Below are 53,408 nucleotides of genomic sequence, written 5' to 3'. Positions count from 1 at the left end.
CCCGCCGGCCTCGACCTCGCCCCGATCCTGGAGCGCACCGAACCCGGGTTCTGATCCGGCAGGACATCCACGGGCAGGAGGCCGGCTCCGTCAGCGCGCGCGTCGAGGGCGGTCGCCGAGCTTGACCTTGACGGCGGTTCCGGCAGGCAGCATCGTCCCGCGGTGGGGCTTCTGGCGGACGACCCAGCGCGCGCCCCGGTGGAGCCGGCGCACCTTGCCGAGCTCGCAGTGGGCGGCACGCAGGAGCTTGCGGGCCTTCGTGAGTTTGCGGCCGACCAGCTTCGGGACGGTGCAGACGGCCGCCGGTCCCGCGGTGTAGGTCAGCGAGATGGACGGCTGGCCGGTGGTGTCGGTGGTGATGGAGACATTGGTCGCGCCCGCGCCGGCACCGCTGGAGCCCGCTCCTCCGCCCGCTCCGGCCGAGCTCGCTCCGCCGCCTCCGCCGCCGTAGAGGCCTGCGCCGCCTCCTCCGCCACCGCTCCCCGGGTAAACGCAACCGAAGCCGGACCCGCCGTCCGCGCCCATGCCTAGGGATCCTGCCGTCACACTCGCGTCGCAACCGGCTCCATTCGCCCCGCCGGACGTCGGCGTTCCCGGCTGACCGCCGCTGGCCCCGCCATAGCCCTGCCCGGCGGTCGGGGCGGCGCCGGCCGTGCCGCCGCCGTTCGTCGTCGTCGGTCCGGGAGTCGAGCCGCCCCCGCCACCTCCGCCGGCGGCGACGAGCACCCGCAGGGTGAGCGAGCTGCCGGCCGCACGTGGCGCGAGCCGGATGTCGGAGGCGCCACCGCCGCCGCCACCGGCGACGTAGCCGGTGCCACCCGCACCGCCGCCGTTGAACCCGCCGACGGCGCCGACGCCGTTGCCGGCCACCTCGATGTAGAGCACCTGCCCCGGGGCGACCGCCAGATCCGCGGTCACCAGCGCGCCGTACCCGCCCGGTCCTCCGCCGGAGGATCCGGCGCCGCCGCGACCGCCGACGGCGGCCGCGCGCAGACTGGTCACCCCCGCCGGCACGGTGAAGGTCTGCTCGCCGCCCGTCGGCAGGAACGTGACCGACTGGGGAGCCGCGCGGACCGCGGGGGACTCCGCGGCGGCGGGCGCATCCGCGACGGCAGCGAGGCCGCCGATCCCCACCGACAGGCTGAGGGCAAAGCCGAGCGTGCGACGCATGCTTGCCAGGGTAGGTTCGCGAGCCGCTGTTGGGAACGGCCTGGGTTGGTCACCCGGACGCCGACCACGCCCGCGTCCTCAGTGCGCCGAACCGGGGGTTTCCGAGGCGGCGCGGGAGCGTCCGTCCACAGGGGGTGTCCGGCCGGATGTCGGCGGCCGGGATCGTGCGTAGCGTCGCGTCATGTCTCGGACCTGGCACGCCTGGGTGGATGAGAGCGTGTCGGTCGGAGGCGATGCACCCGGCTTCTACGTCCTCGCGGCCAGCGTTGCCGACCCCGGCGGAGCCGAGGCCATGCGGTCGGCGCTGCGGGAGCTCGTCCCGAAACCACGTCGACGACTGCACTGGCACTCGGAGGAGGCGGCCACACGGCGCGAGGTCATCGAGCGAATCGCCGAGCTGAACGCGATCCATGTGGTCGTCGTTCGGGACCTTCCCGATGCCCGTCGACAGGAGCGCGCACGGCGTCTGTGTCTCGAGCGGCTGCTCTTCGAGCTGGATCAGCTGGAGGTTGCCCGGGTCTGGTTGGAGTCACGAGGTTCGGTCGCCGACGGTCGTGATCAGCTGATGGTCGCCGCACTGCGAGGCTCGGGCGCCGTGTCGGCAGCGCTGCGGGTGGGTCTTGCGCGCCCTCTGGACGAGCCGATGCTGTGGCTGCCTGACGCGGTGGCCGGTGTGGTGCGCCACTCCCGTCGTACGGGCGATCGAGGTTCGCTTCTCCGGTGGGGATCCAGCGTCGCGATCCTGGACTGAAAAGGCGCCGAGGCCGGCTCCCGTCATGCGGCGGGGGGTCCGGCCTCCACTTCCCGGCCCCCCTCAGGGGCGGGCGGTGAGACCACCGTACCACTCGCTTACCACTCGTCGCCGGGTCCACTTACCTGCTTGTGACCGGCACATCCACACCCAACGCGCCCAGCGCCATGGACCCGAGCAGGTCGCGCAGCGCGGCGTCGGGGATGCCGTGGCCGGCGCGCGGCGTGGAGTTGAGGAGTCCGAACGCGGCCTGGGCGGCGGCGTGCGCCCGGGCCTTGTCGAGGTCGGGGCGCAGGGCGCGGAGCTGGTCGGCCCAGAGGTTCACGTACGCGCGCTGGAGCCGGCGGACCTGCTCGCGCGCGTCCTCGGGCAGCGACTCCCAGTCGCGGTCCTGGACGATGATGAGCGGGCGGTGGCCGAGGGCGAACTCGACGTGCCAGTCGACCAGGCCCCGCAGCGCGGCGGCGGGGTCGCCGCCCCCGCCGGCGACCCGCTCGCGGCCCACCTCGAGCAGGCGCTCGCTGATCGAGGTCAGCATCTCGGCGAGCATCGCCTGCTTCGACGCGAAGTGCTTGTAGAGCGCGGGACCGGAGATGCCGCACGCCGCGCCGAGGTCGGCGACGGAGACGCCGTGGAAGCCGCGGGCGGCGAACAGGTCCGCGGCCGTCGCCAGGATCTGCTCGCGGCGGGTCGGCTCGGTCACGGTCACCCCCGCAGGTTAGGGCACGTGAATCCGGCACGTCCCCACGATGGGGCATGACGCGTCCCGTCGACCGCTGCTAGGCAGGGTGACGGTGCGGTACGCGCCCACGACCCGAGGAGCAGACCATGGGCAAGGCAGCGATCAGGATCGGTACGGCGGTGGCGGCGCTCGCGCTCGCGGGGGCCGGAATCCCGGCGGTGGCCGGTGCTCCGGGCGCGTCCCCGGGCGGCGCCGGCTCGGGTGGTGCGGCCGCGCCGCCGCGCACCGTCACCCCTCTCGACGGACCGCGGGGCGTCGACGCGCTCGGCGACGGCCGGGTGCTGGTGACGGAGACCGGGGGCGACTTCAGCCTCGTCGTCGAGCGCCGGCGCAAGCCGGCTCGGGTGATCCCGCTCGGCAACCTGGCCACGGACTTCCCGCCCGCGATCGCGAAGGGCCGCCATGGCACGATCTACCTGCTCACCGGTGCGTCCGGCCCGCCGCCGGAGCAGCGCCCGTCGGTCCTGCGCGGTGCCGCGGCACCCGCGCCGGCAACCACGCTGTTCAAGTGGAAGCGCGGCTGGCCGACGCCGAAGGTGGTCGCGGACATCGGCGCCTACCAGAAGACCGATCCGGACCCGTGGGACCAGGAGAACCTCCCGACGGACAGCAACCCGTTCGGGGTGGTCGCGCTCGACGACGGCACCGTGCTGGTCTCCGACGCGGCCGGCAACGACCTGCTCCGGGTCTGGCCGCGCTCCGGCAAGGTCCGCACGGTCGCCCGGCTGATGCCGCGCACGGTGCCGGTGCCGGCCGGGCTGCCCGACGTACCGCCGCCGATGGGACCGCTCCCGCCCGCCGGGACCCCGATCCCGTCCGAGGCCGTCGCGACGTCGGTAGCCGTCGGCGCCGACGGCTACTGGTACGTCGGCGAGCTGCGTGGCTTCCCGGCGACTCCGGGCACCTCGCAGGTGTGGCGGATCAAGCCGGGCGCGAAGAACGCGACCTGCGACCCCGCACACCCGCGCAAGGGCGCCTGCAAGCGGTACGCCGACGGGTTCACCTCGATCACCGACCTCGGGGCCGGTCCGAAGGGCGTCTACGCGCTCGAGCTGTCGAAGAAGAGCTGGTTGGGCTTCGAGCTGGGCCTGCCCGGCGCCGACGAGGGCAGCCTGTTCCTCATCCGGGACCGCGGCGCCGAGCCGCGCGTGCGGGAGCTCGCGGCGGGCATGCTGAAGACGCCGGGCGGGGTCGATGTCAGCGACCACGTCTATGTCGTCGGCCCGTTGTTCGGTCCTGGGGCCCTGCTTCGGCTCCGCTGAGCGATAAGGGATCGGCACCAAGGGATTGCCGAACAGGTTAATGATCATTAACCTGTTCGTGTGTCCGAGACTCCCGAGCCCACGCTCCGCGATCTCGCCGCCGACCTGCGCGACCGGCTCGCCCGGGTCCGCCAGGGCGGCAGCGAGGCGGCCCGCGCCAAGCACACCGACCGGGGCAAGCTGCTCGCCCGCGACCGGGTCGACGGCCTGCTCGACCCCGGCAGCCCGTTCCTGGAGCTGGCCCCGCTGGCGGCGTACGGAATGTACGGCAAGCCGGGCGCCCCCGACCAGGACTTCGCGGTCCCCGCGGCCGGCGTGGTCGCCGGCATCGGCCGCGTCGAGGGCCGCAACGTCATGGTCGTCGCCAACGACGCGACGGTGAAGGGCGGCACCTACTACCCGATGACGGTCAAGAAGCACCTGCGGGCGCAGACCGTCGCCGCGGAGAACCGGCTGCCGTGCGTCTACCTCGTCGACTCCGGCGGCGCGTTCTTGCCCATGCAGGACGAGGTGTTCCCCGACAAGGAGCACTTCGGCCGGATCTTCTTCAACCAGGCCAACATGTCGGCCCGCGGGATCCCGCAGCTCGCCGCGGTGATGGGCTCGTGCACCGCCGGCGGCGCCTACGTCCCGGCGATGTCCGACGAGACCGTCATCGTGAAGAACCAGGGCACGATCTTCCTCGGCGGACCGCCGCTCGTGAAGGCCGCGACCGGCGAGGTCGTCAGCGCGGAGGACCTCGGCGGCGGCGACGTGCACGCCCGGCGGAGCGGCGTCGTCGACCACCTCGCCGACGACGACGCCCACGCGCTGCGCATCCTGCGCGGCATCATCGACACACTGCCGATGGGGCACAGACCGCAGGTCGAGGGCCCGGAATTGCACGGTTTGGTCCCAAACCGCAGCTTTTCTGACGCGCCCGTCGACGATCCCCTGGAGTCGCCCGAGTCGATCTACGACGTCGTGCCGACCAGCACCCGCACGCCGTACGACGTGCGCGAGGTGATCCGACGCCTGGTCGACGGCAGCCGGCTGCAGGAGTTCAAGCAGCTGTACGGCGAGACGCTGGTCTGCGGCTTCGCCCGGATCCACGGCCACCCGGTGGGCATCGTCGCCAACAACGGCATCCTCTTCTCCGAGAGCGCGCTCAAGGGCGCGCACTTCGTCGAGCTGTGCAACCAGCGCGGCATCCCGCTGCTGTTCCTGCAGAACATCTCCGGCTTCATGGTCGGCCGCGAGTACGAGAACCGTGGCATCGCCCGCGACGGGGCCAAGCTGGTCACCGCGGTCGCGTGCTCGGTCGTCCCGAAGCTCACCGTCGTCATCGGCGGCTCGTTCGGCGCCGGCAACTACGGCATGTGCGGGCGGGCCTACGACCCGCGCTTCCTGTGGATGTGGCCGAATGCCCGGATCTCGGTGATGGGCGGCGACCAGGCGGCCAACGTGCTCGCCACCGTTGCCGGCCGCGAGGACGACGAGGAGTTCAAGCAGCCGATCAAGGACCAGTACGAGACGCAGGGCTCGCCCTACTACGCCTCCGCGCGACTGTGGGACGACGGCGTGATCGACCCCGCCGACACCCGCCGGGTGCTCGGCATGGCGCTGGAGGTCGTGTCCGCCGTACCCACGCCCGCCCCCTCCTATGGCATCTTCCGCATGTGAGGCCCTGATGACTGAGATCCACACCCTCCTGGTCGCCAACCGCGGCGAGATCGCCCGCCGCGTCTTCCGCACCTGCCGCGAGCTCGGCATCCGCACGGTCGCCGTGCACACGGACCTCGACGCCGACGCGCTGCACGTGCGCGACGCCGACGTCGCGATCCGGGTGCCGTCATACCTCGACGGCGACGCGGTGCTCGCCGCCGCCAAGGAGTCCGGCCTGGCTGACGGTGGCGCGATCCACCCCGGCTACGGCTTCCTCTCCGAGAACGCCGGCTTCGCCGCGGCCGTCACCGGTGCCGGCATCGCCTGGGTCGGGCCGAGCCCCGAGGTCATCGAGCAGATGGGCCGCAAGGACGCGGCCCGCGACCTCGCGGTCGCCGCGGGCGTGCCGGTGGTGCCGTCGTACGGCGCCGACGCGGACCCGGCCTCCTTCGCCTACCCGGTGCTGGTGAAGGCGGCGGCCGGTGGCGGAGGCAAGGGCATGCGCGTGGTCCGCGCGGCCGCGGACTTCGACGCCGCCGTCGCGGCCGCCAAGCGCGAGGCCGCCAGCGCCTTCGGCGACGACACCATCCTGGTGGAGAAGTACGTCGAGCGCGGCCGTCACATCGAGGTCCAGGTGCTCGGCGACAGCCACGGCACGGTCGTCCACCTCGGCACCCGCGAGTGCTCGGTGCAACGCCGCCACCAGAAGGTGCTCGAGGAGGCGCCGGCTCCGGCGCTCGACGACCGGCTGCGCGCGCGCATCCACGACTCGGCCGTCGCCCTGTCCGCCTCGGTGGGCTACGAGAACGCCGGCACCATCGAGTACCTCCTCGACGCGAGCACCGGCGACTTCTACTTCCTCGAGATGAACACCCGGCTCCAGGTCGAGCACCCGGTCACCGAGATCCACAGCGGGACCGACCTGGTCGCGCTCCAGATCGCCGTCGCCGCGGGGGATCCGCTGCCGTTCGACCAGGCCGGCGTCCGGTTCCGGGACCACGCGATCGAGGCCCGGATCTACGCCGAGGACGCCTTCGGCGGCTTCCTCCCGCAGGCCGGTACGGCGACCGTCGTGTCCTGGCCGGCTGCCGCCCGCGTGGACCACGCGCTCGAGAGCGGCCAGGTCGTGAGCACGTCGTACGACCCGATGCTCGGCAAGGTCATCGTCAGCGGGGCGACCCGCGAGGCCGCCCGGCGCGCCCTCGTCGCCGCGCTCGACGACACCGCCGTCCTCGGTCTCACCACGAACACCGGCTTCCTGCGGGTGCTCGCGGCGGGGGAGGAGTTCGCCGTCCCCGGCGGGATCGACACCGCGTGGCTCGACCGCCACGAGGTCCCGGCGCCCGACCCCGCGCCCGCCCGCGCCGCGGCCGCCCGGATCTGGCTGGACGCCAACACCGCGGCCGACGGTCCGTTCGCGGGCGACGGCTTCCGGATGGGCGGCTCGGCGGCGCCGGTCGTCGTGGAGTTCACCGACGGTGCGGTGACGCTATCCCCGGCACGACGTCCCTCGTCGCGTGGGCTCGGACCCACGGCACGCATGACGTCCCGTGTCTCAGCCCACCGCGTCGAGCTCGCCCACGAGGGCCAGCGCTACGTCTTCGACCGTCCGGACGCCGCCGCCGACCACGGCGCGGCGGCGGGCGACGGCACCATCGTCGCGCCGATGCCCGGCACCGTCCTCGACGTCAAGGTCGCGGTGGGGGACACGGTCGCCGAGGGCGACGTGCTCGGTGTCGTGGAGGCGATGAAGATGGAGCTGGCGCTCAAGGCGCCGTACGCCGGCACGGTCACCGCCGTCGGTGCGAGCACCGGCCAGCAGGTGGCCCTGGGTGCCGAGCTGTTCGTCGTCGAGGAGGAGACCGCATGACCGCGCTGCCGATGGTGGTCCCCGAGCCGGGCCTGCCGACGCAGGTGACGATCTACGAGGTCGGCCCGCGCGACGGCCTGCAGAACGAGAAGTCCGTCGTCCCCACCGAGGTCAAGGCCGGCTTCGTGAAGCGGCTGATCGACGCCGGCCTCCCGATCGTGGAGGCGACGAGCTTCGTGCACCCCCGGTGGGTGCCGCAGCTCGCGGACGCCGCCGACCTGATGACCGGCCTCACCGCCGACCTCGGCGACGCCGCCCGTCGGCTGCCGGTCCTCGTGCCCAACCAGCGCGGTCTGGACCGCGCGGTCGAGCTGGGCCTGCGCCACGTCGCGGTGTTCGCCTCGGCGACGGAGACCTTCGCGAGCAAGAACCTCAACCGCACCCTGGAGTCGCAGTTCGAGATGTTCGAGCCGACCGTCGCCGCCGCCCGGGAGGCCGGCATGGACGTCCGCGGCTACGTCTCGATGTGCTTCGGCGACCCGTGGGAGGGCGCGGTGCCCGTCGAGCAGGTCGTGACGGTCGGCAAGCGGCTGCTCGACCTCGGCGTCGGACAGCTCAGCCTCGGCGACACCATCGGCGTCGCCACCGCCGGCCACGTCAGGGCGCTCGTCGCGGCCTTCGCGGACGCCGGCGTCGGCCGTGAGCGGCTCGCGCTGCACTTCCACGACACGTACGGCCAGGCGCTCACCAACGTCCACGCCGGGCTCCAGTCCGGCGTCACGACGTACGACGCCTCCGCGGGCGGCCTCGGCGGCTGTCCCTACGCGAAGAGCGCGACGGGCAATCTCGCCACCGAGGACCTGGTCTGGTTCCTGACCGGGCTCGGCATCGAGCACGGCGTCGACCTCGACGCGGTCGTCGCCGCCAGTATGTGGATGGCCGGCGAGCTCGGCCGGCCCAGCCCGTCCGCGGTCGTGCGTGCCATGGGGGCCGGTGCCACCGGATCCTGACGCCCCCTTAACGTTGGGCCATGAGTGGTCGAGGACGCGCCTGGGGGTGGGTGGCCGCGTTGCGGGCGGGAGGCACGACACCGTGGCTCTCGTGGCCGACCGACGGCACGGGCGAAGGTGAGCCGCTGGGGCCGGAGCTGCCCGGTGCCCAACAGCTGGCCCTGCTGCGCCGGCTCAACCTGCACGCCGCCGCGGCCGGGCGCACCGTCCCGGCGGCCATCGCGGACCGCGTCCTCGGCGCCGGCGTCTCCGGCCGCGGTCGCAGCGAGCTGGCCCTGGTGGGCGCCGACGAGCCCGGCGAGCCGGGACCGCCCGGACCGGCCGGGAGCACCGGCGCCTCCGGGCAGTTCGGACCCCGTCCCGTCGACCCCGACGCGCTCGCCGACGACGAGCTGCTGCGGGTCGCCAGCGCGCTGGTGGCCGACGACGTCGCGGTCGCGGCCGCCGTCCCCGATCCCGAGCCGAGCCTCGTCGAGCGGGTCCGGTCGGTACGCCGGCCGTGGGTGCGCTCGTTCGTCGTCGTCGGGATGCCGTGGCGCGCCGACGCCGTCCGCGCCGACCTGACCGCGCGCGGCCACCGTCCGGGCGGACGCCGGCCCACGGCGTACCTCCTCGCCGACGACCTCGAGACGGTCCTCGTCCAGGCGTGGACCGCCCGCTGCTTCGACCAGGGCGGCGCCACCTGGCGCGGTTTCGTGCGCGCCAACGCCGGCGCCGGCAACCTGCCGCCGCGCGCGGACGTGGCGCGGATGGCGCGCTCGGCCGCCTACAAGTACGGCGCCGAACGGGTACGGGTCGTCCTCGACGACAGCCTGCTGGCCGCCGAGCTCGGTGTGCCCCGCCTCGGCGCCCCGCCGCGGCTCGGCGCGCACGCCGTCGACCTGGTCCGCCGGGTGGGGGAGCCGCTCGGGCTGCTCGTGCCGTCGGAGGACCGCCCGCGGCTCCTCCGCGAGACCCTGGGAGCGCGCCTCGACGGGCTCGGCGGGCCGCCGCCGAGCCTTCCGCCGCGGTGGGACGGCTGGCTGCGCACGCAGGCCGAGCGCACCCGCCACGACCTCGCCGCTGCTCGCTACCCTGTGCTCGGCGATCTGGACCAGCTGTTGCCGCGGCCGCTCGGGCCCGACCACCAGGGATCGGTCGCCCCGGTGGACGCCGAGGTGCTGGCGCTCGCGCTGGGCCTGCTCCTCGATCCCGTCACCGCGACAGCCCGGCCCCACGCCAAGGAGGAAGCGTGAACCACCCCACCGAGACCCGCGGCTCCTCCGCTGCGCTGACCGGCCGCGCGACCCCGTGGGGAACCCGGTGACCAGGCGGGTCCTGCTCCACGTCGGCACGCCCAAGACCGGGACGTCGTACCTCCAGGACGTGCTCTACAAGAACCGGAGCCGCCTGCTCAAGCAGGACGTCAGCTATCCGGCGGACCGGTTCGACGCCCACTTCCTCGCCGCTCTCGACCTGATGCGGCTGCGCTGGGGCGGGCTCGAGGCGCAGGCCGTCGGCGCCTGGGACAGGCTCTCCGCCGAGGTCCGCGCCCACGAGGGCACGTCGATCATCAGCCACGAGATCCTCGCCTCGGCCTCGCGCAGCCAGGTCGCGCGGGCGCTCGAGTCGCTCGGCCACCGGCCGGGCGGCGACACCAGCGACGGCGGCACCGAGATCCACCTGATCCTCTCGGTGCGCGACCTGGTCCGTCAGATCCCGGCCGAGTGGCAGGAGAACGTCAAGCACCGGGCACGCTTCGGGTACGCCCGCTTCCTCGAGCTGATCCAGGACCCGGAGCGGGCGCATCGCGTCGGCGCCTGGTTCTGGGGCGTGCAGGAGATCCCCGACATCCTCGACCGCTGGGGTGCCGACCTCCCCCCGGAGCGGGTCCACCTGGTCACCGTCCCGCCCTCGGGCGGCTCGCCCGACCTGCTGTGGGAGCGGTTCAGCGCCGCGTTCGGCCTCGACGACCTCGACCTCAAGCTCACCACGCAGCGCGCCAACCCGAGCCTCGGCGTACCGGAGTCCGCGCTGATCCGGAGGATCAACCGGGTCGCGGCCCGCGACCTGCCGCCGCAGCACTACCGGCCGCTCGTGCGCGAGCTGCTCGCGCACCGGACCCTCTCCAAGCGCACCAAGTCGGCGCGGCTCGGTCTCCCGCCGGACCAGTACCCCTGGGTGACCGAGCTGACCGAGAGCTGGATCGCCGAGCTCGCCCGCCGCGGGTACGACGTCGTCGGCGACCTCGAGGACCTGCGCGGCGCGCCCGCGCCGAGCGGCAAGTGGGTCGACCCCGACCACCCGCCGGAGCGGCAGGTCGCCTCGGCCGCGGTCGACGCGATCAAGGCGCTGCTGCTCGACAACGCCGAGGCGCACGCCGAGAACGAGCGGCTGCGGCGCAAGCTCGAGATCGCCCGCCGCGAGCTGGTCCGGGCCCGCACCCCCCGGCTGATGCGGTCGATGGAGTGGACCGTGCACAAGCTCGAGGGCAGCGGCAAGGGCCGCCAGGCGCTCGAGGTCTACCGCAAGGCGAGGAAGCGCGTCCCGCAGGAGCCGTGAGCTCGTCGCTATGCGACGACGTCGGCCGGCCGCGGCCGGAACTCGCGCCCGGCGTAGCGTCCGACCCGATAGGTGCTCCAGGCGTCGGTCACCGCGCCGACGGCGCCGCCGACCAGGGGCACGCGCTTGCCGACGGTGGTCACCATCCGCTTGCCGATGACCCGTCCGATCAGCTCGCCGGCCAGCACGGTCGACACGGTCCGGTCCAGGTCGGGATCGTGCCGCGGCGCCGTCGCGATCGCCATCGGGGGAGCGGGCAGCTGGTGTCGCTTCACCATGGTCCGCACGGTGTCCTCGCCGAGGATGCATACCAGGATCGCGTTGCGCACCCGCGGGTCGTCCAGGTCGTAGCCGCGCAGGTGGGCGATGCCGGCGACCAGCCGGCACTGGATGATCGCGAGGCCGGTGATGCTCGCGGGTGCCACGATCGTGGCCGTGATCAGCCCGCCCAGGTTGGTCGCCAGACCCTCCACGCCGGCGTACGCGACGTGGTTCTCGATCAGCTCCCGCACCGCCTTGTCGACGTCGCCGCGCTGCTCCTCGAGCTGGGCACGCGCCGCCTCGGCGGCCGGTGGGAGGGGGCCGATCCCCACGAGTGCCCGGTGGAGGGCCTCCCGGACGAACGACTGCGTCAGCCCCGGGGCCAGCTGGGTGACCTTCGGGGCGAGCTGCTGGGCGGTGCGCAGTGCCAGGCCCTTCTTGAGGGAAGCCATGTTCCGAGCCTAGCCAGCACCCCCTCCTAGGATCGGTGGGTGCCCGTCGAGCCCGAGCCCACTCCGTGGGTCTTCCCCAGCCGCGCGGAGCTGGCGGCGCTGCCGGTGCTGGACGACCCCGCGGAGTACGCCGACGGGGAGATCGACGACGCCGACGGGGCCCATGACAGCAGCGACCTGGTCGCGGTCGGCGCCGACCTGGCCCCCGGCACCCTGCTGGCGGCCTACCGCAGCGGGCTGTTCCCGATGCCCGAGGGACGGGGGATCGGTTGGTGGAGCCCGGCGTACCGCGGTGTGCTGCGCCTCGACGAGCTCCGGGTGTCCCGTTCGCTGCGCCGCTCGGCCCGGGACTTCGAGGTGCGGGTCGACACCGCCTTCGACGACGTCGTCGCCGCCTGCGCCGACCCGCGCCGGCCCCACGGGTGGATCGACGCCCGGATCGCCCGGGCGTACGGCGACCTCCACCGCCTGGGGTGGGCGCACTCGGTCGAGACCTGGCAGGACGGCCGCCTCGTCGGCGGTCTGTACGGCGTGGCGATCGGGGGCCTGTTCGCGGGGGAGTCGATGTTCCATCACGTCACGGACGCCTCCAAGGTGGCGCTGCTCGGCCTCGTCGAAGGCCTCCGCGCGGACGCCGACGGTGCGGCCGGCAACCGGCTGATCGACGTGCAGTGGGCGACCCGGCATCTCACGACCCTCGGCGTGCGCCAGGTGCCGCGGTCGGCGTACCTCGGCATCCTGGGCGGCCTGCTCGACGTGCCACCGGCCGCGTTCTGGGAGCGTTGAGCCGGTCCAGCCCCGCACCGGTCACGGATCCGCTACCCGGTGTTCGCCCTGGCGGTGAATAGTCTGCCGGGGTGGGGGCAGGGTGACCGCGTGGTCGCCCGCTCGGCCGTGCCCTGCTCGCGGCAGGCCGAGACGCCCGCCTCCCAAGGAAAGGAATCGACATGACCCCGATCAAGCGCCCGCTGGCCGCTGCCGGCGCGGCCGTGCTGCTGGGCCTGACGTTGACCGCCTGCGGTGGCAGCAGCTACCCGAGCGACGCGTCGGAGGAGAAGTTCTGCGGCGGCGTCGAGGACGTCATCACGGCCACCACCTCCGTCGCGGGCGACGAGCCCACCGAGGACGAGTGGAAGGACCTCCAGAAGGCCTACGGGGAGTTCGGCGACATCGGGACGCCGGACGGCATCGGCGACACCGAGCGCAACGGCTTCGAGGTCCTCATCGACACGATCACCGACCTCGACTACGACGAGGCGAAGAAGTCCTTCGGCGACGAGGACGGCGACGACTCGATCCCCGGCGTCTCCAAGGACGACGAGAAGGATGCCGAAGCGTTCTTCGAGTACGCCCAGAAGACCTGCGCCGACCAGCTCGGCGGCTGATCCCCATTCCCAGGAAGGGACACGAGATGACGCCCATGAAGCGCCCGCTGGCCACCGCCGGTGCCACCGTCCTGCTCGCCCTCTCGCTCACCGCCTGTGGCGGCGGGGCGCCGAGCGACGCGTCCGTCGAGGACTTCTGCGACACCGCGGCCGACACCCTGAGCAACGAGTTCCTCACGGCCTACCAGGAGAAGGACTACGACAAGATCGCCGACCTCCTCAAGAAGACCGCCGAGAGGGCCGCGGACGTCGGCACGCCCGACGACATCCCCGACGACGCGCGCGAGGGCTTCGAGCTCCAGCTCGAGGCCTACGAGGAGCTCGACGCCGGCGACATCGAGAAGGGCTTCGAGGCCGAGACCGGCAAGGAGCCGTTCGCGGGTGAGTTCTCCGACGACGAGCTGAAGAAGGTCCAGGCGTTCTCGACCTACCAGGCCGAGACCTGCTCCGACGTCAGCGCGCCGGAGGGCGACCTGCCCGACACCGAGGACCTGCCCGGGACCGAGGATCTCCCCGACAGCTCCGACCTGCCGACCGACGGACTCCCGACCGACATGTCCGACCTGCCCACGACGCCGGAGGACCTCGAGAGCCTGCTGTCGGAGCTGCCGGACTCGGAGGACCTCGAGAAGCTGCTGTCCGACCTGCCCACGCCGTGACGCGCTGATCGATCCGATGCGACGGCCCCGTTGACCCGGTCAGCGGGGCCGTGTGTCGTGAGCGAGAGGTCAGACGACGTACGGCGGCTGGTCGCCGTCGGCGACCATCGCCCGCCCGGCCCGCTCCCAGCCGAGCATGCCGTCGGCCAGGTTGACGACGTCGTAGCCCTGCTGCGCGAGGTAGGCGACCGCGCGTGCCGAGCGGCCGCCGCCCTTGCAGACCACGAGCGTCTGCGGCGCCTCGAGCTCGACGAACTCCCCGAGGCGGGCGGGCAGCTCCATCAGCGGGATGTGCACGGCGCCGTCGATGCGACCGGCAGCCCACTCGTCGTCCTCGCGGACGTCCAGCACGACGAGGCCCTCGGGCAGCGGGTCCGGCAGGCCGTCGATCTCGATCGTGGGGATCATGCGTCCAGCCTAGGCGTCGCGGCGTGGAGGGCGGAGGCCACGGCCTCGACGGCCGGGGTGCGGGTCTGCCGGGTCAGGAGGAAGACCTCCCGGCCCAGCGGGCCCTCGGCGAGGGGACGTACGGCGACGCCCGGGTCGTGCCGGTCGAGGGCGAGGTCCGGCAGGAGCGCGCCGGCGCCGGCGGTGCGGGCCATCTCCAGCAGGATCCGGAAGTCGTCGGAGCTGTAGCGCACGTCCGGCTCGAAGCCGCCGTAGTGCCGGCACGCCCGCAGGTGCATCGCCCGCTGGCCGGTCCCGGGCTGGCACGCCGCCCAGGCCAGCCCGGAGAGCCGCCCGATCCGGACCCGGCGGGCGCGGGCCTCGGGATGGTCGGCGGGCAGGACGACGTGCAGGCGCTCGCGCAGCAGCCGCTCGCGGCGGAGGTCGGCATGCACGACCCGCGGCTGGTCGTCGTACTCGTCGCCGATGACGAGGTCGTACTGGTGCAGCCGCAGGCCCGGTGCCGTCACCTCCACCTCGGCCTCGGTCACCTCGACCCGGACGTCGGGGTGGCTGGCCGCGAGGGCGCGCACGGCCGGGGCGACGATGCGCAGCACCGCCGACTGGAACGCCGACACCCGCACCCGTCCCGCAGCGCGCCCGGCGGCGACCGTGGCGAGCTCGGCCTCGGCCGCCTCGACGCCCTGGAGCAGGGTGATGGCGTGCGCGACCAGCACCTCGCCGGCCGCGGTGAGCCGGACGTTGCGGCCGGTGCGCTCGAGCAGCGGCGTCCCGGCCTCCCGCTCGAGGACGGCCAGCTGCTGGGACACCGCGCTGGGGGAGTACCCCAGGGCGGCCGCCGCCGCGTGCACGGTGCCCCGGCCGTGCACCTCGCGGAGCAGCCGGAGCCGGTGGAGGTCGAGCATCCGTTCACGATAACTGAACAATCTGCCGCACGAATGCGTGATGGACATGAACGATCGTCGCGGCAGACGATGGACCCGTGGGTGCCGTGTTCTGCTTGCTGTCCGCCGTCGGCTTCGGCCTGATGGCGGTGTTCGCCAAGTCCGCCTACGACGAGGGCGTCTCGGTCTCGGCCCTGCTCCTGGTGCGCTTCGGCCTGGCCGCGGTCATCCTGCTCGCCGTCGCGGGCGGCACCGGCGCCCTGCGCGGTCTCACCCGCCGCGCGGTGCTGGTCGGGCTCGCCATGGGGGTCTTCGGGTACGCCGTCCAGGCATCCTTCTACTTCTCGGCCCTGCGCCACCTCGACGCCTCGCTGGTCGCCCTCGTCTTCTACGTCTACCCGGTCACGGTGATGGTGGCCTCGATCGCGATCGGCCGGGAGCGCGCCTCGGCGCGCCGCGGGCTGGCCCTGCTGGTCGCCCTCGGCGGCATCGGCCTGGTCCTCGCGGGTGCCGCGAGCGGGCGCTTCGACGCGCTCGGCGTCCTGCTGTCGCTGGGTGCCGCGGCGACCTACACCGGCTACATCGTGATCGGTGACCGGGTCACCGCGGGCACGTCGCCGGTCGCCCTCGCGGCGCTCGTCTGCACCGGCGCCACCGGCGCGCTGCTCGTCGTCGACGCCGTGCGCGGGCTGCCGCACCTCGGCTTCGGCGTCGCGGGCTGGGGCTGGCTGGTGGCCCTCGTCCTGGTCAGCACGGTCGCCTCGGTGCTGCTCTTCTTCGCCGGGCTGGCGCGGGTCGGGCCGTCGACGGCGGCGATCCTCTCCATCCTGGAGCCGGTCGTCACCGTCCTCAGCGCGGCGGCCGTGTTCGGCGAGCAGCTCACCGCGCCGCAGTGGCTGGGCGGCCTGCTGGTGCTCGCGGCGGTGGTGCTCGTCCAGCTCCCCGGTCGTCGGACGGGTCGGGCATCCGACGGGGGCGCCGGTGGGGGCGCCGGTGGGCACGCCGATGGGCCGGAGCTACTTCAAGAGCTTGCTCATCCGCCGGTCGGCCAGGGGCTTGCCGCCGGTCTGGCAGGTGGGGCAGTACTGCAGGCTCGAGTCGGCGAACGAGACCTCGCGGACGATGTCACCGCAGACCGGGCACGGCTTGCCGGTCTGACCGTGCACGGCGAGATGTGACTTCTTCTCCTTCTTGAGCTCGCTGGCCGCCAGGCCTCGGGAGCGCTCGACCGCGTCGCCGAGGGTGTCGCGGATGGCGGCGTACAACGTCGCCAGCTCGTCCTCCGTGAGGCTGTCGGCGGGCTTGAAGGGCGACATCCGCGCGGCATGCAGGATCTCGTCGGAGTAGGCGTTGCCGATGCCCGCGATCGTGCCCTGGTGGCGCAGCACGCCCTTGAGCTGCTTGCGGCCGGCCTCGGCGAGGATGCCCGCGAGCCGCTCGGACGTGAAGTCGTCGGTGAGCGGGTCGGGACCGAGGCTGGCCACGCCGGGCACGTCGGCGGGCGAGCGGACGAGGTAGAGCGCGAGCGACTTCTTCGTGCCCGCCTCGGTGATGTCCAGGCCCGGCGTGAGCCCGTCTTGCTCGTCGAGCACCACCCGCACCGCGAGCGTCGACTTGGTGCTCGGGCGCGGTGGGAGCGCGGGCACCTCGTCCTTCCAGCGCACCCACCCGGCGCGGGCGAGGTGGAGGACCAGGTGCAGCCCGCTGGCCTCGATGTCGAGGAACTTGCCGTGCCGTCGTACGTCGTCCACCAGCGTGCCCTCGATGGCGGAGAGCGGCGGGTCGTAGGTCTTCAGCGCACTGAACGCGGCGATGTGGACGCGGGTGATGGCGCGTCCGGCCAGCCGGCCCCGCAGGTCGAGGGCCAGGGCTTCCACCTCGGGCAGCTCGGGCACGCGCCCAGCCTAGATCGTCGGTCCGCCGGAACCCGGCGACCCGGGACTTCGTCCTGATTCCGGTCCGGCGCCATGACCCGGCTCCGGTCGACCCCGTTGGTCGGTCATCGGCGCCGCTCGGGGCCCTCCCATCCTCTCGACAGAAGGGCCTCACCCATGCACAGCAGGCACCTGACCCTGGGTCCGCTCGCCCTCGTGGCGGTCCTCGGCACCGGTTCCGGGCTCCTCGCGCCCGCGGCCGCCGCACCCGTCCCGGCCGCCGTGGCCGCCCCCGGAGCCCCGACGCCCCTCGACGACGCACGCGGGTGTGGCCAGCCGGAGGTCCCGGCGCATTGGGGCAGCATCGAGCACCCTGCCGTCACCCGGATCGTCGCCGCGATCACCCGCACCGAGTGGCGCTGGCAGCGCGCCGTCGGCACCGTCGAGCGGGAGTACGCGCGGGAGAGCGTCGCCGCCGTCGTCCTCGTCCGCTGGACCCGCGCCGTGGGCGCGGTCGAGCGCGAGCACGCCTGGACGGTCGTCGACCGCCCCGCGCGGCCCGGTTCGCCCGAGGAGGGGCACGACGAGACGCGGGTCGTGACGCCCGCCGTCGTCGAGGAGCAGTGGGAGTACGTCCAGCAGCAGACCGGGCGGACCCAGTGGCAGCGCGAGGGGTGGAACGCCGGCGAGAACGGCGCCGGCTGGTCGCCGACCGGCCGGACCCGGACGGCGGAGACCGCGCCGGCGGTCACGCAGGAGGTGTGGGTCGTCGACCGGCCCGCCGTCGCGGCCGAGCCCGAGGTGTCCCACGTCGAGACCGCCTGGCTCGCCGACGGTACGCCGCCGCCCGCCGGCTCGGTGCCGACCGGCCGCACCCGCGACGTACCCTCCGGCGCCTCAGGGGGCGAGGAGACGCATCTGCCGGTGGGTGAGCAGCCCGCCGGCGACGGCTGGGTCGAGGCGGGCACCGCCGAGATCTCCGCCGCCGAGGAGGAGCGGGTCTGGCTGCCCGACGGCACCGTGCCGGACCCCGGGTTCGTGGCGACCGGCGAGACCCGCGCCGGCACCGAGGTCGAGACCACCGCCGGCACCTCCGCCGTGCCGCCGGCCGGCCCGGGCTGGACGGTGCTGCCCGACTCCGCGGTCGAGGTGGAGGTCGCGCCCGCCCGGGAGATCGTCGACCCGGCCTGGGTGGAGGACTTCGTCGTCACCTTCGGCCAGCCTGCGACGCCGCCGTGCGGCGAGGCGGTCGTGCCGACCGGACTGCCCGTGGTCGTGCTGCCGTCGGCGCCAGGCGGGCCGCACGGCGCGGTCGCCCCGGCCACCGCGACCGCTCCCGCGACCGGCACCGCGACCGGCACCGCGCGGGTCGCCGTACCCGGCACGGCGCTGCCGGCCAGCGGTGCCTGACCCGCGCCGCGGCACCGGGGGTCAGCGGCCCTGGTGCCCTGGTGAGCCCGGGTGAGCCCGGGTGGGCCCGGGTGATCCGGTGACTCAGGTGGCGATCAGCGCGACGCTCAGCGAGACGAGGCAGACCAGGCCGACGAGCCCGATCCCGAGGACCACCAGCCCCACCGTCCGCATGCCCGGCGTGTGGTCGACCGATCCGGACCGGTAGGCCAGGGCTCGGATCACGCCGGCCGGCAGCGTCCCCGCGGTCACGATCAGCGCGACCGACCAGGCGAAGAACACCGGATCCATGCCCTCGCGGTGCCCGGTCGCCGCCGTCCCAGACCGGCGATCCGACACGCTAGCGATGTCTAGGGAACCTCCTAGACAGCCCGATAGCGTCGGATCATGGACCCGATCCGCAATCCGTACGCGCCCGGCGCCGGCCAGCGACCGCCCGAGCTGGCGGGTCGCGACGAGCAGCTGGCCGCCTTCGAGGTCGTCCTCGAACGCGTCGCCCGCGGCCGCCCGGAGCGCTCGCTCGTGCTGACCGGGCTGCGTGGTGTCGGGAAGACGGTCCTGCTCAACGCGCTGCGCTCGGCCGCCGTCCGCAAGGGTTGGGGGACCGGCAAGCTGGAGGCGCGGCCCGACCAGTCCCTGCGCCGCCCGCTCTCCTCGGCGTTGCACCAGGCCGTGCGCGAGCTCGGGCCGGCCGTGCACGAGCCCGCCGAGGCCGACGGAGTCACTCATGTCCTGGGCGTGATCCGCTCCTTCGCCCAGCGCGAGGCGGGTGCGGACGCCAAGCTGCGCGACCGGTGGTCGCCGGGGATCGCCGCGCCCGCCGTCCGCGGCCGCGCCGACTCGGGCGACGTCGAGATCGACCTGGTCGAGCTGCTCACCGATGTCGGCGGCCTCGCGGCCGACGTCGGCAAGGGGGTGGCGGTCTTCATCGACGAGATGCAGGACCTCGGCGCCGCCGACGTGTCGGCGCTCTGCGCCGCCTGCCACGAGCTCAGCCAGAACGGCCTGCCGGTCATCGTCGTCGGGGCCGGTCTGCCGCACCTGCCCGCCGTGCTGTCCGCGAGCAAGTCCTACTCCGAGCGGCTCTTCTCCTACCAGCGCATCGACCGCCTCTCCCGCGAGGCCGCCGACCGGGCGCTCGTGGCCCCGGCCGCCGAGGAGGAGGCCGCCTTCACCCCCGACGCCCTCGCCGCCATGTACGACGCCACCCGGGGCTATCCGTACTTCATCCAGGCCTACGGGCGATCCGTGTGGGACCTCGCGCCCCGCACTCCGATCACGGCCGAGGACGTCGCCGTCGCGGGGCCGGAGGCCGAGGCCGAGCTGGCGGTCGGCTTCTTCGGCTCCCGCTACGAGCGCGCCACCCCCGCCGAACGCGACTACCTGCGCGCGATGGCCGACGCCGCTGTCGCCGCGGCCGGTGAGGGCGCCGAGGATCCCGTCGGCTCCGTGGCGACCGCTGACGTGGCCGGGGTGCTCGGGAAGAAGCCCCAGTCGCTGTCGCCGGCCCGCGACGCCCTGCTCAAGAAGGGGCTCATCTACTCCGGCGAGCGGGGCCGGATCGCCTTCACGGTGCCGCACTTCGGGCGCTACCTCCGCACCCAGGCCTAGATGACCACGAGGGCGCCGGCTCCGCCTACCCGGTGCGCTCCTCCCGGGCCTGCTCCGCGCGTCGGTAGGCGCCGGGAGTCAGACCGGTCCAGCGCTTGAACGCGCGCACGAAGTTGCTCGGATCGGCGTACCCCAGGAGTCGGGCGATGTCCTCCACGCCCATCGCCGAGCCCCGCAGCAGCCGCATGGCCTCGGTGCGCCGGGCGTCGGCGGACAGGTCGTGGAAGGTGGTGCCGGTCGCCTGCAGCCGCCGCTTGAGCGTGCGGGTCGAGATGTGCATCGCCGCGGCCACCGCCTCGAGGCTGAAGCCGGCGGCCCGCGATCCCAGCAGCGCCTGCACCCGGGCGACGACGTCGTCGGTCAGCCCGATCCGGTCGCGCTCGCCGGAGAGCTCCTCCTGAGCGAGCCGCGCGGCCACGGCGTTCGCGGTGTCGAGGCGCTCGTCCAGACGCTCGACGGGGAAGCGCACCTGGTGCACCCCCGTGTCGAAGCGGGCCGGTGGCAGGCGGTCGCGGTAGCGCGCGAAGTGGTCGGGCTCCGCGCCCTCGAACCACAGCTCGACGTCGTGTTGCGGCCGGCCGAGCAGCGCCGGTGTCATCCGGGCGAGCCCGGTGAGGAAGAGGTCGAACATGCACTGGCGGACCTCGCCGAGCGGACGCGTCTCGCGGACGGCGACCGCGGCCTGGTCGCCGTCGAGCACGAGCCCGAGCGTCAGCATCGGCAGCCGGACGCCGCTGTACTCCACGCCGAGCTCGATGGCGTCGCGCAGCGTCGCGGAGGTGAGCAGGCCGAAGCCCATGATGCCGTGGGAGGTCAGGCTGCTGCGCAGGCCGATCTCGTAGCCGAGTCCCGGCTCCCGGGTGAGATGCATGCCGTGCAGCAGGAGGTGTCCGGCCTGGAGCGGGGTGAGCCGGCCCTGCGGGTCGGCGAACGCCGTCGGCGGCAGGCCGGCGGCGGCGAGGAGCTCGGTGCCGACGCCGAAGGAGGCGGCCACCTCCTCGATGAGCAGCCCGTAGCCGACCGGCACCACAGGCTGGTCGAACCACTCGGTCATGGGCCACTTCCTACCTCCGCTGGCCCGGAATGACAACGACCTTGGCCTCCTCGGCCCTGGCCGCGTCCGACCGCCGCGCGGATATTGGTCTGACCCCGCATGACTCGAGATGACCCCGAATCGGAGGACCGATGGACGCCAACCGGACACTGGATCGACGCCGCCTGCTCAAGTACGCCGGAGGGGCCGCCGCCATCGGCGCACTCGCGCCGATCGGCCTGCCCGGACTCGCCGCGCCCGCCCGCGCCGCCGGCAACGGCTTCGGTCTCACCATCACCGACCAGGGCGTGTTCGGGCGGCTGAACTACTTCCGGTTCGCGACCGCCCAGATCGGCTGGCAGCCCGGCGTCAACGTCCTCCTCCCGGACGACTACTACACCACCAACTGGCGGCGCTACCCCGTCCTCTACCTGCTCCACGGCGGCCTGCAGGACTTCCGCAAGTTCCACATGGAGGACGACATCATCGGGCTCACCGCCGGTCGCCGGCTGATCGTGGTCATGCCCGACGGCGGCGGCGCGGGCTGGTACAGCAACCCGGTCACCTCCTTCAGCGGCCCCCGCAACTGGGAGAGCTTCCACATGAACCAGCTCATCCCCTGGGTGGACGCCAACTTCCGCACCTACGCCGAGTACGACGGCCGGGCGGTCTCCGGGTTCTCGATGGGCGGGTTCGGCGCGCTCAAGTACACCGCGAAGTACTACGGTCACTTCGCCTCCGTCAGCTCCCACTCGGGGCCGGCGAGCCTGCGGCGCGACGCGGGCCTGGTCGTGCACTGGGCGAACACGAGCTCGGCGGCGGTCGAGCTGGCGGGCGGCACGGTCTACGGCGCACCCTTCTGGGACGAGGCGCGGGTGAGCGCCGACAACCCGGTGCAGCGGCTCAACAGCTACCTGAACAAGCGGATCTTCCTGGTCTGCGGCCTCGACGAGGACATCAACGAGACCCCGGTCCGCGCCGGGCAGCGCGAGTTCCGCGGCCTGCTCGCCGCGCAGGGCATCCCGCACGAGTGGCACGAGCTGCCCGGCGGTCACTTCGTGCGCCGCGACATGCTGCAGCGCGACATCGACGGCGTCATCGCGCGGCTCAAGAAGGCCTGACCGAGACGTCCCGGGAGCGGCGCGATCAGCCCTACGCTGGGCGCCATGACCGTCGCTCCGCGGGACGCCCCCAAGCCGCCGTCGCTGGTGGGCAGCGTGCTGCCTCCCGTGCTGTTCGTGCTCGTGGCGGGCATCGTCGGACCGATCTTCCTCGTGCTGGGTCTGGTCGCCGACGTCCCCGAGACGAGCTGGCTGCTGCCTACCGGCGTCGGCATCACGCTGCTCGACCTGGTGATCGGCCTGCTCCTCGGCCGCGGCCGCTACCGCTCGGCCCAGAGGCTCCACCGGCTGCGGACCCGTGGCCGCGCCGCGCGGGGCCGGGTGCTGTCGTTCGAGCCGACCGGCGTGCGGGTCAACGACCAGCCGATGATGATCATCAAGCTGGTGGTCGAGGGCGGCGACATCACGCCCTTCGAGGCGCAGGCGCGCACGGTGGTCCCGGACGTCCACATCCCGCTGCTGCACGTCGGCGAGCTGCCGATCCTCATCGACCCCGAGACCGACGAGTGGGAGATCGACTGGGAAGCGGCCCGGCCGGTCCCGCCCGGCACCCTCCGCCCGCCCGCCGACGATCGACCTGCGGCCGCCCGGCTCGCCGAGCTCGACGACCTGCTCCGGCGCGATCTCGTCAGCCGCGAGGAGTACGACGCCGCGCGGGCCCGGATCCTCGACGGGATCTGAGTCCCTGTCACGCGCGGTCTGGATATCGGCTCGCTTCCCCCACCACCTGCGACGTAGGCTCGTCCCATCATGCTGATCCTCGCCTGACCCGACTCGCGCCCGCGGCCGCCCGGAGACCCAGCGTCCCGGCCCTCGCCCGGCGAGTCCGACCCCGTCACCGATCGGATCAGCCATGTCAGCGCCCACCACCGCGTCACTCGCCCCGCTCGTCGTCCGCGACCTCACCGTCGTCTTCGGGCGCCGGACCGTCCTCGACGGCATCGACCTGCTCGCCCAGCCGGGGCGGCGGATCGGCTTGATCGGTGAGAACGGCGCGGGGAAGTCCACGCTGCTGCGGGCGGTCACCGGTGACCTGCCCGCGACCGCCCAGGTCACCGGCACGATCGAGCGTCCCGCCGACCTGGCGTTCCTCACCCAGGAGCCGCCCTTCGCCGACAGGGACACCATCGCCGACGTCCTCGCCTCCGCGCTGCGACCGCTGCGCGAGGCGGTGGCGAAGGTCGAGACCCTCGCCGACCGGCTGGACGACCCCGCGACCGCGGAGGAGTACGCCGCCGCGCTCGAGCTCGCGCTTGCCCACGACGCGTGGGACGCCGACCGGCGGGCGCTGCTGGCCGCGGAGCAGCTCGGCCTCGACCACCTGCCGCAGGACCGGCGTGTCGGCACCCTGTCCGGTGGGCAGCGCACCCGGCTCGCGCTCGCCACCCTGATGACTCGGCGGCCGCAGTGCCTGCTGCTCGACGAGCCCACGAACCATCTCGACGACGAGGCGGTCGCGCTGCTCGTCTCCTTCCTGCGTGACCTCCCCGGCGTGGTCGTGCTGACCAGCCACGACCGGGTGCTGCTCGACGAGGTCTGCACCGACCTGGTCGATCTCGACCCGGTGGGGCTGGGCACCGACGGTCGCGGCGGACGCAGGTACGGCGGCGGCTGGACCGCCTACGCCGAGGCGCGGGCCGCCGCCCGGCGCCGTTGGCAGGACACCTACGCCCAGCAGCAGGAGGAGCTGGAGCGGCTGCGGGAGGCCGCCCGGATCGACCAGAGCGCCGTGGCTCCCGGTCGCGGCCCGCGCGACAACGACAAGTTCATCCACGCCTTCAAGGGGGCCAACGTCGACCGCGCACTGGCCCGGCGCAAGCGCGACGCCGAGCGGCGCCTGGAGGAGGCCGAGCGCAGCCAGGTCCCCAGGCCGCCCGCGCCGCTGCGGCTCGCGACCGGCCTCACCGCGCCCGTCTCGGGCACCGGGCGCGTGGCCACGGTGCGCGACCTCACCGTCACGGGTCGGCTCCGCCTGCCCGTGCTGGACCTCGACAGCGGCACCCACCTGTTGGTCACGGGGGCCAACGGGACCGGCAAGTCGACCCTCCTCGGCGTGCTGTCGGGTCGGATCGAGCCCACCACGGGCGAGGTCCAGGTCGGTGCGCGGCGGATCGCCGAGCTCACCCAGGACCCGCACTTCCCGGATCTGACGGCGAGCGCGCTGGCGACGTACGACGAGGCGGTCGGTGCCGAGCTCGCCGCCCGCCGTCCGCTGCGGGGTCTCGGCCTGCTCCACCCGCGCGAGCACGCCAAGCCCGTGGTCCTGCTGTCGGTGGGCCAGCGGCGCCGGCTCGCGCTGGCGATCGCCGTCGCCACCGAGCCGGACCTGCTGCTGCTCGACGAGCCCACCAACCACCTCTCCCTCGCCCTCGTCACGGAGTTGGAGGAGGCGATCGGCGCCAGCCCCGGCACGGTCGTGGTCGCCTCCCACGACCGATGGCTGCGGCGCCGGTGGGCGGGTGGCGAGGTGCGGCTGCACGCGCCTTGTAACTAAGGGTTACAGCACGATTTTCGCTGCACCAGCACCCGGGTAGTAGCCACGGCGCCCGGGTAGTTCGCTCGGGTCGTCCATGGACGGCTGCAGGCCGTACGGCGACCGGGCCCACGACTCGGCCGCGGGGCCAGGGCGGCCGCGCCCCACCGGCCGTTCAACTACCTCGGTGCTGTTGCTACTACCCGGGTGCTGTTGCGCCACAATTCGTGACGTAACCCTTAGTTACAAGGGGCCTCAGGCCGGACACCGCCGTCGTTTCGCGCTCCTCGTCGTGATGGATCGCGGCCACCAGGCCGGCGGCGGTGAGGGCGGCGCGGGCGGCGGGGGCCTGGTCGAGGGAGATCTCGGAGAGCAGCGTCCCGCCCGGACGCAGCCAGGAGGGGGCGAGCGCGGCGACCCGGCGGAGCACGTCGAGGCCGTCGGGACCGCCGTCGACGGTGCCGCGGGGCTCGTGGTCGCGGGACTCCGGGGGCATCAGCGCGACGGCGCCGGTCGGGACGTAGGGGACGTTGGCGACGATGACCGCGACGGTGCCGCGCAGGGCGGGCGGCAGGGGCGAGTCCAGGTCGCCGGCCACCGCGGTCCCGCCGACCTCCGCGAGGTTGCGGGCCGCGCAGGCGGCCGCGTCGGGGTCGACGTCGCCGGCGTGGACGACCAGGCCGGCGACCCGCCGGGCGAGGGCCAGGCCCAGCGCGCCGGTGCCGCAGCACAGGTCGAGGAGGGTGTCGCCGCCGGTGAGGAGGGGCGCCGCCAGCTCGACGAGGTACGCCGTGCGCCGGCGCGGGACGAACACGCCCGGGTCGACCGCGACCCGGCCACCGTCGAAGGCGACCCAGCCCACGACGTACTCCAGCGGCTCGCCGGCCACCCGCCGCCGGACGAGCTCCTCGAGGTGCCCGGGCGAGGTCGCGGAGGATCGCAGCACCTCGGCCTCCTCCTCGGCGAACACGCAGCCCGCGGCGCGGAGCTGGGCGACCAGCGCGAGGTCAGGGACAGGGTCTCGCAGGGGGTCGGGCAGGGGGCCGGGCAGGGGGTCGGGCACCCGCTCAGGCTAGGGGGCTCAGCCGCGGGGCATCAGCCACCAGCCCGCCAGGTAGAGCAGGATGCCGGCGCCACCGGTGAAGACGGTCGCGGCGACCATCAGCAGCCGGACGACGGTGACGTCGATCCCGACGTGCGCGGCGACGCCGGCGCAGACGCCGCCGATCATCTTGTCGTGCTCGCGGCGGGTCAGCCGGCGCGGCGCGGAGGGGCTGTGCGGGGAGGGGTAGCTCTCGTAGTTGCTCATGCGTCCACTCTGCCTCGCAGGAGCCGCCGGGACATCGGGGAACGACCCCGGTCCGACCCGGATCCGACCCTGAGGCGGGGCCCGCTCGCGACCTGCCACAATCGACGGCGTGCCCACCGTCCGACCGCAGGTGGTCGCCCACCGCGGCGCCAGTCACGAGCTCGCCGAGCACACCCTGGGCGCCTACCTGGAGGCGCTCGACGCCGGCGCCGAGGGTTTGGAGTGCGACGTCCGGCTCACCGCCGACGGCCATCTGGTCTGCGTGCACGACCGCGACCTGCGCCGCACGGCCGCCAACAAGGGCATCGTGTCGACCATGGAGCTCGCGGACCTCTCCGAGCTCGACTTCGCGGCCTGGAAGAACCCGTGGGCCGAGCTGGACGACGAGGCGCCCGACGAGGACGAGAGCCTGCGGGGCGTCCTCACCCTGCGCAAGCTGCTCGAGACCGTCGCCGACGACGAGCGCCGGGTCGAGGTGGCGATCGAGACCAAGCACCCGACCCGGTATGCCGGGCTCGTGGAGAAGCGGCTCGTCGAGATGCTGCGCGACTTCGGCTGGGACCGCGCCGGCGCGCCGGTCCGGGTGATGAGCTTCTCCTTCACCGCGTTGCAGCGGGTGGAGCGGCTCGCGCCGGAGATCCGGCTGGTCCAGCTGCTCGACAAGCCGACCTCGTGGCAGATGCTGCGCCGGGTGATCGGCCGCGACTGGATCGTGGGGCCGGGCATCGGCCTGCTGCGCGACCACCCGCGCATCGGCGAGTCGATCGGGCGCAGCGGCCGCGACATCCACGTTTGGACGGTCAACGACGAGGAGGATCTCCAGCGCTGCCTCGACCTCGGGGTGAGCGCGGTGATCAGCGACCGTCCGCGGCTGATGGTCGACCTGCTGGCGCGGCGGTTCGGGCCCGACCAGTAGTTTTCCGCGCATGGCGAAGAAGAACCGCACCAAGGCCTCGGCCGTCACCGACACCCCGGCGGGCGAGGTCGGCCCCCGGCAGCCGTGCCCGTGTGGCTCCGGCAAGCGCTACAAGGCCTGCCACGGCGCGCCGGGCGGCGGCCAGGTCTTCGTCAAGCGCCCCTTCGAGGGCCTGGCCTCCGAGTGCGACATCGTGGCGCTGCGCGAGCTGGTGCCCGCCGCGACCGCGCCGCTCCCCCTCCAGGGCGAGTACGCCGACCGCGTGGTCCGGCTCTGCACGCTGCTGCCGATGGCCGCGCCCGCCCTGGTCCGCGACAGCGGCGAGGTCTGGCTCGGCCTGCAGGTCCAGCACAACTTCGGCGATCCCGCGCGCGACCTCGGCGCCGTCCTCGTGGAGGCCCTCGCCGCGGACGCCGGGGCCGGCATGGTCGGGCTGACGGCCCCGCCCGGCCCGGGACCGCGCCTCCAGGACCTCGTCGCCGACGGTGAGCTCGCCGTCGAGGTGCACGAGGGCTTCGACTACTGGGTCTCCGACATGGAGGCGAGCTCCGAGCTCGCCCAGGCCCTGGAGCAGGCCGAGGGCGCCGCGGCGCCGACGGCTCGGCTCACGGCCGTGACGGCGGCGTACTGGACCCGGATGGGTGCCAAGGAGCACCTGCGCTGGGTGATGCCGGAGCCCGAGGACGCGCTGCTCGACGCGCTCGCCTGCCTGCACGTCTCCGGCGACGACGTGATCGTCCCCGAGGCCCGCTTCGTCGGCATGTTCCGCGCCCACGGGCTGCTGGCGCCGGTGTGGGACCTGCCGGTCGGCACCGGCCCCGAGCCGCTGGAGGAGGCGGCCACCGCGTTCAAGGCGAAGCTCGACGCCGCGCTCGCCGACGACTCCGACCTGACCACCGAGCAGCGCTCGGCCCGCAACGGACTGGCGAACCGGCAGGTCACCATCCGCTGACGACGTCCGAGACGCACGAGGGCGGGACCGGCAGCGCCGGTCCCGCCCTCGTGGCTGGAGCAGGTGTCGATCAGGACGTGTAGGTCTGGATGTCGACGTACTTCTTCATGCCGCCCGCCTTCACGAAGACGGTCTTCGAGGCCTTGAGCTTGGGGCCCTTGGGGACCTTCACGCCCTTGGGCGTCTTCGACTTCGTGACCTTGTAGCAGTGCTGCGACTTCTTGTTGGTGCGGAAGGTGTAGCCCTTCTGCCAGCCCTTCTTCTTGGCGACCTTGTAGTACGTGGTGACCGGCTTGTTCTTGTACGGCGCGGAGAGCGGGCCGACCTCGGCGCAGAACTTCTTGGCGCTCTTCTCGATGTACTTGATGCCGCGCTGCACGTTGACCGTGAACACCGGGGACGTCGCCGGCGTGTAGGTGTTGCTGCCGCTGGTGCCGCCGGCGTAGACCGCCTGGTACTCGAACGACTCCGACAGCTGGAAGCCCTCGATGACGTAGGCGCTGGTGTTGCTGGCCAGCGGAGTCCACGTCGTGCCGCCGATCGGCCGCGAGTTCAGCGTCAGGCCGCCGGCGTACACCTTGGTGCTGGTGCCCGCCTCGTAGACGTAGGCGTAGATGCTGTAGTAGTCGCCGTAGCCGGTGCCGGTCGCAGCGGGCGACTCGAACCGGATCTCGGTGGTCTTGGTGGCCTTGGCCGATGCAGGGCTGGTCGCGCCGGTGAGGCCGGCGACCGCCATCAGCACCGCGGCCACGACGACGGCGAATGCTCGGGACATGCGCATGTAGCGGAACTCCTGTCTGAGTGGATCGGGCACGCCCCATGGCGCGCCGCCCTTGACCCTCCCACCCGGAGCGGCGCGGGAAACCAGGGGGGTTGCGCGGTGCGTCCCCCGAGGTGATCCGGCCTACGTCGCGGGGCGCTGGAGCACCCAGACCTTGAGCCGGGCGTACCCCTTCACGGAGACGCGGCGCAGCCGCCGGAACCGGTACGTCCCCGTGTGGTCGTCGGCGTCGTCGTCGCGTCGGCCGCTCAGCGCCTCGTACGCGCCGAGGTCGACCAGGACCGAGTTGGGCCGGGCCACCGACGTGAGGCGTGCGGCGATGTTGACGACGGGCCCGAACACGTCGCCGAGGCGGGTCACCACCTCGCCGTACGCGATGCCGGCGCGGACGGCGGGGAACGGGTCGCCGGGATCGGCGCCGCGCCGGGTGAGCTCGAGGGCGATCTCGGCCATCGCCTCGGGGGAGTCGGCGACGATCAGCAGCTCGTCGCCGATGTTCTTGATGATCCGACCGCCGCGGTCGACGGTGAGCCCGAGCACGGTGGACTCGAACGCCTCCAGCCAGGTCACCAGCTCACGGTCGCTCAGGGTGCGCGATCGCGAGGTGTAGCCGACGATGTCGACGAAGCAGACGGCCAGCGTCGCGGACGGTCCGGAGGACCTCTCGGCCAGCAGGCGGGACCCGGCGCTGAGCAGGTGCCGGCGCCACACGTAGCTCTGCAGCTCCTGGACGCGCGGCAGGGCCTCGTCGGAGATCGCGAGCAGGCCCTCGGTGGGGTCGGCGCCGGCCTCGGCGGCCACCGACGCGAGCAGGGCGACCTGCCAGTCGGCGAGCCGGGCGAAGCTGCGGCCCCAGGTGCGGACCAGGCCGTCCTGCCGCTCCTGGCTGAGGATCCCGAGCCGGATCAGGTCGCTGGTGAGCTGCAGCGCCCGGACGTCGGCGGTGGTGAACGCCGCCTCGTCGTCGGGCACGTGGGCGAAGCCCAGCAGGTGCCACAGCTCGTTGGCGGTCGCCAGCGGCACCCCGGCCCGCTCGGCCACCTGCCGCTGCGTGAGCCAGGGCGACTCGCCGAGGAGGTGCTCCTCGAGCGCGCCGACGACCCCGCCGTCCGGCCGGGCGGCGGGGTCGTCGGATGCCGTCACGGCCGGAGCGCCCCGGTGGGCCGGTTCAGCCCTGGTCGCCGATGCGCGCCTGGGCGACCTCGACGAGCGCCTCGTGGAAGGCCGGCCACTCCGCGTCGAGCTCGCGCAGGGTGTCGTCGGTGAGGTGGATCGTGTCCAGCGGCGTCAGGGCGACGACGGTTGCGTTGCGGAGCCTCTGCCCGACGATCGCGGCCTCGCCGACGATGTCGCCCGGCCCGAGCTGGGCGATCTCGGCGCCGTCACGGCGCACCGAGACGTTGCCCTCGAGGATGATGTACGCCTTGTCGGCGGGGGTGTCCTCCCAGATCGGCGACCAGCCCTCGGGGAGCTTCACGCGCCGCCCCGTCGCGCTGATCCGCGCGATCTCCTGGGGTGAGAAGTGCTCGAAGAACGTTGCCATGCTGACCCTTTCGCTGTGCTGGGCGGAGGCCCGCCCGGCTCGCCCTCTCTCCCCGACTGTCACCGCCGACCCTAGTGCGCGCGGCGCCGGCGCGGGAGACAACTGTCCCAACGCGTGCGCGGCGGGCGCGTTATCCGACCCGCCCGCCGGGCGTCGTACCGGGCGGTCTCGGGCCGTACGGCGGCGAGCGGTGGGTCAGCCGCGGAACGGGTCGGCCGGGTAGACGCCGAGCACCTTGATGTCGGTGGTGAAGAAGGTCAGCTCCTCCAGGGCCCGCTTGAGACCCGGGTCGTCGGGGTGCCCGTCGACCTCGGCGAGGAACTGGGTCGCGGCGAACTCCCCGCCCACCATGTAGCTCTCCAGCTTGGTCATGTTGATGCCGTTGGTGGCGAACCCGCCGAGCGCCTTGTAGAGGGCGGAGGGCAGGTTGCGGACGTTGAAGACGAAGCTGGTGACGACCGGGCCGTTGCCCTGCGGGGCCATGACGTAGTCGGGGGAGAGCAGCACGAAGCGGGTCGTGTTGTGGTCCTCGTCCTCGACGTCCTCGCGCAGGATCTCCAGGCCGTAGATCTCCGCGGCGAGCGGCGGCGCGATGGCGGCCTGGGTCGGGTCGGCGGCCTCGGCGATCTCGCGGGCGGCCCCGGCCGTGTCGCCGGAGATGATCGGGGTGAGCCCGAGCTCGCGGATCACCTTGCGGCACTGGCCGAGGGCGTGGACATGGCTGTGCACGGTGCGCAGGGTGTCGACGGAGGCCCCCGGGACCACCATCAGGTGGAACTGGATGCGCAGGAAGTGCTCGGCGATGATGTGCAGGCCCGAGTCGGGCAGGAAGTGGTGGATGTCGGCCACCCGGCCGGCGATCGAGTTGTCGATCGGGATGAGGGCCAGGTCGCAGTCGCCGCTCGCCACGGCGGCGAACACGTCCTCGAAGGACGCGCACGCCACGGCCTCCGCATCGGGGTAGTGCTGCTTGCACACGATGTGCGAGTTGGCGCCGGGTTCTCCCTGGTACGCGATGCGGGCCATGCGCCCAGGGTAGGGCGTGGCATCGGCGCCGCCGCCGGGGCCGTCCGACCGATGGGCGGACTCGCCCGCCACGGTAAAGCAGGTTAGCCTCGCCTAAGTCATGACAGTCCTCGCCTCCACGCGCGCCGAGCAGAGCCGCGTCGGTACGCCGCGCCGCGTCGCCGCGCTCCTCGGTGCGCTCGTCGTCCTCGGCGTGAGCGTCGTGCTGAGCCTGATGATCGGCAACCAGTGGCTCGGTCCCGGCACCGTGCTGCGCGAGCTCGTCGACCCCGGGGCGACGCCGGCCCGCGACATCGTCCGCGGCCTGCGGCTCGACCGCACCGTGATCGCCCTCGTCGTGGGACTCGCCCTCGGTGCCGCGGGCGCGCTGATGCAGGCGCTGACCCGCAACCCGCTCGCCGACCCGGGCCTGCTCGGCGTCAACGCCGGGGCGGCGGCCGCCGTCGTCACCGGGATCGCGTTCCTCGACGTCACCTCGGCCGGCATCCAGATCTGGTTCGCCTTCGCCGGGGCCGCGGCCGCGTCGGTGGTCGTCTACGTGCTCGGCTCCGGTGGCCGCGCGAGCACCACGCCCGTACGGCTCGCGCTGGCCGGCGCGGCGCTCACGGCCGTGCTGGCGTCGTACGTCAACGGGGTGGCGCTCTCCAGCCAGGCTGCCTTCGACACGATGCGCTTCTGGCTGGTCGGCTCGGTCGTCGGGCGGGAGATCGCGGTGCTCGGCACCGTCTGGCCCTTCCTCGTCGCCGGCGCCCTGGTGGCTGCCTTCGTCGCGCCGGCGCTGAACGCGATCGCGCTGGGCGAGGACACGGGCCGCGCGCTGGGGGTCAACCTCGGGCGGCTGCGCATCCTCACGGCGGTCGCGATCACCCTGCTGTGCGGGGCGGCCACGGCGCTGGCCGGTCCGATCGTCTTCCTGGGGCTGGTCCTGCCGCACGTCGCCCGGCACCTGGTCGGGCCCGACCAGCGCTGGGTGCTGCCGGTGTCCATGGTGCTCTCGGCCGCCCTCCTGCTGCTGGCCGACACCAGCGGACGGATCGCCTCCGACCGCGAGGTCGAGGCGGGCATCATGACCGCCTTCATCGGCGCGCCGTTGTTCATCCTCCTCGTCCGCCGCCGTCGACTGGCCCACCTATGAGCGCCCCGCGCACCTCCCCGCCGGGCAGCGCCCCGGTACGCCGCCGCGCCGATCCGGCCGATCTCGCCGATTCCGTCGCGCGGTCCGGGCGGTCCGGGCGGTCCGGGCGGTCCGGGCGGTCCGGGCGGTCCGGGCGGTCCGGGCGGGACGCGCCCGCCGGCCGCGGCGCCGGAGCCGTCGACCTCGGCGTCCGGGCCGTCCGGGTCGGCTCCATCGCGCTGCCCGTCGCGCCGCGCTCGGTCCTGGTCGGGGTGGCGCTCGTCGCCCTCGCCGGCGCGGCCGCCGTCTGCTCGGTCCTGTTCGGCGAGATCCAGATGGGCCTCCCCCGCCTGGTCGCGACGCTCGGCGGCGGGGGCTCGGCGTTCGAGGAGTACCTCGTCCTCGACTCCCGGCTCCCGCGGGTGGTCAACGCCCTCCTCATCGGCGTCGCCCTGGGCATGTCCGGCTCGATCTTCCAGACGATCTCCCGCAACCCGCTGGGCAGTCCGGACGTCATCGGGTTCGAGACCGGCGCGTCCACGGGCGGCCTGGTCGCGCTCCTCGTGCTCGGCGGCGGCTTCGCCGGTGCCTCGGTGGGCGCGGTCGTCGGGGGACTGGCCACCGCGGCCGTCGTCTACGCCCTGGCGCTGCGCAACGGGCTCGACGGGCTCCGCCTCGTGCTGATCGGCGTCGGCCTCGGCGCACTCCTGCTGTCGGTCAACTCGATGCTCATCGTCCAGGCCGACGTCTACGACGCGCAGGAGGCCGGCGGCTGGCTGGTCGGCAACCTGGCCGGCGCGAGCTGGGACGGGATCGGCTGGCTGGCCGTCGTCGTCGGCGTGCTGTGCGTCGCGGCCGTGGGCATGTCCCGGCCGCTGATGATCGCCGAGCTCGCCGACGACAGCGCGGCCGGCCTCGGCCAGCGCACCGACCGGCTGCGCCTGGTCGCGATCGTCGTCGGCGTGCTGCTCAGCAGCGTCGCCGTCGCCGCGGCCGGCCCGATCGTGTTCGTGGCGCTCAGCGCCCCGCAGATCGCGCGCCGCCTCACCGGCGCCAGCGGGCCGAACCTCCTCGTGTCGGGACTGACCGGGGCGGTGCTCCTCGTCCTCGCCGACCATGCCGCCCGCGAGCTCTTCCAGCCGCGGCAGGTCCCCGTCGGCGTCGTGACCGGACTGATCGGCGGGGTCTTCCTCGCCTGGCTGCTGACCCGCGAATGGCGAAAGGGGCACGCATGACGACGTTCCCGACCACTCCCACCGGCGCGACGCGCTCGGCCGTCCGCCCGGACGCCGAGCAGAGGCTGCGGGCCGAGGCGGTGACCCTCGGCTACGACCGGCGGGTGATCAGCGAGGACCTGACGCTCGCCGTGCCCGACGGGTCGTTCACGGTCATCGTCGGCGCCAACGGCTGCGGCAAGTCGACCCTGCTGCGGGGGCTGGCGCGGCTGCTCAGGCCGCGCCACGGCGCCGTGCATCTCGACGGGCAGGCGATCCAGCGGTACTCCTCCAAGGAGGTGGCCCGCCGGCTCGGGCTGCTGCCCCAGGCCCAGGTGGCGCCGGACGGGATCACCGTCGCCGACCTCGTCGCGCGGGGGCGCTATCCCCACCAGAGCCTGCTGCGCCAGTGGACCCGCAGCGACGAGGAGGCGGTGCGCGAGGCGCTGGCCGCCACCGACATCGAGGATCTCGCCGAGCGGCTGGTGGACGAGCTGTCCGGAGGACAGCGCCAACGGGTCTGGCTCGCGATGGCGCTGGCCCAGCGCACCGAGATCCTGCTGCTCGACGAGCCGACGACGTACCTCGACATCGCGCATCAGGTCGAGGTGCTCGACCTGTGCGAGCGGCTCCGGGTCGAGCGTGGCTACACCCTCGTCGCCGTGCTCCACGACCTCAACCTGGCCTGCCGCTACGCCACCCACCTGGTGGCGATGAAGGACGGCGCGGTGGTCGCGGAGGGCGCGCCCGCCGACGTGATCACCGAGGCGCTCGTCGAGGACGTCTACGGCCTCGCCTGTCGCGTCGTCCCCGACCCCGAGTGCGGGACGCCGCTCGTGATCCCGCGCAAGAACGTGTCGACGAGCCCGTCGGCCCCATCCGAGGAGGAGACCAGATGACCCGACGAAGGTACGGCGCGCGCCGGGCCCCGATCGCCGTGGCGACCGCCGTCACCGCCGCGCTCGCCCTCGGCGCGTGCAGCGGCGACACCGACCCGGGCGCCCGGGACGACAGCACCGACGACACCCTCGCCGAGTGCCAGTCCGCCGCGCCGACCGGAGGCTTCACCTACGACGACGCACGCGGCACCGAGCTCGCCCTCGACGAGGTCCCGACCACGGTCGTCGCGCAGAACAGCATCGCCGCCGCGCTCTGGGACGCCGGCTACCAGGTCGACGGCATCTACGGCGAGCTCGGCGACGACCCCGCGTCGGCGTACCAGCGCGGCAACGTCGACCTCACCGCCATGACCCGCCTCGGCAGCACGTGGGGCGAGTTCGACGTCGACGCCTACGCCGCGATGGAGCCCGACCTGCTGCTCGACTTCTCCTTCGGCGGCGAGCTCTGGTACGTGCCCGGCAAGCTGGAGAAGCAGATCGCGGACCGTGCGCCGATCCTCGGCCTCAACGGCCAGCCGACCACCATCGACGAGGCGATCGAGCTGTTCGTCGACCTCGCCGGCCGGCTGGGCGCCGACCCCACCTGCGACGAGTCGGTCCAGGACGCGAAGGCCGACTACGAGGAGGCGCTCGCCGACATCACCGCCGCGGAGAGGGACCTGAAGGTGCTCGTGGCCTCCGGCAGCGACACCTCGTTCTGGGTGGTCAACCCGGCCGCGCTGCCCGAGACCGGCACGCTCGAGGCGGCCGGTGTCGACCTGATCGCCCCCGAGGACGTGCCGGAGGGCGACGTCTTCAAGGAGCTGAGCTGGGAGAAGGCGGCCGACTACGCCGACGCCGATGTCATCTTGATGGACGTGCGCAACACCGACGCCGTCAAGGAGAAGATGGAGGGCATCGACACCTGGGCGAACCTGCCTGCCGTCAAAGCCGGCCAGGTCTACGAGTGGTACGCGGGCGCGCCGTACTCCTACCAGGCGTACGCCGAGATCTTCGGCGACCTGGCCGACCGGCTCGAGGAAGCGCAGCCGCTCGACTGATCCCCTGGTGTGACGGACGGGGTGACGACGGTGTGACGGACGGCCCGGCGCGTGCGGACGCGCCGGGCGGGTCCGCTTCCGTACGGTTTCCGCATGGCCGTCGCGCTCTCGATCCTCGCCCTCCTGCTCGCCGCGGCCGCGCTCGCGGCCGCGCTCCGCAACGGACGACCCGCCGCCGCGGGGGCCGTCGAGGACCTGCCGGCGGACGCGGCCGGACTGCGCCGCGAGGTCGCCGCGCTCCGGGCCGAGGCGGTCGGCGCGCTGCGGCACCTCGCCGTCGTGCGCTACGACGCCTTCGACGAGATGGGCGGGCGCCTGTCGTGGTCGCTCGCGCTGCTCGACGATGCCGGCGACGGTGTCGTCCTCACCTCGATCCGGGGCCGCAACGAGGCCCGCACGTACGCCAAGTCGGTCGCCGGGTGGAGCGGCGAGCAGGAGCTCTCGCCCGAGGAGGGCGAGGCGGTCGCCCACGCCCGGCTCGCGCGCAGCTGACCCGAGGTGACCTGGCGCGGGTCGGGTAGGGAACGGTTCAACTACCGAAATTGTCGCGTTCGGATCGGTCTGGCGACGAATTCGGTAGTTGAACCGGAAACCCCGAACCCGGCCTACACCGTCCGCGGCACCCGCACCAGCACCCGGCCGTGGATGCACTCCATCCGCAGCTCGGAGCCGAGGCCGATGGTGTCGCCGTCGAGCTGGCGCGGCACCTCGCCCGACGCGCGGACCACGACCTTGCGCCCGGTCATCCGCGCGACCGACTCGCCGGCGTTGCGCTCGCGCCGGGTGAGCACCCGCAGCACGAGCGGGATCCAGCTGAGGAAGCGCCGCGGGTAGAGCAGGACGACGTCGAGCTGGCCGTCGTCGATCGCGGCGTCGGGGAGCAGGTTCATCCCACCCTGCAGGCTGCCGACGTTGCCGATCACGCAGGTGCGGGCGCGGTGCTTGGTGAACGGGCCGTCGTCGACGGAGATCTCCAGCCTCATGGCCGGGAACATCAGGCCCTTGAGACCGGACAGGACGTAGGCGAGCCAGCCCACCTTCTTCTTCAGCTCCTCGTTGACGCCCTCCATGATCGCGGCGTCGAAGCCCATGCCCGCCATGACCATGAAGTGCGACGGCTCGATCCCGTCGCCGTCGACCTCGACCATGTCGATGGCCCGGTCCTGGCCGGTGAGCGCGATGTCGATGGCGGCCCGGATGAAGAGCGGGATCTCCAGGTTGCGGGCGAGCAGGTTGCCGGTGCCCGCGGGGACGACGCCCACGGGGATGCCGGTCCCGGCGAGCTCGGCGCACACCTCGCGGACCGTGCCGTCGCCGCCGCAGACGATGACCAGGTCGGCGCCCTCGACGGAGGCCTGCTCGGCCTGCCCGGTGCCGGAGTCCTCGACGGTCGTGAGATACCAGCGCGGCTCGTTCCACCCGGATTCCAGCGCCAGCTGGGTCACCAGTGCCTGGAACTGCTCCACCGACTCGACCTTGATCGGGTTGAGCACGACGGCCAGGTTGCGCGCCGACGGGAACGGCTCGGGCAGGGGCTCGGCCTTCAGCGCGTGACTGCGGGGGAGCGGGTTGTAGAGCGCCACGCCGAGCAGGAGGAGGCCGAGGCCGAGCAGGGTGCCGCCGACGACGTCGCTGGGGTAGTGGCGCCCGAGGAGGACCCGGTCGGCGGCGACGAGGAGCCACAGCAGGACGGCGAGAGTCGTGAGCAGCCGTCGGATGCCGCCGCGCCGGACGAGCATCACCGCCAGCAGGACCACCAGGCCGCTGAACGCGGCGGCCGCGGAGGTGTGCCCGGACGGGAACGCGTTGGAGTGCAGGAAGTACTCCGGGTCCTGCCACACCGGTCGGCCGCGACCCACCAGCACCTTGGCGCCGTACGTCGCCAGGGCGGTCGCCGCCATCACGGCCGCGACCAGGATGCCCGCCCGTCGATGCCCCTTCAGGACCAGCGCGACGGCCAGCACCGCGGTGATGACGGTCATGCCGGCGGTGCCGAAGGCGATCTCGATCGCCCGCAGCGGGTGGCGCAGCCACTCCTCGTCACCGGCCCAGTTGCGTGCCGACTCGCCGTGGCCGTCGAGGTCCATCACCCAGGACCACTCGGCGGCCACCGCGGCCGCCACCGCCCCGAAGAGGGCGAGCAGGATCAGCGAGGACAGCAGCGGGGTCCGGCGCGGTCGATCGAGCACTAGTGGTCATCTCCGGAAGCTGTTCGGGCGCCCCGCGCCCAGGGCACGCACCTGGCGGCGTTGGCGTCCCTCGTTGGACGACAAAGTACGACTTCGCTCCGCCGCCTTGCCATGCACGCACCCGGAGCACGGGCCGTCTCCGAACATCCTCCGGAGATGACCACTCCCGGAGGATAACGTCGAGGCATGACCGCGCCCTCCTCCACGACCCCCTCCACCGTGCCGCTCGGCCGCTCCGGCCTCGTCGTCTCCCGTGTGGGCCTCGGCTGCAACAACCTCGGCCGACCCGGCGCCGCCACCGAGTCGCAGGAGGGCAGCGACCGCGTCGTCCACGCCGCGCTGGACGCGGGGATCACGCTCTTCGACGTCGCCGACACCTACGGCGCCACGCCGGGTCTCGCCGAGGAGCGGCTCGGCCGGGCACTCGGCGCGCGCCGGTCCGAGGTGATCCTCGCCACCAAGTTCGGGATGGACATGGGTGGGGTCAACGGGCCGGACTTCGGCGCCCGCGGCTCGCGCCGCTACCTCCGCACGGCGGTCGAGGCCTCGCTGCGCCGTCTCGGCACCGACTGGATCGACCTCTACCAGTTCCACACCCCCGACCCGAACACGCCGATCGAGGAGACGATGGCGGCCCTCGACGACCTGGTGCGTGAGGGCAAGGTCCGCTACCTCGGCCACTCCAACCGGGCCGGGTGGCAGATCGCCCAGGCGGAGTACGTCGCCCGCGAGCTCGGCATCGAGCGCTTCGTCTCGGCCCAGAACCACTACAACCTCACCGACCGCCGCGCGGAGCTCGAGGTGCTGCCCGCCGCCCGCGAGTTCGGGCTGGGCGTGCTGCCGTACTTCCCGCTGGCCAACGGCCTGCTGACCGGCAAGTACGCCTCCGGCACCGCGCCGGAGGGCACCCGGCTGGCGCGCACGCGCAAGCACCTGCTCGAGGACGCGGTCTCGCCGACGCTGCAGGCGTACTCCGCGTTCGCCGCCGCCCGCGGGGTCTCCGAGGTCACGGTCGCGATCGGCTGGCTGCTCGCCCAGGCGCCGGTCGCCTCGGTCATCGCCGGCGCCACGTCGCCCGAGCAGGTGACGGCCAACGCGTCCGCTGACGCCTGGGTCCCCACCGACGAGGACCTGGCCGAGCTCGATCTGCTCTTCCCCGCTCCCGACCCGATCGCGCTGTACTGAGGGTGCAGGAATCGCCGGTCGACCGGCGATTCCCGCACTTGACGGGCATTTCCCTCACTTGTCGGGCGTTGCAACGCCCGACAAGTGACAGAACAACCGGTCGACCGGCGATTCCGACGCCGTCGCGCGCTCAAACCGATGCGCGCAGTGTGGGACCCGACGGCTAGCCTGAGCGCCATGATCGACCCGCGCCTCCTCCGCGACGAGCCCGACCGCGTCCGTGCCTCGCAGACCAAGCGCGGAGCTTCTCCCGACGTGGTCGACAGCGCGCTCGCCGCCGACGCCGCCCGTCGCGCCGCCATCGCCGCCTTCGAGGAGAAGCGCGCGGCGCAGAAGACCTTCGGCAAGCAGGTCGCCCAGGCGAGCGGCGAGGAGAAGCAGGCCCTGTTGGCGCAGGTCAAGCAGCTCGCGGCGGAGGTCAAGGACCTGGAGGCCGCCCAGGGCGCCGCCGACGAGGCCTGGACGGCGGCACTCAAGGCGATCCCCAACGTGGTCGACGACGCGACGCCCGCGGGCGGCGAGGACGACTTCGTGGTCCTGGAGGAGATCGGTACGCCGCGCGACTTCGCCGCCGAGGGCTTCGAGCCCCGCGACCACATCGAGCTCGGCCGGATGCTCGGCGCGATCGACCTCGAGCGCGGGGCCAAGGTCAGCGGCAGCCGGTTCTACTTCCTCACCGGCGTCGGCGCGCAGCTCGAGCTGGCGCTGGTCAACCTCGCCATGGAGCAGGCGCGCGACGCGGGCTTCACCCCGGTCATCGCGCCCTCGTTGGTGCGCACCGAGGCGATGGAGGGCACCGGCTACCTCGACCAGGGCGGCGGCGAGGACATCTACCGGATCGAGGGCGAGGACCTCTACCTCGTCGGCACCTCCGAGGTGCCGATGGCGGCCTACCACTCCCAGGAGATCCTCGACGGCGCGTCGCTGCCGCGTCGCTACGCGTCGTTCAGCCCGTGCTTCCGCAAGGAGGCCGGCTCCCACGGCAAGGACACCAAGGGGATCATCCGCGTCCACTGGTTCGACAAGGTCGAGATGTTCGTCTACGCCACCCTCGAGGACGCCGCCGCCGAGCACCAGCGACTGCTCGCGTGGGAGAAGGAGTTCCTCGACAAGCTCGAGCTCGCCTACCGCGTCGTCGACATCGCCGCGGGCGACCTCGGCGGCAGTGCGATCCGCAAGTTCGACTGCGAGGCGTGGATCCCCACCCAGGGCAAGTACCGCGAGCTCACCTCGACCTCCAACTGCACCGACTTCCAGACCCGGCGACTCGACACCCGGGGCCGGTTCGGCGACCGGACGGGCCCGATCGCCACCCTCAACGGGACGCTCACCGCGATCACCCGCGCCATCGTCGCGGTGCTGGAGACCCACCAGCAGGCCGACGGCTCGGTCCGGGTCCCGAAGGCGCTGCGGCCCTTCCTGGGCGGCCTCGAGGTCCTCGAGCCGGTGACCCGATGACCGAGCCGGGACAGCCCGGCTGGCAGCCCCGCCTCGTCGCGCTCGACATCGACGGGACCCTGCTCAAGTGGGTGGCCGGCCTCGGCATGAGCCACGAGGAGGTGACGCCGGCGGTCCACGACGCCGTCCAGCGGGTCCTCGACGCGGGCGCCCACATCGTCTTGTCGTCGGGCCGGGCCCCGCACAACATGACGGTCGTGGCCGACAAGCTCGCCCTCCACGGTCACGGCGAGAAGCTGTGGATCGTCGCCGCCAACGGCGCGGTGGTGCTGCGGTACCCGCCCGCCGAGGTGGTCCACGAGGTCACCTTCGACGCCCGCCCCGCCGTCGCCGCCGTCCTCGCGCAGCACCCGGAGGCGCTCGTCGCGGTCGAGGAGCGCGGGGTCGGCTACCGCGTGTCGGGAGCCTTCCCCGAGGGCGAGCTCGGCGGTACGACGATCGTGGCCGCCGTCGAGGACATGGTCGCCGAGCCCGTCAGTCGCGTGATCATCCGCGACCCGAAGGCCACGGCCGAGGACTTCGTCGCGCTCGCGGCCAATCTCGGCCTGCACGGGACCGACTACATCGTCGGCTGGACCGCGTGGCTCGACCTCGCACCGGTCGGCGTCTCCAAGGCGTCTGGACTCGAGTACGTCGCGCAGCAGCTCGGCATCGACCGCGCCGACGTGCTCGCGATCGGCGACGGCCGCAACGACATCGAGATGCTGCAGTGGGCGGGCCGCGGCGTGGCCATGGGCCAGGCGGTCGAGGAGGTGCGGGCGGTCGCCGACGCGGTGACCGACTCCGTCGAGGACGACGGTGCGGCGGTCGAGATCGGTCGCTGGTTCCCCGTCCCCGGATCTGGTGGGATGGAGGGGTGAGGCACCCCCGACTGCTCCGCGCCGCCCTGCTCGCGGTGCCCGTGACGCTGCTGGCGGTGCCGGGCGCCGCCTCGGCGGTCGAGGGCGGGCTGCCGGCCGAGTGCGCTCCGGTCGATCTCACCGACGAGGTCGCCGTCGACCAGCGCGCGGCCGCGTCCGACGACGTCTTCGCGGGCCGGGTCGAGGCCGCCACGCCGACCCCGGGCACGGGCCGGATCGGCTACACCGTCGCCGTGCGACGCACCTGGCGCGGCGACGTACCCAAGGGCGAGCAGGCGGCGGTGACCGTCGACTGGCCGATCGGCTCCCAGCCGGCGGTGCAGCCCGGGGCGGCGTACCTCTTCTTCACCCGCGACACCCCCGAGGGCATCGTGGCCGATGCCTGCGGAGGCACGGTGCCGCTGCCCAAGGGACTGACGCCGAAGGTCGCGGCGACGCTCACGGCCTATCTCGCGTCGGTCGAGCCGCCACCGACGCCGGACCCGCCGCCCGAGCCGGTCGCCTTCCACCAGCCCGACGAGCCGCTGGGCGACCCGCCCCGGATCGGGCGGGTGCTCGCGTCGGGGGGTGCGATCAGCCTGATCGGCCTCCTCGGCCTGCTGCTGGTCTCCCGCCTCGGCCGGCGTCGGCCCTGACCGCCCGCACGCGCTGACCGGGCGGGCCACCCCGCCGCCCCGCCGCCCCGCCGGCCGTCCGGCAACGCCGAGGCTGGCGTCGGCTCAGCGCGGATCCAGGCTGCCCGGAATCGGTGGAGGCAGGCTCAGAGGTACATCCCGCCGGAGGACGACTGCTCGCCGCCCTGCTGCTCGGGTGCCGCCTGCCCCTGCTGCTGACCACCCGGCGCGCCGGGCGCGCCACCCGGGCCGCCGAGGCTCATGCCCGGCGGCAGCGCCCGGCGGATCTGCTCGAACTGTGCCCGGGCGGCCATCTGCTGGGCGTAGATCGCGGTCTGGATGCCGTGGAAGAGTCCCTCGAGCCAGCCCACCAGCTGGGCCTGCGCGATCCGCAGCTCCGACTCCGACGGCGTGGCGTTCTCGGAGAACGGCAGGGAGAGCCGCTCCAGCTCCTCGACCAGCTCGGGGGCGAGGCCCTGCTCGAGCTCGGCGATCGACGAGCGGTGGATGTCGGCGAGACGGCTGCGGCTCGCCTCGTCGAGCGGGGCGGCCTTCACCTCCTCCAGGAGCTGCCGGATCATGCTGCCGATCCGCATCACCTTGGCCGGCTGCTCGACCAGGTCGGTCAGCGCCCGCTCGCCGTCGTCGTCCGCGTCGCCGCTCGGTCCGTCGGCCTGCTCGACAGCGGACGCGGGGACGGTGCCGATCGGCTGGCCGTCGGGTCCGATGACGACGATCTGCTCTTCGCTCCCGGAGGCGTTCTCGCTCATGCCCCCAACCTACCGGCACGGCCCCGCGGACCCGCCCGCGCTCGGCGCGACCGAAGCGATCCCCCCGTTGGGTGATGGCGCGGCCGCCGGGCCGGCGTAGGTTGCCGACGGGGCCCGGCCGGGGCCCGGTGTGTGTCGCCTCGACCGCTCCCGTGGACAACGCTACGACGTCCACGACGCGATCCATGACCGAGGAGGCAACATGTTCATCCAGATGATCCAGGGCCGCTGCACCCGGCAGGACGAGGCCCACGAGCTGCTCGACGAGTGGCGGCGCGACCTGGCCCCCGGTGCCACCGGCTGGCTGGGCGGCACCTACGGCTTCACCGACGACGACCAGCTGGTGGCCGTCGTCCGCTTCGCGTCCCGCGACGCCGCGCGGGCGAACTCCGAGCGTCCCGAGCAGGATGCCTGGGCCGAGCGGTTCGGCGCGCTGCTGGACGGCCCGGCCACCTTCCACGACTGCGACGACGTGACCCTGTTCCTCGACGGCGGCTCCGACGAGGCCGGCTTCGTCCAGGTCATCACCGGCCGGGTCGACGACCCCGGCCGCCTCAAGGCGATGCTGGCGGACACCACCGCGCTGCACGAGGCGCGCCCGGAGATCGTCGGCGGGACCCTGGCGATCGAGCCGGACGGGTTCTTCGTCGAGACCGTCGCCTTCACCTCGGAGGAGGCGGCCCGGGAGGGCGAGCGGACCGAGCCGCCGGCCGACGTACGCCGGGAGCTGGAGTACGCCATGTCCGGGGCGACCTTCCACGACCTCCACCACCCGCACTTCCAGAGCGCCTGAGGAGGGCCGTCCGATGCTGTTGGAGGGCTGTCAGGTCACGGCGAACATCCCGGCCGCGGACATCAAGCGGGCGCGTCGCTTCTACGCCGACACGCTCGGTCTCGAACCGGTCGACGAGAACCCGGGCGGGCTGGTCTACCGGACGGGCGGGACGGACTTCTTCCTCTACGAGACCCAGGAGGCGGGGAAGGCGGGGCACACCATCGCCCAGCTCCACGTGCCCGACGTCCGGTCCGTGGTCCAGGAGCTGAAGGCGTCCGGCCTGGACTTCGAGCACTACGACATGCCCGGGGTGTCCTGGGACGGTGACGTGGCCGGCATGGCGGGCATGGGTCACGCCGCCTGGTTCAAGGACAGCGAGGGCAACATCTTGTGCCTGGACGACAGCAGGCCGGTCTGATCAGGGGGTGAGCACGACCTTGCCGACGGCGGCGCCGGACTCGATCATCCGGTGCGCGTCGGCGACGTCGTCGAGGGGGAGCACGGCGGAGACGACCGGCCGGACGGTGCCGTCGGCCACGAGCGGCCACACGTGCTCGACGACCGACGCGCAGATCCGGGCCTTCCCCTCGAGCGGGCGCGAGCGCAGGGCGGTCGCGATGACGGCGCCCCGCTTCGACAGCAGCGCGCCGATGTCGAGCTCGGCCCTCGCCCCGCCCTGCATGCCGATGATGACGAGGCGGCCCTCGTCGGCGAGCACGTCGACGTTGCGCCCGAGGTACTTCGCGCCCATGTTGTCGAGCACGACGTCGGCTCCGGCGCCGCCGGTCGCCTGTCGGACCACGGCGACGAAGTCCTCGTCGCGGTAGTTGATCGCCCGCTCGGCGCCGAGCTCGCGGCAGCGGGCGAGCTTCTCCTCGCTGCCGGCGGTGGTGAACACCCGGGCTCCGGACGCCGCGGCCAGCTGGATCGCGAACGTGCCGATCCCCCCGCCTCCGCCGTGCACGAGGAAGCTGTCGCCGGGCCGCAGCGCGGCGACCATGAAGACGTTGGACCACACGGTGCACGCCACCTCGGGCAGGGCGGCCGCGCTCACCAGGTCGACGCCGTCGGGGACGGTCATCACCTGCCCCTCCGGTACGACGACGCGGCTCGCGTAGCCGCCGCCGGCCAGCAGCGCGCACACCTGGTCGCCGACCGCCCACGTGCTCACCCCGGGGCCGACGGCGGCGACGGTGCCGCTGCACTCCAGGCCGATCACCTCCGACGCGCCGGGCGGCGGCGGGTAGAAGCCCTGCCGCTGCAGCAGGTCGGCCCGGTTGACGGCCGTCGCCGCCACGTCGAGGAGCACCTCGCCGGGCCCCGGCGTCGGGTCGGGCAGCTCGGTGACGACGAGGGTCTCGGGTCCGCCGGCGGCGGTCTGGGTCACGGCGCGCATGCAGGCAGTCTGGCACCCGGGGGACGACGCCGACCAACGGCCGGCCGGTCGCTCACCGCACGCGCTCAGACCAGGGAGTCCTCGTCGGAGTAGTCGGCGTCGCCGAGCTCCTCGAAGTCGACGTCCTCGTCCTCCGCGGCGGTCGCGTTCGCCGGCCGGTCCCACGACTCGGCGAGGGTCTGGGCCCGCGCGGCGAGCCGCTCGACGCCGTCCGGGTCGGCGCCCTGCTCGCCCGCGGCGATGCCGATCAGGAAGGCGGTCACGTATCCGGCAGCGGGGTGGACGTTCTCGTGCGTGATCCCGGCGAGGTCGACCAGGAGGCCCTCGTCGGCCTCGGCCTCGATGTCCAAGACGTCGCACAGCTCGTCGATCCAGTCATGGAGGTTCACCCGACCAGAGTGATACGGCGGCCCGCTCGGTGACAAGGGGTTCGAGCAGTCCGGGATCAGTCCAGAGACGGACCCTCGGAGGCGACGTCGCGCAGGTCGCTCCAGGTGTCGATGTCGCGGGCCTCGTCGCCGACGGGCGGCACCGCGACCAGGTCGAGGGGCTCCAGCAGCGCCCGCACCGAGAGGCCGTGCTGGCCCTCGTGGTCGGGACGGACCGCGTCGAGGCGGGCCGTCTCCACGACGAAGGCGAGCTGGCGGCGGCCGTCGGCGTCCGCGAGCACCGCGCCCTCGTGGCCGACGGCCGCCTCGTGCAGCCGCCGGAACGTGCCGGCGTGCAGCCGCGGCATGTCCACCGCGAGCACCGCGATCGTCGGGAAGGTCCGCAGCAGCATGTCCCGGCCGGTCAGCAGTCCGGCTGCCGGACCGCCGAACCGCGGCTCCTCGCGCACGAAGGTCACCGGGCGGTCGGTCGGCACCGGATGACCGACCACCACGACCTCGCTCGCGTCGACGACGGCGTCGAGGGCGTGCTCCAGCAGCGGGCGCCCGTCCACCTCGATGGACGCCTTGTCCACCCCGCCGAGGCGGGAGCCCTGCCCGCCGGCGAGGACGATCGCCGCGTACCCGGACAGCCCCAGCTCGATCACCACGCACGGAGTCTCCCAAACCGCCATCTAGGCTGGCACCGTGACCAGCCCCACCCTCCGTCTGGCCCTGGTGCAGGCAGCGTCCGCGCTCGACCCCGCGGTCAACCGCGACGCCCTCGCCCGTCTCGCCGCCGAGCATGCGGGGGACGCCGACCTGGTGGTCTTCCCCGAGGCCTTCGCCCGCGACTTCGGCCCGGCCGGCTCCGACGTCAGCCCGTACGCCGAGCCCCTCGACGGCCCGTTCGGCAGCGCCCTCGCGGCGACGGCGGCCGCGCAGGGCACCACGGTCGTCGCCGGCATGTTCGAGTCCGGCCCGGACCCCGAGCGGCCCTACAACACCCTGCTCGTGCGCGGCGCCGTCGCGGCGTCGTACCGCAAGGTGCACCTGTACGACTCCTTCGGCTATCGGGAGTCCGACCGCCTCACCGCCGGCCCCCTCGAGCCGGTCGTCGTCGACGTCCACGGGTGGAGAGTCGGGCTGATGACCTGCTACGACCTGCGGTTCCCCGAGCTCGCGCGGACGCTGGTCGACCGCGGCGCCGAGGCGATCGTCGTCCCCGCCGCGTGGGTGGCCGGGCCGCGGAAGGTCGACCACTGGCGCACCCTGTTGTCGGCCCGGGCCATCGAGAACACGGTCTACGTCGCGGCGGTCGGCCAGCCGGCGCCCCGCTACTGCGGGCACTCGCTGGTGCTCGACCCGTTCGGCGAGGTGCTCGCCGAGGCCGGCCCGGGGATGCCCGAGCGACCGGAGGTACTGCGCGGCGTGCTCGAGCGCGGGGTGCTGGAGGAGGCCCGCCGGGTCAATCCGTCGCTCCGCAACCGCCGCCTGCCTCGGGCCGAGCTGTAACTACCCGTCCAGGTCGCTGGCGTACCGGTCTACCGGTCAGGTAGCGACAACAACAGATAGTTACAGCTGCCGCCTCCAGCTGCGTTCCCCGGCACCGGATAGGCTGCTCCTCCGTGTCCCGCACCCCCTCCCGTGTCCCGCTCGAGCAGCGCATCGGTGAGTTCGGGGCGTCGCGGGCACCGCTGACGATCTGGTTCGTCCTCGTCGCGCTCGGCACCGGCGCGCTCGTCTGCGCGATGCTCCCGGTCGGGCCCGGCTGGCTCGGGACCGCCGGCGCGGTGGGCGTCGCGACCGCCTTCACCTGGGGCCTGGCCGCACGGACCGGTGGCCGGCCCCTGGTCTTCGCCCCGCTCGCGCTGGCCTGCGGGCTGGTGGCCGTCGGTACCGACAACGAGCTGCTGCTCACCGGTGCCGCGGTGGGGACCTCGGCGGTCGCCGCCGTCCTCGGCGTCATGATCACCGTGCCCGCCGCCGGGATCGCCACCGCCGCCCGCGAGTGCGTGGTCGGCCTGCTCGTCGCCGGGATCGGCGCGATGGCCGCGGTCGGATTCGAGCCGGCGATCCAGAAGGAGCGCTTCGAGTACGTCGGTCTCGGCCTGGCGTTCGTGGGTGCCATCGTGCTCGTGCATCGACTCGGCGCGGGCTTCCACGGGCTGGGCCGCCGGGGCCTGATCATCGTGGCGATCGGCGCGATCGTGCTCGCCGCGACGCTGCTGTACGCCGAGCTGCTGCGCCGCTACGGATCCACCGGCCTCGTCGACCAGCTGCTCGACTGGGTGGCGTGGAGCCGCGACACCCTCGGCGCGTTCCCGCGCCCCATCGCGAGCGTCCTCGGCGTCCCCGCCCTCGCCTACGGGTGCCACATGCGCGCCCGGCGCCGGCAGGGCTGGTGGGTGTGCGCCTTCGGTGTCGCAGCCACCTCCTCCACGGCCACCGCCCTCGCCAACCCGGCGGTCTCGGTGCAGGAGGCGACGCTGTCGGTCGTCTACGGCCTGGTCGTCGGCCTCGTCCTCGGCTGGCTGCTCATCCGTCTCGACCTCGCGCTCACCGGCAACCGCGGACGTCGTAGCCGGTCCGCGGAGCAGGCGGCCGCCGTACGCCCGGAGCCGGGGCGGTTCGCGCCGCTGCTGTGACGGCGCCGCCCCTTGTAACTAAGGGTTACAGCACGGAATTCGCTGCACGAGCACCCGGGTAGGTGTCACAACACCCGGGTAGATGCCCTCGCTGGTCCGGCAGCGCCGCAGCAGCCGCCACGCAGAGGGGGCGGGATTCGAACCCGCTACCAGCTATGCTGTTGACCTGCATCGACACAAGAACATGCAGGTCAGCGGCGGTTTTCGGCGAGCAGACACAGGCAGGCTGAGGCGGCGTCGGGCACGAAAGTGTGTATACGTACACGCGCGGGAACCTTGAGGATCAGTTCCGTCGGCCCCCTGCCGCACCCTGTCTCCATGCCCGACCTCACCGACACCGAGACCGCGATCTTGACCTTCGAGCGCCAGTGGTGGAAGTACGCCGGCGCGAAGGAGTCTGCGGTGCGGGAGCGGTTCGGGATGAGCGCGACTCGTTACTACCAGGTCCTCAACGCGCTGATCGACCGGCCCGAGGCTCTCGCGGCCGACCCGATGCTGGTGCGGCGTCTGCGTCGGCTGCGGTCTCAGCGTCAGTGGCAGCGGTCGGCTGCACGGCTGGGGTTCGAGCTCGGATGAGGACTTGTCGAGTGATTTGCTAGACCAATCGTCCCGGTACCGTGGACAATTGCCTCAAGAGAGGAGGCGGGGCGAATGGCAATCGGCATCGACATCGGCGGCGAGCGCATCAGTGCTGTGGTCGTGCGCGACTCCTTCGATGACCTGCTTGTGCTCCTCGGCGAGGCATCCAAGGCCAGCGGCGCAGGGCGACAGGACTGGACCATCAGCGACCTCCGGATCGGCTCCGCAGTCATGGCCGTTGGTGCGCCCGACGAGGTACCCGTATCCGCCCTGCTGCGCGCCGGACTCGACGGGCTCGAGCGCGTAGCGGCTGTGCCCGTTGGCTGGAACCGACGCATGGTCGAGAAGGTGCGTGACATTGGCCAGCGCGTCGGGCGCGGCGGCACCACTGGCGTGACCGTGACCGGCCTCGCGGGCGTCGACCTCCCTCTCTCGCCAGTCGTCGTGGCCAACGCCGAGCGCGCCCTTGGAGCCGATTCGATCAGTTATGGCTCCTTCCGCGGCATCGCTGACCGATGGAACGAGCACGGGAAGCGTGAGATCGCCCTGGATCTCGATGGCAGCGGCTCGATCCGAGTCACCTACCCCGCATCGATAGCAGCGCGTATCCGCTCGGAGGCGCTGGGGCGCCGCATCGAAGTCTGGGGACTCGTCGGTCGGAATCCCGCTGGCCAAGCCACGGGGATCACGATGGAGGGGTTCGAGGTGCTGCCTGAGCGCGAGGTGGCGCCCATTGCGACAGTGGCGGGGATCCTTGCCGACGATGACGGCTCGCCCTGGTTCAGCCTGGAGGAGTGGATGGCGACCCGTGGCGAGTGATCCGGCGAAGGTGTATTTCGACACCTGCGTGTACCTGGCCGTCATGCTCCCAGGGCAGACTGAGGCGCGAGAGGCGGCCGCTGCGCTGAGGGACGCCGAGCAAGGAGTGACGCTCGGCCACATCTCGGGCCTGGTCGTGTCCGAGGCCATCGGCAACTCGAAGCTTCGTGCCCCACAAGGCGTTGCGAAGGTCGACCGCGACCAGCGCCTTGACACGGCGCGCGACTACTTCCTGAATACTGGCTTCCGCTACGTCGACATCACCGCTCGGGCTGGCACGTTGGCGATGCAGTATGCCGTCGACTTCCAACTCGGCGGCCCCGACTCGCTGCACCTCGCCCTGGCGGTCATGAGCCGTTGCGACCAGCTCTTCACTTACGACCGCGGCTTGCTGCAGGTAGGCGACAAGATTCCTGGCGTCTTCGTATGCCGGCCCTTCGTGAACCAGGACAGCATCTTTGATGCTCTGGATGACTAGCTGCCCTCGACCCTGACCCCGAGCAGCAGCCATCCCTCGGGGATCTCACTGCGGATCTGCTCCATGCCGGTGTCGTAGTCGTCGGCTTCGACGGACCACCGGACGATCTCTGGCTCGCCGGTGTGGTCGTGGGGTGTGCGGGGGCGGCGTGCGGCGTGGATGATCACAGACGGAGGCTACGGGTACCGTCCGACTCATGGCTGGGCCGGTGGGTGGTGCGCACGTGTGGGTGCAGAAGCCTCATGTGCCGATGTCGTGGCCTGGGCTGATCCTCGACCGTCGGCGGGCTCGCGATGGGTCGTGGGAGGCGCGGGTGACGTACATCGAGCGGATGACGGTCCACGAGAAGGTCATCACGGCGTGGGTGCCGTACTCGTGGCTGGTGCAGAGCGAGGGTCATCCCGGGGGTCGGGTCGGCCTACGGGTGACGTCGGGCCCGCATCGACCAGCCGATCAGCGCTCCGCCGATCGCGGCGGCGAGGTGGGTGACGACGAGCAGGGTGTCCATGGGGCGAGTGTGCCGGATTCTTTACCTTCGAGATGTAGACAGGACTACAGACGGCCTGTAGTCTTATCTACATGGACACCGCAACCGCAGCCACCACCATCCGACTCGGCGTCATGGACTACGCCGAGAAGAACGACACCTACATCTCCAACGCCGAGAAGGCCGCCCGCACCCTGATCGGCGACGACGTGTTCGTCGAGCTCGCCGAGGCCCGCAAAGCCCTCCCGAAGCGCGACGACGACCCCGAGGCATTCGTCGCGGGCAACACGGTCGTCAAGGCCCGCATCCAGGAGCTGGCCGAGCAGGTCTCGCGATGAGCGCCGAGTGGACGGCCTGGCTCGGCCCCGCCGCCGAGGAGATGACCGACGAGCAGCGCGCACTCTTCGAAACCGAGGCCGACGCCGCTACGGAGCGGATCGGCGATGACCCCGACCTCGCGCACGAGCGAGAGGCCGCCTGGTCGCTGATCGTGCAGTACCTGCTCGGCGACACGACCCTCGACGAGGTCGGCGACAAGTGGCGGACTGCGCGCGACGCCTACGCGGAGGCCCTGCGGGACGTGAAGACGGTCGCTCGTGTGGCGGCGTCGAGCGGCGTCCCGGAGGCTGAGGTCGCCCGCCGTGCCGGACTGGACCGAATGCAGGTCCGCAAGCTGCTGGGGAAGCGGTGAACCCCATAGTTATGCATAGCGCTCCCATAACCGGCCCATAACGCCGAAAGCCCGCCCCTCCCGAAGGAGAGGCGGGCTACTTCCCGGAAAGGATCGCCCCCCATGAAAGGACGAGTCCGACGGTACGCCGGGGGTGGTGAGGTCAGTCGGTTCGGCTGCACCTGAGGCAGATCCGCAGCGACGTCGCCGCGTGGTGGGTCCACACGTGCCAGCGGTGACCACGGACCCGGCAGACGAGCGGGCCGAGGAGGATGCCGGGGAGTTCGATGACCGCGGCGGCGAGCATGGCTACTCGTCGTCGCTGGGGACGTTGAGGATCGCCAGGACGAGCGCGGCCAGCAGTGGCGACGCTTCGGGGTCGATGACGCCGTAGAAGACGAGCACGGCGAACGCGGCGATCGCGACACCGTAGATCCAGCGTCGGACGGTCGGGGTGAGGATCTTGGTGGACATCAGTCTTGCTCCAATCGTTGGAGGAACCTGGCGGGTCAGTTGGCGCGGCAGGTGGCGACGAACCAGCCGTGCATCTTGGGCGGCGCGTCCAGTCGGCGGATGGTGATCGACGCTCCGACGGCGACGGCGCCATCGACGTTCGACGCCATCGCGACGTGGGCGCCCTTTGGTGCGACGTGCTTCTTCACGCCGGCCGCGTTCTCGTTCAGGTCGCCCAGCACGAGCGCCCGGACACGGCGCTTGAGCCACCGCTTGGCCTTGCGTGCCGACTCGTGCCACGCGCCCTTGTTCCGGCCGCGAGTCTTGATCCCGCCTGACGCTCCGCCGGGAGGGAAGTGGGCGGCGAGCAGTGGCCACCTCACGCCGTCCTTGACGAGCACGACGACGGGATAGCGGCGAGGCTCCCGCTTGCGGCCGGTGAACGGACCCCACCAGCCGCGGACCATCTTCTTGAGCCGCTTCCGCTTGATCCGCACACCGTCACGGACCAGTACGACGACATCGCGAGCCTCGGCGCCGTGACGCTTCCGCGACCAGTCGACCGTGGTGTAGCCGGGCACGTCCTGGCGCCAGTAGTACGCCTCGGTGAGCACGACGGCATCGGGCTTGTGGCTGGCGATCTCGGCGAGCAGGAGATCGCACTCTTTGGCGCCCGCGATGTTCGCGCCTTGGACGACGAGGCTCATCGCTTCGGCAGTTCTCGGAGCGCGTCGCGGATCTTCCGCTTCCGCTTGGCCTTGCCCTTCGCCTTGGCCTTGAGCTTGAGCGCGCGGAGCTTGTCGCGGAGCTTGCTCAACTGAGTCGGCGGCTTGGGCGGCTTCGGCGCGTCGACCGGGATCATCACGCCGGACATGCCCTCGGCCCAGCCGAGGTAGGTCAGCCCCCAGTGCTTCTCGATCCAGTCGAAGTCGACCGTGCCGATGCGGCCCGAGATCGGGGAGTCGGTGCCACGGATCCGGCCACCCGGCCACGACATCGCGACGTGCCCGTGCCCCTTTGAACCGCCCGACCAGAACACCGGGACGCCGGGTGGCGGGTTGCGGTCGCCGGGGTGGTGGTTGACCGCGCGGCGCCAGGCGTCGATCGCGTCGACATCCCCGTCGCCGTCGGCATCGCCGGACGGGCCGATGCCGTACTGCTCACGGGTCCAGCGGGCGCACATCCCCGCGGGCAGGTAGATGTCGGCCAGGGCGGCATGCTCGATGGCTTCTCGGCGTGTGCGGGTCACTGGTTGCCTCCTTGCGGCAGGGGAGTAGCGGGACGGCAGGTGATCGACACGGACCCGTCTGCCGCGACGGTGAAGCCCGACATGACCTCGCCATCCGGGCACGAGTACGAGCCGGGCTGGGCGGTGCCAGCAGGACCCTGGGGGCCAGCGGGACCAGCAGGACCCGGATCACCCTGCGGCCCCTGGGCGCCGTCCTTGCCAGCAGCCCCGTCCTTGCCCGGCGTACCGTCGGCACCGTTCGCGCCCGGCTCGCCAGTGGCACCGTTGGCGCCGTCGTCGCCACGGCAGGTGCGTAGCCCGAGCTCCTCGACACAGGACTCACCGCGGGGGCCAGGCGGGCCCACGGGGCCTTGGATGCCGCGATCTCCCGTAGCGCCGCGGATCGCTTCTGGGACTACGACTGGAGTGCACCCAGCCGCGTCGGCGCACCGCTTCTGAAGCTCGGCGATCGTCGCGTCGCGGACCTTGGCCGTCGCTTCCAGATTCGCGATCTTCTCCGTCATCCGTGCACGGTCGGCACGCGACTCGGACTGGTTGGCTGCCAAGCCGAGGACGAACGCGATGATCCATGCGCCCACGGCCACGGCCACGATCGCGGCGGCGATCTTGAGTGTCCTCACCTGAGGCCCCCAATGTTGTTGATGAGGAGCACCACGGCACCCAGGACCGCGAGACCGGTTCCGATCGCAGACAGGGCCAGGGTCTTGGCGGATCGAGTTCGATCTTCGGCCTGCTTGTCCGCGCCCTCCCGATCTGCCTTCTCGGCGGCGTCCGCTGCTTTCCGCGCCTGGATCTCACGCTCGTCAGCCGCGATCCGCTCTGCCCGCTCAGTCGCCAGTGCGTTGGTCAGGTCGGTGATGTCGTCCTGCATCGCCTTCATCTGCGCGGCCGTGGTGCGGTCACGTCCCTCGATCAACGCGATGAGGGTCTTCTCCGTCGCGAGCCCGTCCATCCGGGACTCCATCGACGCGATCCTCGAGCCGAGGTTGTCGATCCGCTCGGCGAGGACGTCGGTGCGGGGTGGCTCTTGGGTCACCGGGGGGTCACCAGCCCATCGCGATGTAGTTGACGCCTGCCGTGATCGTGCCGGGCGTGGCGTTGATGTGGGTCAGGAG

General features: G+C 73.0%; 62 protein-coding genes and 1 pseudogene (1 of these 63 running past the window's edge). 37 read left to right on the top strand and 26 right to left on the bottom strand.

Translation table 11 applies throughout. The features are described 5' to 3' along the window. Nucleotides 1-54: the final stretch of an acyl-CoA dehydrogenase family protein gene (locus ACPZVR_RS18045; protein WP_436701064.1), read on the top strand. The gene continues 1,575 nt to the left of window position 1, outside the view; the window shows 54 of its 1,629 coding nt (coding positions 1,576-1,629); its start codon lies off the left edge, out of view; it ends in the stop codon at nt 52-54. A gap of 36 nt (nt 55-90) precedes the next feature. Here ACPZVR_RS18045 and ACPZVR_RS18040 read toward each other — a convergent pair whose 3' ends face one another. Further along, nucleotides 91-1,170 carry a PASTA domain-containing protein gene (locus ACPZVR_RS18040; RefSeq protein WP_436701062.1) on the bottom strand — a complete coding sequence of 360 codons (1,080 nt, stop codon included), beginning with the start codon at nt 1,168-1,170 and terminating at the stop codon, nt 91-93. Nucleotides 1,171-1,351: 181 nt separating this feature from the next. On the opposite strand from ACPZVR_RS18040, the gene ACPZVR_RS18035 reads away from it, so the two are divergent. Further along, nucleotides 1,352-1,921 (top strand): hypothetical protein, encoded by a 570-nt coding sequence (locus tag ACPZVR_RS18035; protein WP_436701061.1) that lies wholly within the window; start codon nt 1,352-1,354, stop codon nt 1,919-1,921. A gap of 121 nt (nt 1,922-2,042) precedes the next feature. On the opposite strand, the gene ACPZVR_RS18030 is transcribed toward ACPZVR_RS18035, so the two are convergent. Further along, on the bottom strand, nt 2,043-2,630 hold the full coding sequence (locus tag ACPZVR_RS18030) for an SACE_7040 family transcriptional regulator (protein ID WP_436701059.1): 588 nt from the start codon (nt 2,628-2,630) through the stop codon (nt 2,043-2,045). A gap of 119 nt (nt 2,631-2,749) precedes the next feature. Here ACPZVR_RS18030 and ACPZVR_RS18025 point away from each other — a divergent pair, with 119 nt between their 5' ends. The 6 genes from ACPZVR_RS18025 to ACPZVR_RS18000 all read left to right on the top strand — a co-directional run bounded on the left by ACPZVR_RS18025 (nt 2,750) and on the right by ACPZVR_RS18000 (nt 10,930). Beyond that, nucleotides 2,750-3,925 (top strand): ScyD/ScyE family protein, encoded by a 1,176-nt coding sequence (locus tag ACPZVR_RS18025; RefSeq protein ID WP_436701057.1) that lies wholly within the window; start codon nt 2,750-2,752, stop codon nt 3,923-3,925. A 60-nt stretch (nt 3,926-3,985) separates the two neighbouring features. Next, the gene (locus tag ACPZVR_RS18020; RefSeq protein WP_436701056.1) at nt 3,986-5,587 is read left to right on the top strand and encodes a carboxyl transferase domain-containing protein; all 1,602 of its coding nucleotides are present in this window, start codon (nt 3,986-3,988) and stop codon (nt 5,585-5,587) included. Nucleotides 5,588-5,594: 7 nt separating this feature from the next. Then, nucleotides 5,595-7,439, top strand: a complete 1,845-nt coding sequence (locus ACPZVR_RS18015) for an acetyl/propionyl/methylcrotonyl-CoA carboxylase subunit alpha (protein WP_436701055.1) — start codon at nt 5,595-5,597, stop codon at nt 7,437-7,439. After that, a complete protein-coding gene (locus tag ACPZVR_RS18010; RefSeq protein WP_436701054.1) occupies nt 7,436-8,389 on the top strand; it encodes a hydroxymethylglutaryl-CoA lyase in 954 nt (317 codons plus the stop codon). The genes ACPZVR_RS18015 and ACPZVR_RS18010 overlap by 4 nt, the downstream gene beginning before the upstream one ends. Nucleotides 8,390-8,409: 20 nt before the next feature. Next, nucleotides 8,410-9,624 carry a hypothetical protein gene (locus ACPZVR_RS18005; RefSeq protein WP_436701053.1) on the top strand — a complete coding sequence of 405 codons (1,215 nt, stop codon included), beginning with the start codon at nt 8,410-8,412 and terminating at the stop codon, nt 9,622-9,624. A 67-nt stretch (nt 9,625-9,691) separates the two neighbouring features. After that, nucleotides 9,692-10,930: a hypothetical protein gene (locus tag ACPZVR_RS18000; protein WP_436701051.1), complete on the top strand. Its 1,239-nt coding sequence runs from the start codon at nt 9,692-9,694 to the stop codon at nt 10,928-10,930. A gap of 8 nt (nt 10,931-10,938) precedes the next feature. On the opposite strand, the gene ACPZVR_RS17995 is transcribed toward ACPZVR_RS18000, so the two are convergent. Further along, nucleotides 10,939-11,643 (bottom strand): EcsC family protein, encoded by a 705-nt coding sequence (locus ACPZVR_RS17995; RefSeq protein WP_436701050.1) that lies wholly within the window; start codon nt 11,641-11,643, stop codon nt 10,939-10,941. Between the two features lie 39 nt (nt 11,644-11,682). On the opposite strand from ACPZVR_RS17995, the gene aat reads away from it, so the two are divergent. From aat to ACPZVR_RS17980, 3 genes are all read left to right on the top strand, one after another. Then, nucleotides 11,683-12,429, top strand: coding sequence for a leucyl/phenylalanyl-tRNA--protein transferase (aat, locus tag ACPZVR_RS17990; RefSeq protein WP_436701048.1), 747 nt, complete (start codon nt 11,683-11,685; stop codon nt 12,427-12,429). 161 nt (nt 12,430-12,590) lie between these two features. After that, complete coding sequence (locus ACPZVR_RS17985) at nt 12,591-13,028, top strand: hypothetical protein (protein ID WP_436701047.1); 438 nt, start codon at nt 12,591-12,593, stop codon at nt 13,026-13,028. A gap of 26 nt (nt 13,029-13,054) precedes the next feature. Continuing rightward, nucleotides 13,055-13,687 carry a hypothetical protein gene (locus ACPZVR_RS17980; RefSeq protein ID WP_436701046.1) on the top strand — a complete coding sequence of 211 codons (633 nt, stop codon included), beginning with the start codon at nt 13,055-13,057 and terminating at the stop codon, nt 13,685-13,687. A 69-nt stretch (nt 13,688-13,756) separates the two neighbouring features. Here ACPZVR_RS17980 and ACPZVR_RS17975 read toward each other — a convergent pair whose 3' ends face one another. Both ACPZVR_RS17975 and ACPZVR_RS17970 read right to left on the bottom strand, forming a co-directional pair. Then, nucleotides 13,757-14,095: a rhodanese-like domain-containing protein gene (locus ACPZVR_RS17975; protein WP_436701045.1), complete on the bottom strand. Its 339-nt coding sequence runs from the start codon at nt 14,093-14,095 to the stop codon at nt 13,757-13,759. After that, nucleotides 14,092-15,000, bottom strand: a complete 909-nt coding sequence (locus ACPZVR_RS17970; RefSeq protein ID WP_436701044.1) for a LysR family transcriptional regulator — start codon at nt 14,998-15,000, stop codon at nt 14,092-14,094. The genes ACPZVR_RS17975 and ACPZVR_RS17970 overlap by 4 nt, the downstream gene beginning before the upstream one ends. A 77-nt stretch (nt 15,001-15,077) precedes the next feature. Here ACPZVR_RS17970 and ACPZVR_RS17965 point away from each other — a divergent pair. After that, nucleotides 15,078-15,902, top strand: a pseudogene (locus tag ACPZVR_RS17965) (DMT family transporter); the annotation flags it as partial. A 93-nt stretch (nt 15,903-15,995) separates the two neighbouring features. Here the strand turns inward: ACPZVR_RS17965 and ACPZVR_RS17960 are convergent. Further along, nucleotides 15,996-16,874 (bottom strand): Fpg/Nei family DNA glycosylase, encoded by an 879-nt coding sequence (locus tag ACPZVR_RS17960; RefSeq protein WP_436701043.1) that lies wholly within the window; start codon nt 16,872-16,874, stop codon nt 15,996-15,998. A gap of 156 nt (nt 16,875-17,030) precedes the next feature. Here ACPZVR_RS17960 and ACPZVR_RS17955 point away from each other — a divergent pair, with 156 nt between their 5' ends. Then, nucleotides 17,031-18,263, top strand: coding sequence for a hypothetical protein (locus ACPZVR_RS17955; protein ID WP_436701042.1), 1,233 nt, complete (start codon nt 17,031-17,033; stop codon nt 18,261-18,263). An 84-nt stretch (nt 18,264-18,347) separates the two neighbouring features. On the opposite strand, the gene ACPZVR_RS17950 is transcribed toward ACPZVR_RS17955, so the two are convergent. Next, a complete protein-coding gene (locus ACPZVR_RS17950; RefSeq protein WP_436701041.1) occupies nt 18,348-18,602 on the bottom strand; it encodes a hypothetical protein in 255 nt (84 codons plus the stop codon). Nucleotides 18,603-18,650: 48 nt separating this feature from the next. Between ACPZVR_RS17950 and ACPZVR_RS17945 the strand changes: the two genes are divergently transcribed. Next, nucleotides 18,651-19,874: an ATP-binding protein gene (locus ACPZVR_RS17945; protein ID WP_436701039.1), complete on the top strand. Its 1,224-nt coding sequence runs from the start codon at nt 18,651-18,653 to the stop codon at nt 19,872-19,874. A 25-nt stretch (nt 19,875-19,899) separates the two neighbouring features. Here the strand turns inward: ACPZVR_RS17945 and ACPZVR_RS17940 are convergent, their stop codons facing one another. Beyond that, on the bottom strand, nt 19,900-20,928 hold the full coding sequence (locus ACPZVR_RS17940) for an AraC family transcriptional regulator (RefSeq protein WP_436701037.1): 1,029 nt from the start codon (nt 20,926-20,928) through the stop codon (nt 19,900-19,902). Nucleotides 20,929-21,059: 131 nt separating this feature from the next. Here ACPZVR_RS17940 and ACPZVR_RS17935 point away from each other — a divergent pair, with 131 nt between their 5' ends. The 3 genes from ACPZVR_RS17935 (at nt 21,060) to ACPZVR_RS17925 (ending at nt 24,522) form a co-directional block, all read left to right on the top strand. Next, a complete protein-coding gene (locus ACPZVR_RS17935; RefSeq protein ID WP_436701035.1) occupies nt 21,060-22,028 on the top strand; it encodes an alpha/beta hydrolase in 969 nt (322 codons plus the stop codon). 45 nt (nt 22,029-22,073) lie between these two features. Further along, the gene (locus tag ACPZVR_RS17930; protein WP_436701033.1) at nt 22,074-22,709 is read left to right on the top strand and encodes an SHOCT domain-containing protein; all 636 of its coding nucleotides are present in this window, start codon (nt 22,074-22,076) and stop codon (nt 22,707-22,709) included. Between the two features lie 172 nt (nt 22,710-22,881). Continuing rightward, a complete protein-coding gene (locus tag ACPZVR_RS17925; RefSeq protein ID WP_436701031.1) occupies nt 22,882-24,522 on the top strand; it encodes an ABC-F family ATP-binding cassette domain-containing protein in 1,641 nt (546 codons plus the stop codon). 178 nt (nt 24,523-24,700) lie between these two features. Here the strand turns inward: ACPZVR_RS17925 and ACPZVR_RS17920 are convergent, their stop codons facing one another. Beyond that, nucleotides 24,701-25,564, bottom strand: coding sequence for a putative protein N(5)-glutamine methyltransferase (locus ACPZVR_RS17920; protein ID WP_436701030.1), 864 nt, complete (start codon nt 25,562-25,564; stop codon nt 24,701-24,703). A gap of 18 nt (nt 25,565-25,582) precedes the next feature. Beyond that, nucleotides 25,583-25,810 carry a PspC domain-containing protein gene (locus ACPZVR_RS17915; RefSeq protein ID WP_436701029.1) on the bottom strand — a complete coding sequence of 76 codons (228 nt, stop codon included), beginning with the start codon at nt 25,808-25,810 and terminating at the stop codon, nt 25,583-25,585. Nucleotides 25,811-25,919: 109 nt separating this feature from the next. Between ACPZVR_RS17915 and ACPZVR_RS17910 the strand changes: the two genes are divergently transcribed. Both ACPZVR_RS17910 and ACPZVR_RS17905 read left to right on the top strand, forming a co-directional pair. After that, entirely contained in the window at nt 25,920-26,726 is an 807-nt protein-coding gene (locus ACPZVR_RS17910) for a glycerophosphodiester phosphodiesterase (RefSeq protein WP_436701028.1), read from the top strand. Nucleotides 26,727-26,736: 10 nt separating this feature from the next. Continuing rightward, nucleotides 26,737-27,678, top strand: coding sequence for a DUF5926 family protein (locus ACPZVR_RS17905; protein ID WP_436701026.1), 942 nt, complete (start codon nt 26,737-26,739; stop codon nt 27,676-27,678). A 70-nt stretch (nt 27,679-27,748) separates the two neighbouring features. Here ACPZVR_RS17905 and ACPZVR_RS17900 read toward each other — a convergent pair whose 3' ends face one another. The 4 genes from ACPZVR_RS17900 to ACPZVR_RS17885 form a co-directional block, all read right to left on the bottom strand. Next, on the bottom strand, nt 27,749-28,453 hold the full coding sequence (locus ACPZVR_RS17900; protein ID WP_436701024.1) for a hypothetical protein: 705 nt from the start codon (nt 28,451-28,453) through the stop codon (nt 27,749-27,751). Between the two features lie 129 nt (nt 28,454-28,582). After that, entirely contained in the window at nt 28,583-29,602 is a 1,020-nt protein-coding gene (locus tag ACPZVR_RS17895; RefSeq protein ID WP_436701023.1) for an adenylate/guanylate cyclase domain-containing protein, read from the bottom strand. Nucleotides 29,603-29,627: 25 nt separating this feature from the next. Then, complete coding sequence (locus tag ACPZVR_RS17890) at nt 29,628-30,002, bottom strand: Crp/Fnr family transcriptional regulator (protein ID WP_436701022.1); 375 nt, start codon at nt 30,000-30,002, stop codon at nt 29,628-29,630. Nucleotides 30,003-30,197: 195 nt separating this feature from the next. Next, on the bottom strand, nt 30,198-31,028 hold the full coding sequence (locus ACPZVR_RS17885; protein WP_436701021.1) for a prephenate dehydratase: 831 nt from the start codon (nt 31,026-31,028) through the stop codon (nt 30,198-30,200). Between the two features lie 100 nt (nt 31,029-31,128). Between ACPZVR_RS17885 and ACPZVR_RS17880 the strand changes: the two genes are divergently transcribed. From ACPZVR_RS17880 to ACPZVR_RS17860, 5 genes are all read left to right on the top strand, one after another. Beyond that, complete coding sequence (locus tag ACPZVR_RS17880) at nt 31,129-32,163, top strand: iron chelate uptake ABC transporter family permease subunit (RefSeq protein ID WP_436701020.1); 1,035 nt, start codon at nt 31,129-31,131, stop codon at nt 32,161-32,163. Continuing rightward, the gene (locus ACPZVR_RS17875) at nt 32,160-33,377 is read left to right on the top strand and encodes a FecCD family ABC transporter permease (RefSeq protein ID WP_436701019.1); all 1,218 of its coding nucleotides are present in this window, start codon (nt 32,160-32,162) and stop codon (nt 33,375-33,377) included. The genes ACPZVR_RS17880 and ACPZVR_RS17875 overlap by 4 nt, the downstream gene beginning before the upstream one ends. After that, nucleotides 33,374-34,255, top strand: a complete 882-nt coding sequence (locus tag ACPZVR_RS17870; protein WP_436701018.1) for an ABC transporter ATP-binding protein — start codon at nt 33,374-33,376, stop codon at nt 34,253-34,255. The genes ACPZVR_RS17875 and ACPZVR_RS17870 overlap by 4 nt, the downstream gene beginning before the upstream one ends. Next, nucleotides 34,252-35,295 (top strand): ABC transporter substrate-binding protein, encoded by a 1,044-nt coding sequence (locus ACPZVR_RS17865; RefSeq protein ID WP_436701017.1) that lies wholly within the window; start codon nt 34,252-34,254, stop codon nt 35,293-35,295. Before ACPZVR_RS17870 ends, ACPZVR_RS17865 begins: the two co-directional genes overlap by 4 nt. Nucleotides 35,296-35,388: 93 nt before the next feature. Next, nucleotides 35,389-35,787, top strand: coding sequence for a DUF4446 family protein (locus tag ACPZVR_RS17860; protein WP_436701016.1), 399 nt, complete (start codon nt 35,389-35,391; stop codon nt 35,785-35,787). A 113-nt stretch (nt 35,788-35,900) separates the two neighbouring features. Here the strand turns inward: ACPZVR_RS17860 and ACPZVR_RS17855 are convergent, their stop codons facing one another. Continuing rightward, nucleotides 35,901-37,484: a bifunctional phosphatase PAP2/diacylglycerol kinase family protein gene (locus tag ACPZVR_RS17855; protein ID WP_436701014.1), complete on the bottom strand. Its 1,584-nt coding sequence runs from the start codon at nt 37,482-37,484 to the stop codon at nt 35,901-35,903. Nucleotides 37,485-37,670: 186 nt separating this feature from the next. On the opposite strand from ACPZVR_RS17855, the gene ACPZVR_RS17850 reads away from it, so the two are divergent. From ACPZVR_RS17850 to ACPZVR_RS17835, 4 genes are all read left to right on the top strand, one after another. Further along, nucleotides 37,671-38,669 carry an aldo/keto reductase gene (locus ACPZVR_RS17850; RefSeq protein WP_436701013.1) on the top strand — a complete coding sequence of 333 codons (999 nt, stop codon included), beginning with the start codon at nt 37,671-37,673 and terminating at the stop codon, nt 38,667-38,669. A gap of 177 nt (nt 38,670-38,846) precedes the next feature. Continuing rightward, on the top strand, nt 38,847-40,127 hold the full coding sequence (gene serS / locus ACPZVR_RS17845) for a serine--tRNA ligase (RefSeq protein WP_436701012.1): 1,281 nt from the start codon (nt 38,847-38,849) through the stop codon (nt 40,125-40,127). Further along, the gene (locus tag ACPZVR_RS17840; RefSeq protein WP_436701011.1) at nt 40,124-40,987 is read left to right on the top strand and encodes an HAD family hydrolase; all 864 of its coding nucleotides are present in this window, start codon (nt 40,124-40,126) and stop codon (nt 40,985-40,987) included. Before serS ends, ACPZVR_RS17840 begins: the two co-directional genes overlap by 4 nt. Continuing rightward, nucleotides 40,984-41,622: a hypothetical protein gene (locus tag ACPZVR_RS17835; RefSeq protein WP_436701009.1), complete on the top strand. Its 639-nt coding sequence runs from the start codon at nt 40,984-40,986 to the stop codon at nt 41,620-41,622. Before ACPZVR_RS17840 ends, ACPZVR_RS17835 begins: the two co-directional genes overlap by 4 nt. Before the next feature lie 125 nt (nt 41,623-41,747). Here the strand turns inward: ACPZVR_RS17835 and ACPZVR_RS17830 are convergent, their stop codons facing one another. Then, on the bottom strand, nt 41,748-42,371 hold the full coding sequence (locus ACPZVR_RS17830; RefSeq protein WP_436701007.1) for a bacterial proteasome activator family protein: 624 nt from the start codon (nt 42,369-42,371) through the stop codon (nt 41,748-41,750). A gap of 202 nt (nt 42,372-42,573) precedes the next feature. On the opposite strand from ACPZVR_RS17830, the gene ACPZVR_RS17825 reads away from it, so the two are divergent. Continuing rightward, nucleotides 42,574-43,164, top strand: a complete 591-nt coding sequence (locus ACPZVR_RS17825; RefSeq protein ID WP_436701006.1) for a hypothetical protein — start codon at nt 42,574-42,576, stop codon at nt 43,162-43,164. A 13-nt stretch (nt 43,165-43,177) separates the two neighbouring features. After that, nucleotides 43,178-43,564, top strand: coding sequence for a VOC family protein (locus ACPZVR_RS17820; protein WP_436701004.1), 387 nt, complete (start codon nt 43,178-43,180; stop codon nt 43,562-43,564). On the opposite strand, the gene ACPZVR_RS17815 is transcribed toward ACPZVR_RS17820, so the two are convergent. From ACPZVR_RS17815 to mobA, 3 genes are all read right to left on the bottom strand, one after another. After that, nucleotides 43,565-44,542 carry an NAD(P)H-quinone oxidoreductase gene (locus ACPZVR_RS17815; RefSeq protein WP_436701003.1) on the bottom strand — a complete coding sequence of 326 codons (978 nt, stop codon included), beginning with the start codon at nt 44,540-44,542 and terminating at the stop codon, nt 43,565-43,567. A 65-nt stretch (nt 44,543-44,607) separates the two neighbouring features. Then, nucleotides 44,608-44,931, bottom strand: a complete 324-nt coding sequence (locus tag ACPZVR_RS17810; protein WP_436701002.1) for a DUF6457 domain-containing protein — start codon at nt 44,929-44,931, stop codon at nt 44,608-44,610. A gap of 56 nt (nt 44,932-44,987) precedes the next feature. Then, nucleotides 44,988-45,581, bottom strand: a complete 594-nt coding sequence (gene mobA / locus ACPZVR_RS17805; protein WP_436701001.1) for a molybdenum cofactor guanylyltransferase — start codon at nt 45,579-45,581, stop codon at nt 44,988-44,990. A gap of 37 nt (nt 45,582-45,618) precedes the next feature. On the opposite strand from mobA, the gene ACPZVR_RS17800 reads away from it, so the two are divergent. The 5 genes from ACPZVR_RS17800 to ACPZVR_RS17780 all read left to right on the top strand — a co-directional run bounded on the left by ACPZVR_RS17800 (nt 45,619) and on the right by ACPZVR_RS17780 (nt 49,434). Beyond that, entirely contained in the window at nt 45,619-46,425 is an 807-nt protein-coding gene (locus ACPZVR_RS17800) for a carbon-nitrogen hydrolase family protein (RefSeq protein WP_436700999.1), read from the top strand. Between the two features lie 113 nt (nt 46,426-46,538). Next, nucleotides 46,539-47,558 (top strand): hypothetical protein, encoded by a 1,020-nt coding sequence (locus ACPZVR_RS17795; RefSeq protein ID WP_436700998.1) that lies wholly within the window; start codon nt 46,539-46,541, stop codon nt 47,556-47,558. A gap of 318 nt (nt 47,559-47,876) precedes the next feature. Next, nucleotides 47,877-48,134 carry a DUF3263 domain-containing protein gene (locus ACPZVR_RS17790; RefSeq protein ID WP_436700997.1) on the top strand — a complete coding sequence of 86 codons (258 nt, stop codon included), beginning with the start codon at nt 47,877-47,879 and terminating at the stop codon, nt 48,132-48,134. A gap of 75 nt (nt 48,135-48,209) precedes the next feature. Beyond that, complete coding sequence (locus tag ACPZVR_RS17785; protein ID WP_436700996.1) at nt 48,210-48,956, top strand: hypothetical protein; 747 nt, start codon at nt 48,210-48,212, stop codon at nt 48,954-48,956. Further along, nucleotides 48,946-49,434 carry a type II toxin-antitoxin system VapC family toxin gene (locus ACPZVR_RS17780; protein ID WP_436700995.1) on the top strand — a complete coding sequence of 163 codons (489 nt, stop codon included), beginning with the start codon at nt 48,946-48,948 and terminating at the stop codon, nt 49,432-49,434. The genes ACPZVR_RS17785 and ACPZVR_RS17780 overlap by 11 nt, the downstream gene beginning before the upstream one ends. Here the strand turns inward: ACPZVR_RS17780 and ACPZVR_RS17775 are convergent. After that, nucleotides 49,431-49,601 carry a hypothetical protein gene (locus ACPZVR_RS17775; RefSeq protein ID WP_436700994.1) on the bottom strand — a complete coding sequence of 57 codons (171 nt, stop codon included), beginning with the start codon at nt 49,599-49,601 and terminating at the stop codon, nt 49,431-49,433. The genes ACPZVR_RS17780 and ACPZVR_RS17775 overlap by 4 nt on opposite strands. A gap of 412 nt (nt 49,602-50,013) precedes the next feature. On the opposite strand from ACPZVR_RS17775, the gene ACPZVR_RS17770 reads away from it, so the two are divergent. Together ACPZVR_RS17770 and ACPZVR_RS17765 are read left to right on the top strand one after the other, a co-directional pair. After that, entirely contained in the window at nt 50,014-50,259 is a 246-nt protein-coding gene (locus tag ACPZVR_RS17770; RefSeq protein ID WP_436700993.1) for a hypothetical protein, read from the top strand. Next, complete coding sequence (locus tag ACPZVR_RS17765) at nt 50,256-50,612, top strand: hypothetical protein (protein WP_436700992.1); 357 nt, start codon at nt 50,256-50,258, stop codon at nt 50,610-50,612. Before ACPZVR_RS17770 ends, ACPZVR_RS17765 begins: the two co-directional genes overlap by 4 nt. 142 nt (nt 50,613-50,754) lie before the next feature. Here the strand turns inward: ACPZVR_RS17765 and ACPZVR_RS17760 are convergent, their stop codons facing one another. Genes ACPZVR_RS17760 through ACPZVR_RS17735 form a run of 6 tightly spaced genes read right to left on the bottom strand, consistent with a single transcriptional unit; the run spans nt 50,755 to nt 53,257 of the window. Further along, a complete protein-coding gene (locus ACPZVR_RS17760) occupies nt 50,755-50,898 on the bottom strand; it encodes a hypothetical protein (protein ID WP_436700991.1) in 144 nt (47 codons plus the stop codon). 2 nt (nt 50,899-50,900) lie between these two features. Then, on the bottom strand, nt 50,901-51,065 hold the full coding sequence (locus ACPZVR_RS17755; protein WP_436700990.1) for a hypothetical protein: 165 nt from the start codon (nt 51,063-51,065) through the stop codon (nt 50,901-50,903). Nucleotides 51,066-51,100: 35 nt separating this feature from the next. Then, nucleotides 51,101-51,751: a hypothetical protein gene (locus ACPZVR_RS17750; protein WP_436700988.1), complete on the bottom strand. Its 651-nt coding sequence runs from the start codon at nt 51,749-51,751 to the stop codon at nt 51,101-51,103. Next, nucleotides 51,748-52,293, bottom strand: a complete 546-nt coding sequence (locus ACPZVR_RS17745) for a hypothetical protein (protein WP_436700987.1) — start codon at nt 52,291-52,293, stop codon at nt 51,748-51,750. Before ACPZVR_RS17745 ends, ACPZVR_RS17750 begins: the two co-directional genes overlap by 4 nt. Then, a complete protein-coding gene (locus ACPZVR_RS17740) occupies nt 52,290-52,913 on the bottom strand; it encodes a hypothetical protein (RefSeq protein ID WP_436700986.1) in 624 nt (207 codons plus the stop codon). The genes ACPZVR_RS17745 and ACPZVR_RS17740 overlap by 4 nt, the downstream gene beginning before the upstream one ends. After that, nucleotides 52,910-53,257 (bottom strand): hypothetical protein, encoded by a 348-nt coding sequence (locus ACPZVR_RS17735; protein ID WP_436700985.1) that lies wholly within the window; start codon nt 53,255-53,257, stop codon nt 52,910-52,912. The genes ACPZVR_RS17740 and ACPZVR_RS17735 overlap by 4 nt, the downstream gene beginning before the upstream one ends. Nucleotides 53,258-53,408: the final 151 nt, after the last annotated feature.

This window comes from Nocardioides segetis, from assembly GCF_051390595.1.
Classification (GTDB): domain Bacteria; phylum Actinomycetota; class Actinomycetes; order Propionibacteriales; family Nocardioidaceae; genus Nocardioides.
This window is presented reverse-complemented; position numbering and strand designations above follow the sequence as displayed.

Coding starts and splice junctions, on each gene's coding strand:
- ACPZVR_RS17880 (WP_436701020.1), top strand. CDS start 31,129: ATGACAGTCCTCGCCTCCACGCGCGCCGAGCAGAGCCGCGTCGGTACG.
- ACPZVR_RS17935 (WP_436701035.1), top strand. CDS start 21,060: ATGGACGCCAACCGGACACTGGATCGACGCCGCCTGCTCAAGTACGCC.
- ACPZVR_RS17790 (WP_436700997.1), top strand. CDS start 47,877: ATGCCCGACCTCACCGACACCGAGACCGCGATCTTGACCTTCGAGCGC.
- ACPZVR_RS17980 (WP_436701046.1), top strand. CDS start 13,055: ATGACGCCCATGAAGCGCCCGCTGGCCACCGCCGGTGCCACCGTCCTG.
- ACPZVR_RS17860 (WP_436701016.1), top strand. CDS start 35,389: ATGGCCGTCGCGCTCTCGATCCTCGCCCTCCTGCTCGCCGCGGCCGCG.
- ACPZVR_RS17850 (WP_436701013.1), top strand. CDS start 37,671: ATGACCGCGCCCTCCTCCACGACCCCCTCCACCGTGCCGCTCGGCCGC.
- ACPZVR_RS17830 (WP_436701007.1), bottom strand. CDS start 42,371: ATGAGCGAGAACGCCTCCGGGAGCGAAGAGCAGATCGTCGTCATCGGA.
- ACPZVR_RS17995 (WP_436701050.1), bottom strand. CDS start 11,643: ATGGCTTCCCTCAAGAAGGGCCTGGCACTGCGCACCGCCCAGCAGCTC.
- ACPZVR_RS17890 (WP_436701022.1), bottom strand. CDS start 30,002: ATGGCAACGTTCTTCGAGCACTTCTCACCCCAGGAGATCGCGCGGATC.
- ACPZVR_RS17970 (WP_436701044.1), bottom strand. CDS start 15,000: ATGCTCGACCTCCACCGGCTCCGGCTGCTCCGCGAGGTGCACGGCCGG.
- ACPZVR_RS17750 (WP_436700988.1), bottom strand. CDS start 51,751: ATGAGCCTCGTCGTCCAAGGCGCGAACATCGCGGGCGCCAAAGAGTGC.
- ACPZVR_RS18010 (WP_436701054.1), top strand. CDS start 7,436: ATGACCGCGCTGCCGATGGTGGTCCCCGAGCCGGGCCTGCCGACGCAG.
- ACPZVR_RS17785 (WP_436700996.1), top strand. CDS start 48,210: ATGGCAATCGGCATCGACATCGGCGGCGAGCGCATCAGTGCTGTGGTC.
- ACPZVR_RS18025 (WP_436701057.1), top strand. CDS start 2,750: ATGGGCAAGGCAGCGATCAGGATCGGTACGGCGGTGGCGGCGCTCGCG.
- ACPZVR_RS17770 (WP_436700993.1), top strand. CDS start 50,014: ATGGACACCGCAACCGCAGCCACCACCATCCGACTCGGCGTCATGGAC.
- ACPZVR_RS17975 (WP_436701045.1), bottom strand. CDS start 14,095: ATGATCCCCACGATCGAGATCGACGGCCTGCCGGACCCGCTGCCCGAG.
- ACPZVR_RS17940 (WP_436701037.1), bottom strand. CDS start 20,928: ATGACCGAGTGGTTCGACCAGCCTGTGGTGCCGGTCGGCTACGGGCTG.
- ACPZVR_RS17885 (WP_436701021.1), bottom strand. CDS start 31,028: ATGGCCCGCATCGCGTACCAGGGAGAACCCGGCGCCAACTCGCACATC.
- ACPZVR_RS17945 (WP_436701039.1), top strand. CDS start 18,651: ATGGACCCGATCCGCAATCCGTACGCGCCCGGCGCCGGCCAGCGACCG.
- ACPZVR_RS17765 (WP_436700992.1), top strand. CDS start 50,256: ATGAGCGCCGAGTGGACGGCCTGGCTCGGCCCCGCCGCCGAGGAGATG.
- ACPZVR_RS17870 (WP_436701018.1), top strand. CDS start 33,374: ATGACGACGTTCCCGACCACTCCCACCGGCGCGACGCGCTCGGCCGTC.
- ACPZVR_RS17825 (WP_436701006.1), top strand. CDS start 42,574: ATGTTCATCCAGATGATCCAGGGCCGCTGCACCCGGCAGGACGAGGCC.
- ACPZVR_RS18005 (WP_436701053.1), top strand. CDS start 8,410: ATGAGTGGTCGAGGACGCGCCTGGGGGTGGGTGGCCGCGTTGCGGGCG.
- ACPZVR_RS17820 (WP_436701004.1), top strand. CDS start 43,178: ATGCTGTTGGAGGGCTGTCAGGTCACGGCGAACATCCCGGCCGCGGAC.
- ACPZVR_RS17930 (WP_436701033.1), top strand. CDS start 22,074: ATGACCGTCGCTCCGCGGGACGCCCCCAAGCCGCCGTCGCTGGTGGGC.
- ACPZVR_RS17875 (WP_436701019.1), top strand. CDS start 32,160: ATGAGCGCCCCGCGCACCTCCCCGCCGGGCAGCGCCCCGGTACGCCGC.
- ACPZVR_RS17985 (WP_436701047.1), top strand. CDS start 12,591: ATGACCCCGATCAAGCGCCCGCTGGCCGCTGCCGGCGCGGCCGTGCTG.
- ACPZVR_RS17840 (WP_436701011.1), top strand. CDS start 40,124: ATGACCGAGCCGGGACAGCCCGGCTGGCAGCCCCGCCTCGTCGCGCTC.
- ACPZVR_RS17925 (WP_436701031.1), top strand. CDS start 22,882: ATGTCAGCGCCCACCACCGCGTCACTCGCCCCGCTCGTCGTCCGCGAC.
- ACPZVR_RS18015 (WP_436701055.1), top strand. CDS start 5,595: ATGACTGAGATCCACACCCTCCTGGTCGCCAACCGCGGCGAGATCGCC.
- ACPZVR_RS18035 (WP_436701061.1), top strand. CDS start 1,352: ATGTCTCGGACCTGGCACGCCTGGGTGGATGAGAGCGTGTCGGTCGGA.
- ACPZVR_RS17955 (WP_436701042.1), top strand. CDS start 17,031: ATGCACAGCAGGCACCTGACCCTGGGTCCGCTCGCCCTCGTGGCGGTC.
- ACPZVR_RS17900 (WP_436701024.1), bottom strand. CDS start 28,453: ATGTCCCGAGCATTCGCCGTCGTCGTGGCCGCGGTGCTGATGGCGGTC.
- ACPZVR_RS17735 (WP_436700985.1), bottom strand. CDS start 53,257: ATGGAGTCCCGGATGGACGGGCTCGCGACGGAGAAGACCCTCATCGCG.
- serS (WP_436701012.1), top strand. CDS start 38,847: ATGATCGACCCGCGCCTCCTCCGCGACGAGCCCGACCGCGTCCGTGCC.
- ACPZVR_RS17865 (WP_436701017.1), top strand. CDS start 34,252: ATGACCCGACGAAGGTACGGCGCGCGCCGGGCCCCGATCGCCGTGGCG.
- ACPZVR_RS17755 (WP_436700990.1), bottom strand. CDS start 51,065: ATGTCCACCAAGATCCTCACCCCGACCGTCCGACGCTGGATCTACGGT.
- ACPZVR_RS17905 (WP_436701026.1), top strand. CDS start 26,737: ATGGCGAAGAAGAACCGCACCAAGGCCTCGGCCGTCACCGACACCCCG.
- ACPZVR_RS18040 (WP_436701062.1), bottom strand. CDS start 1,170: ATGCGTCGCACGCTCGGCTTTGCCCTCAGCCTGTCGGTGGGGATCGGC.
- ACPZVR_RS17915 (WP_436701029.1), bottom strand. CDS start 25,810: ATGAGCAACTACGAGAGCTACCCCTCCCCGCACAGCCCCTCCGCGCCG.
- ACPZVR_RS17815 (WP_436701003.1), bottom strand. CDS start 44,542: ATGCGCGCCGTGACCCAGACCGCCGCCGGCGGACCCGAGACCCTCGTC.
- ACPZVR_RS17760 (WP_436700991.1), bottom strand. CDS start 50,898: ATGCTCGCCGCCGCGGTCATCGAACTCCCCGGCATCCTCCTCGGCCCG.